The following is a 57,671-nucleotide window of genomic DNA, read 5'->3' on the forward strand; positions in this document are numbered from 1 at the left end:
CGAATCGCCGCCGATAGTCCATATCGGTGGCGAGGTCCGCGGGCAGCACCTTCAGCGCCACATCACGGCCCATACGGGTGTCCTGTGCCAGCCACACCTGCCCCATACCGCCCTGCCCTAGCAGCATGATGAGCCGATAGTGACCGAGCGTCCCGTCCCCCAACAACCGTCGTCCTTTCAAAACACCCATATCGGGCAGGCGCTCAGCATACGACCCTCGGGTGACGTATCTCCCGCGCTCTTGACCGCCACTCCCCGTGTGCGTAATTCTGCTGCCGGAGAACACAATCTGCATAGAGGAGCACCCGTGGCGAGCAACGACCCCGCCGACACCTTCGACCTCTGGGATCGAGACGGTGACGGCCAGATCTCCGCCGACGACATCCTCGCGGGAATCACCGCCCTGGGCTTGGAAATCGACGAAGCCGCCGTGCAGCGCCTGGTAGCCGCCGCGGACACGGACGGCGACTGGCTCATCTCCCGCGCCGAATTCGACGCCGCCCGCCTGGGCCGCGACCCCGAAATCACCGACGCCGACGCCGCTTTCGACACCTTCGACGTCAACCGGAACCAGCTCATAGAGGTCGACGAACTCGAATCCCTCCTCCGCACCTGCCCGGACCTCTCCGAGGAGTCCGCCGAATCCCTCCTCGCGGCCGCGGACACCGACGGCGACGGCCACCTCTCCCGAGCCGAATTCGCCGCCCTCCTCGCCGAGCTGGCCCAAAGATAGAGACGCCGGTGCGATTGCGCTGGCGTCCGGTTCGGCGTTCCCCCCGGATTCCCAGCTTTACACTTCGAGCAGCTTCCGCTTCAACACCTTCCCGGTTGGGTTGCGCGGAAGCTCTTCCAGGAAAACGACTTCCCGGGGCACCTTGTACCGAGCCAGATTGGTCTTCACGAACTGCCGCACGTCATCTTCCGTGAAGCGCTGCCCCGCATGGACGACCACGAACGCCTTCAGCCGCGCACCGTACTGGTCATCCGGAACCCCGATGACGGCGACCTCGCGGACCGAGGAATGCGTGTACAGCAATTCCTCGACCTCGGCGGGAAACACGTTCTCGCCGCCGGAGACGATCATGTCGTCATCGCGCCCGTCGATGAAAAGCCTTCCGGCACTGTCGAAATGCCCCACATCACCTGACGACATGAGGCCGCGGATGATCTCCTTGTGCCCGCCGCCCGTATATCCCTCGAACTGGATGACATTGCCGACGAAGATCCGCCCGGTCTGCCCGGCGGGCAATCGTTTGCCCGCGTCGTCGAGGATTTCGACCCGCGACCCGAGGACCGGGCTGCCCACGCATCCGGGCTCCACCGCCAGATCATCCGGCGTCGCGATGGTCGCGTACGCGACTTCGGTTGAGCCGTAGAGGTTGTAGACGACCGGCCCGAAAGTCGCCGTCACCTCGCGGCACAGTTGCGCGCCCAATTGCGATCCCGCCACGAAGATAATGCGCAGCGCCGACAGATCGCGCCCGGTGACACCCTTACCGCCGAGGTCGACCATGCGCGCCAGCATCACCGGCACCGCGATCACCGTCGTGGCCCTGTTCCGCGCGATGCTGTCGATGGCGGCCTGCGGATCGAATTTGCGGCGCACCACGAGCGTGGATCCGAAGCCGAGAGTCAGCATGCCGCAGGCGAATCCGAGGGTATGGAACATCGGGGCGCAGCATTCGGTGACCTCGCCCGCCCGGAACGGCACCTTGGACAGCAGTCCGCCCAGCGGTGCGAGCGATTTCGGTTCCGGCCGGGCCGCACCCTTGGGTGTTCCCGTGGTGCCGCTGGTCAACAGGATGATTCGAGGTTCGGCCCCGGGCCCGGGCGGGGCGGCGGGGGATCCCGCCGCGATCAAGGCTTCCAGGCTGTTGTCGCTCGGTTCGTCCGTCCAGGCCAGATAGCCGCCCCGCAGCGGTGTCACCTCATCGAGCATGTGCGCGTATTCCGCGTCGTACACCAGCAGATCAGTGCCCTCGCGCGTAGCCACGTCCCGAATCTGTGGTCCCGCGAAGTCGGTGTTGAGCAGGATGATGCGCGCCCCGCATTTGGCCGCCGCGAAAATGGCGTCCACCAGCCCGCGATGGTTGCGCGCCAGAATCGCCACGCCCTCATGGGGTTTCAGCCCGCGTTCGCGCCAGGCATTGGCGAGCCGATTGGAGCGATCCTCCAATTCGGCGAAGGTGAGCGAGCCCAGTTCGTCGATCAGCGCGGTGCGCTCCGGATAGCGCGCGGCCGAAAGCCGCAGTGCGGCGGCGATGGTCCCGTAGCGCAGCAGCGAGGTGGCCGCGGACAGCAGCACCGTCGGCGATTCGATGCGCGCCAGCCCCGCATCCAGGAACAGCCGCGCGGATTCGAGCTCGAGATAAGCCCGCTCCCCCACCGACCGAAGCACTCCGAGCGTCATACAACACCCCATCCTCACGTCCCACCCCACTGTGGGCATCTGCCCTCAAACTAACCGCGCCCACGGCCCACCGCCAGAGCCCATCGAACCTCGCACCCCGGCGCGCGGCGCCCGCCCGGCGCGCCGCCGCACACGCCGAGGCCCGCACCCTCCCGAAAGTGGATGCGGGCCTCGGACCGAAACTCAGGACAGCGTGGTGACCGTCAGCGCGCCATCGGCGTACTGCGCCCGCAGCCGCTTCTTGTCGAACTTGCCGACCGAGGTCTTGGGCACCTCGTCGATGAACGTCCAGTGCTCGGGCAGCTGCCATTTGGCGAACTTGTCTGCCAAAAAGTCGCGCAGCTCTTCGGGTTTGGCTTCCGAACCCGCCGCCAGCACGACCGCGACCAGCGGCCGCTCATCCCACTTCTCATCCGGAATGCCGATGACCGCGGCCTCGGCGACCGCCGGATGGCCCACGACCGCGTTCTCCAGATCCACCGAGGAGATCCATTCGCCACCGGACTTGATGACATCCTTGGACCGATCCACCAGCGTCAGATAGCCATTGGGGCTGATCTTGCCGACATCCCCGGTGCGCAGCCAACCGTCGTCGAACTTGTCGGGATCGACCACCGTGCCACTCGGCGAATAGTACGAGCCGGTGATCCACGGACCCTTCACTTCCAGCTCACCGAGGGCGACACCGTCATTCGGCACCACCTCGCCGTCATCGCCGACCAGGCGCGCCTGCACGCCTGCGGGGAAACGGCCCTGGGTGTAGCGGTAGGCCCATTCCTCATCGCCTTCGACGGTCGCGGGCGGATGCGCCACGGAACCGAGCGGGGAGGTTTCGGTCATGCCCCAGGCGTGCAGCAGTTTGACGCCGTGCCGCTCCTGGAAGGCGCGCATCATGGACGGCGGCACCGCCGCGCCACCGACGACGCAGGTGCGCAGGTGGGAGATGTCCTGCGGCGCGGCCTGCAACCCGGCCAGCACACCACCCCAGATCGTCGGCACCGCCGCAGCGAAGGTCGGCTTGATCGCGGCCATCATCTCCAACAACGGACCCGGTTGCAGGAAACGGTCCGGCATCAGCAGGTTCGCACCCGACATCATCGCCGCGTACGGCAAACCCCACGCGTTCGCGTGGAACAGCGGCACGATCGCCAGCACCGTGTCGGCCTCGCTGAAACCCATCCCGTTGGGGGCGCACACCTGCATCGCGTGCAGGAAATTCGAACGATGCGAATACACCACACCCTTGGGGTCACCGGTAGTGCCCGAGGTGTAACACATCCCCGCCGCCGACCGCTCGTCCACGACCGGGTAATCATAGGTATCAGGTTGCGCGGCAAGCAGTTCCGCGTACGAATGCACCTGCACACCCTCGGGAGCGGTCAACGCCGACGCGTCACCATTGGCCACGATCACATGCCGCACCGTCTTCAGATTCGGCAGATACTGCGCGAACATCGGCACCAGCGTGCCATCGACGATCACCACCTGATCCTCGGCATGATTGGCCACATACACCAACTGCTCCGGGAACAAGCGAATGTTCAGCGCGTGCAGCACCGCACCCATCGCCGGCACCGCCACGTACACGACCATGTGCTCGTTGTTGTTCCACATGAAGGTCCCGACCCGATCACCCTCACCGATGCCCAGGTCACGCAAGGCATTGGCAAGACGGGCCGCATCCGCGCCGATCTCGGAGAAAGTCTGGGTACGGACCCCGTCACCGGTCCAGGTCGAAATCGTGCTCTCACCCTGGAAGGTGGACGCGTACTTCAGCAGTGTCGCCAGCGACAGCTGCTCGTCCTGCATTGTGCTCAACATTTCCCAACCGCTCCCTACATATCCCTACTGGAGAGTGAACTGAGTCACTGCCCCGGAGGATAGCTGAAATCGGACATCGGGGGTTCGGGGCTGGGCAGATAACAGCTGCGGGTGGCGGACCCCACCTCCGCCACCCGCAGCCAGCGCCGACCTGCCACCGCCTACGCGATGACCTGCCGGCCTCGAAGTCCCGGCCAGGAGCGAGCTTGCAACGACGCCCCCTGCGGCGCCGCAGAATAGCCAATCACTAACCAGGACAAGCAAATTGGAGCAAGATTCTCCGTGAATATAGGTAGTGGAGCGGTGGGCTGTCCAGTCGGCGACAGCGTCGCAGGTCAGACGGTGCTCACCGTCCCAGAAAGATTCCGGTGAGCCCGGAAGATCCCGGCGCGGGCAAACAATACGGTGCGAACACTCGCCGAAATGGCCGAAAATATAGATTCGATGACCGTGGATGTCTGCGTGACCAGCGCCGATGGCTTTACTGTCGAATCATGAATCGTGAGCCGTCCATCCTGATCATCGGCGCCGGGTTCGCCGGGCTCGGCATGGCGCTGGAGCTGCAGCGCCACGGCCTGACCAACTTCACCATTCTGGAGAAGGCCGCCGATCTGGGCGGCGTCTGGCGGGAGAACACCTATCCCGGAGCCGCCTGCGATGTGCCCTCACCGCTCTACTCGTGGTCGTTCGAGCCGAAATCCGATTGGCCGCGCCGGTTCTCGCATCAGGCCGATATTCACGAGTACATGCGCACGGTCGCCGAGAAGCACGGCCTGCCCGCGAAAATCGAGTTCGGGGTGGAGGTCGTCGAGGCGGAATTCGATGAGCAGTCCGGTATTTGGCGGGTGCGCACCGCCGACGGCGTCACCCATATCGCGGATATTCTGATCCCGGCGGTGGGGCAGCTCTCCCGCCCGGCCATGCCGAATCTGCCGGGCATCGACAGTTTCACCGGGGCGGCGTTCCACTCCGCGCAATGGGATCACTCGGTCGATCTGACCGGCAAACGTGTGGCATGCATCGGCACGGGAGCCAGTGCCATTCAATACATTCCGGCGATTCAGCCGAAGGTGGCGCAGCTGACGCTGTTCCAGCGCTCGGCCGCCTGGGTGCTGCCCAAATTCGACACCGAGTACACCGCGCTGCATCACGCCCTGTTCAAACACGTGCCCGGCACGCGCGCGGCGGAGCGGTTCTCCATCTGGGCGCTGTTCGAGGTACTCGCGTTGGCGCTCACCGATATTCCCGCGATGAAGACGCCGGTGATCGCGCTCGCGGATCGGCATCGGGAGAAGCAGGTGCCCGATCCGGCCTTGCGCGCCAAGCTGACTCCCGATTACGCGGCGGGCTGTAAGCGCGGCTTGTTCTCGAACGAGTACATGCCCGCACTGGGACAGCCCAACGTGCATGTGGAGACCACCGCCATCGAGGCCGTCACCCCCACCGGCATCCGTACCGCGGACGGGGTGGAGCATCCGGTGGACGTGATCGTGTACGGCACCGGGTTCAAGGGCACGGAATTCCTTGCGCCCATGCATATTTACGGCTTGAACGGGCGCAAGCTGGCCGATGAGTGGTCGGCGGAGGGTGCGCGCGCGTACCTGGGCATGTCGGTGCCGGGCTTCCCGAATCTGTTCATGATGTACGGGCCGAATACCAATGTCGGCTCGGGTTCGATCATCTACATGCTGGAGTCGCAGGCCCGGTACATCCGGCAGGTGGCGGAGTATCTGGCGGCCAAGCCGGGCCGGTTCCTGGCCGCCAAGCCCGAGGTCGAACAGTCCTGGGACGACTGGTTGCAGCGGCGTTTGAAGGACACGCCCTGGAACTTCTGCTCCAGCTGGTATCGCAACGCATCGGGGCGGATCACCAATAACTGGCCCGGGGCCACCGTGCTCTTCCGCTGGAAGACAAGCACTTTCAAGCCGTCCGATTATGACGAGGAGCGCGCCCCGGGACGCTGAGGTTCACGCCCTTGAGGCCGCGCCATTGTCCGCGGCTACTCGATCCGCGCTGACGTCTACCCACCCCTGGCCCGCTGCCTCGGCACACGCCTCCGCGATCCGGACATGCGCCGCGTGAATCCGGTCCTGCGCGCCGCCTTCAGCGGTCCCGGCCTGCCGGCCTGGGGCCCGTGGGCCGACTACGTCGTCGCCGTCGGCACCAGGATGTGGCACCAAAACCATCCACACTGATATGAATGCGCCCTCACGGCCCCCGACCAGGTAGACTCCCCGACGTTCGGGTCGGCCACGGCCACCGGTTCAGCCTTCGTAGCTCAGGGGATAGAGCAACCCTCTCCTAAAGGGTAGGTCGCAGGTTCGATTCCTGCCGAGGGCACTTAGAGTCCGTGCGATGCATGTCGATCTGATGCTGGACGCACTCGACGGGCTTTCCGTGGGGGATGCGGTGGGGGCCGAATTTCCGATCCTGCGACGGTCCGTCGCGGAGCTGCGCGGCGGGGAGTTGCCGCCGGGGCGGTGGGAGTGGACCGATGACACCGAGATGGCGTGCACGGTGGTCGGGGAACTGCTCGAATTCGGGGAGATCGATCAGGATCGGATTGCCGCCAGATTCGCGGAGCGCTGTGATCAGCGACGGGACTACGGGTTCATGACCGTGGACACCCTCGGGCGGATCGGACGCGGCATGCCCTGGCGGCAGGTGACCGTGGCGGCGTTCGGCGGTGACGGTTCGTGCGGGAACGGCGCGGCCATGCGGGTCGCGCCATTGGGCGCGTTCTATGCCGAGGATGTGGAAAGGGTTGTGGCCGAGGCTATTCGGTCGGCGCAGGTCACCCATGCGCATCGAGAGGGCGTGGCCGGTGCGGTGGCGGTGGCACTCGCGGCCGCGACGGCGGCACGAGGACGACTCAGCGGAAAGCGGCCCGCCCCTGGGGAATTCATCGATTCGGTGCTCGATCGACTCGGCAATGGCGAGACCGCACAGGGGATTCGGCGGGCGCGCGGGCTGTTAGGCGGCTCGGCCGGACAGGCCGCCGAGGAGTTGGGCACCGGGATTCGGGTGACGGCGCAGGACACCGTGCCGTTCGCGATGTGGGTGGCGGCAACGCATCTCGACGACTATCGGGCGGCCGTCGCGACCTGCGTCGGGGCGGGCGGGGATACCGATACGACGAGCGCGATCGTCGGCGGGATCGTGGCGGCGCATACCGGGGGACGCGAGGGCGGGTTGCCCGCGGCGTGGCTGGCGGCACGGGAACCGCTGCCCGGTTGGCTGCCGCAGGCGAGGTCAACGGCACCCGGGAAATCCGCGACCGGACGGTTGCGGCGATGGCTGTCCGGTAAGTCTTAGCCGGTCAGCCAGCGCTTTTTCATTGACCGCTACATATTGTCGCGGTCACCCTTGCCCATGCGACCTCCACCGGGGTACCGTCATGCCGTGACATGATTGCGACACCATGTCACGGTCAATCGATCAGGAGTGGCGGGGATGGAAACCACAGCGCATATCGCGACGGCCCGGAACGACGAGCACTACATCGAGACACTGGCGACCCTGTCGTACGGATCCGTGCACAAGCGGTTCGACCCCTATGTGGATATCTCTTGGGACGATCCGGACTTCGCGGTGCGGGCGGATGACGAGCGGTGGATTCTGCCGCCGTCGGATCCGTTCGGGGCGCATCCCTGGTATCGCGCACTCCCCAAGGAACGGCAGATCCACATCGGCATGTGGCGACAGGCCAACGTGGCGAAGGTCGGCCTGCAATTCGAGAACATCCTGATTCGCGGGCTCATGCAGTACGTGTTCCAGCTGCCCAATGGTTCGCCCGAATTCCGTTACTGCACACACGAATCCATCGAAGAGTGCAACCACACCATGATGTTCCAGGAGGTGGTGAACCGGATCGGCATGGATGTCGGCGGCATGCGCACCTGGGTGAAATACGTCGGGCCGCTGGTGCCGTTCCTGGCCGGGATCTTCCCGGAGTGGTTCTTCGTCATGGTGCTGGCGGGCGAGGAGCCGATCGATCACGCACAGAAGACGCTGCTGCGGGCGGGTGCGGAGGCGCATCCCATGATCGAGCGGGTGATGTCGATCCACGTGGCCGAGGAGGCCCGGCACATCAGCTTCGCGCACAACTATCTGGAGAACGCGGTGCCGCGTATGGGCCGGTTCAAGAAGTTCGTGCTGTCCCTGGTTTTCGCGCCGACCATGCGGATCATCTGCGATCTCATCGCGGTGCCGACCCGCAAGTTCCGGCGGGACTGCGATGTTCCGCGCGAAGTGGTGAACGAGGTCTTCTGGAACAGCCCGGAATCCCGAAAGGTCCTGCGCGACTTCTTCGCCGACGTCCGCATGCTGGCCCACGAACTGGACCTGATGAACCCGATCGCGCGCCTGCTGTGGAAGATCAGCCGCATCGACGGCCCGGCCTCGCGCTACCGCAGCGAACCCGCACGCTGACGCCCTGCCACCACCCTCGGCCGCTAGCCGAGCGTTCGATACCCCGGGTGCACACCCGGGGTCAGTCCGCGTTCCGCGGCAAGTTTCCGGAGCAGCACGCTGAGCTGCTCGTATTCGGCGTCGGTCAGGCCCTCGAAGAGCTCGGTCTCGTGCGCGACGGCCATCTTCGCCATGCCCGCCAGCATTTTCCCGCCCTCCGGGGTGAGGTGCAGTTCGTGATTGCGCCGGTCGGCGGCGCTACGGCGGCGTTCGATCCAGCCCCGCTTGTCGAGCGGATCGATCAGGGCGACCACCCGGCTGGGCACCACGCCCAATTCCTCGGCCAGTGAGCGCTGGCTGCGGCCCGGCTGGGCCGCGATCATCCGCAGAATCCCGACTTCCGGTGGCGTGAGCCCGATTTCGGAGATGCGCTCGGCGAAACGCTGGGCCGCGTGCGCGCCCAGCTGTGCGAGCTGGAAGCCCGCCGCCCGCATCGGGCGGTCCGGCCGCGTCTTTCCCGAACCCTCTTGCTCCGCATCGACCACGGCGTTATCGTACACATCAGATAATCGTTCACAGTAGAGAACGATTCACTTCTAAGAATGGATAGCCATGGCCGTAGCAGCCGAATCCCCAGTCGCCTATCCCGCGCGCAGCCTGGAACCACCGCTCGGCGCGCTCGCGGCCGCCTTCGCCGCGGTGTTCGTGGCGGGGCTCGCCATCAGCACCATCCGGGCCGGTGGCAGCCCGTTCCCCTCCCCCTTCGCGGATGCGGGCGATGCGCTCGACTACTTCCGCGACCACCGCGCGGCCGTGCGCACCGGCGCGGTGCTGCAGTACGCGAGCGCGATCCCGCTCACCCTGTTCGTGGCCGCGATCACGCCGCGGTTGCGTCGGCAGGCCGAGGGCTTCGGTCCCGCGCTCGCCACCGTGGGCGGTGCGCTGGCGGCGGTGTTCCTGTTCAGCTCGGGCACCATCAGCTGGGTGCTGACGGTGCCGGAGGTGACCGCGGATCCGGCCACCGTGCGGGCGCTGCACACCCTGGCGTTCCTGGTCGGCGGTCCGGCGAACGTGCTGTCGACGGGACTGCTCATCGCGGGCATCGCGATCAGCGCGCTGCCACGGAAAGCGCTCTCGCCCTTGCTGATTCGCATCGGACTGGCGATCGCCTGCGTCGGCCTGCTGACCACGGTGTCACTGACCTTCACCGCCGCCGCCTTCCTGCTGCCCATCGCACGGTTCACCGGGATGATCTGGCTGATCATCGCCGGATTCCGGCTCGCGCGCGCGTAAACCCTTACACCCCAGCGATTTACAGGAGATGTGATGACCAACGAACTCACCGCCAAGCTGGTGCGATTCCAGAAGCCCGAACTGTCGCTGCCGTATCTCAACGGTCTGGACGAGGCGCGTATCGCGGGACTCTTCGGTATCGACACCGACGAATACCGGGACCAGCTGGAGGAGCTCGAGACTCGGGCCCGGGCCGCGGCCGCCGATCTGCTCACCGAACCGGACATCGCCGAACAGGTGGATCGACTGCCGTTCGCACCCGGACAGCGGGTGCTCGCGCTCGGTGAGAGCAGCACCGCCGATCGACTGTCCTGGTTCGAGATCCTGAAGCAGCTGGTGTGGCTGCGCCGGCCCGGTGACGGGATCGCCTTCACCAATCTCGCCGTCTCCGGGGCCACCACCACGCAGGTGCTGAAGAGTTCGGGCGCACTGGGATTCGTGCGGCCCGACTGGGTGCTGTGCCAGCTGGGCGCGAACGATACGCAGCGGGTGGGCGCGGATGCGGTGCGCGTGGTCAGCGCCGGGGAGACGGTGCGGAATTTCGATCTGCTGCGGGAGCGCGGCGCGGCGGCCCGGTGGGTATGGCTCACGCCCACCGATGTGGATGAGGCGCTGCTGGCCGAGTTCGCGCCGTTCCGGGCGGCCGGTATCAGCTGGCGAGCCAAGGATCAGCTGGATACCGCGGCGGCGCTGGACGCCCGGCCGGAGGTGGTGATCGATACGCTCGCGGTCACGCATCCGACGCCCGGGCAGCGCCTGTTCGAATCGGACGGCGTGCACCTCACCCCCGCCGGACAGGTGGCCGTGGCGCGCGTCGTGGTCGCGGAGTTGGCGCGCCTGGAATGAGAAAATGTCGCAATGGCGAGTAATCGATCGATCGCTTTTCCCGCCGTTGCCGCCGCCGTGCTGATCGCCGCCACGGCGTGCTCATCCGCGCCGCAGCCTTCGCAGCCACCTCCCTCCGGTGAATTCCGCAAGGAGACACTGCATTTCGCGACCGCGGTGGGACCGGACGATAAGACGGCGTGCGATGTGATCGGCGATCTCTACACCCCGGTGGATGCGAGCGCGGCGCATCCGGTGCCCGCCCTGCTCACCACGAACGGGCTGGGCGGGTCCAAGGAGCAGGTCGCCATGTACGGCAATTACTATGCCGCGCATGGATACGCGGTGCTGGCGTATTCCGGTCTGGGGCAAGGTGGTTCGGGATGCCAGGTATATCTGGACAGCCCCGACTTCGACGGGAAGGCCGCCGCTCGACTGGTGGATTTCCTCGGCGGGGTGGACGGTATCGCATTCCGGGATGCCGCGCACACCCTGCCGGTCGCGTCGCCGGATTACGTGGTGCACGACAAGACCGATCACGACGGGCACAGCGGCCCGCACGATCCCAGGGTGGGCATGGTCGGCGGTTCCTACGGTGGCGCGGTGCAATTCGCAGCGGCCGCAAGGGATCCGCGCATCGACACCATCTCGCCGATGATCACCTGGAACGACCTGTCCTACTCGCTGGTCCCCAATGGCACCGGGCAGATCTCGGGGGTGTCGACAGCGGTGCCGGGCGCGCCGAAGACGCAGTGGATGAACCGGCTCTCCGGCGGCGCGAACTGCCGGGCCGGGATGACCGAACTGTGCGGGCTGCGGGATGTGGTGTCCGGCACCGGATATCCCACCCCGGAACAGGTGGATATGCTGCGCACGGATTCGCCGGCGAGCTATTTGGGCAAAAACCGGATTCCGGTGCTGCTGATCCAGGGCGAACAGGACACGCTCTTCAACCTCAACGAGGCGCGCGCCGGCTATGACGGCTTGCGCGCCCAGGGCACCGAGACCAGGATGGTCTGGATGTCGGCCGGACATTCGGTGCTGACACCCGAGCCGGGGTCGAAGGTGGGTGTGGTCGATCCGGCGCTGAATTACTGGGATGCCCGCCAGAGCGCATGGTTCGAGCGCTATCTGCGGGACGGCGACGGCGATACCGGGCCGCGATTCGCGTACTACCGCAATTGGATTCCTTTCACCGGTGATCCGGCGGCGGCGTATGGTACCGCCGACAACGCCGATGTGGGCACCCCGCGCACCATGTACCTTTCCGGCGATTCACGACTCATCGGTGATCGGGCGCGAATGCTGCCGGGGGATCAGGCTCTGACAACCGGTCCGGGTGGCACCGCGCTGTCCTGGACCACCGCACCGGTCGATACCGCCCTGGATATCGCGGGCATTCCGAAGCTCACCGTCCGACTGGGTGCCGAACAGCCGTTGAACGGGAGCGTAGCGGATGCGGCGGTGGTCTTCGCATCGCTGTATGACGTTGCGGCGGATGGGAGTTCGGCCCTGATCGACGGCCTCATCTCCCCCGCGCGGATCACCGGCCTGCGGGATCCGATCATCATCAGTCTGTCCGGGCTGGTGCACCGGATAGCTCCGGGTCACAGTCTGCGACTACAGCTCTCGGGTAGTGCGGAAGGGTTCGACGCGCCCTCCGCCGTCCATCGCCTCACGATCGCGGCTGGACCGGATCAGGCGCTGGTACTGCCCGTCGTCGGCTCGTAGTCGCGTTCAGTACACGGTGTAGAACTCCCGGGCGATCTGGAAACCGTGTCCGGTGGTGGCGTTGACGCACTGCACATACTGCAGGCTCACGGTGCAGACGAAGTTCCCCTGCCGGACCTGCTGACCGTAATCGACGATGGGCGAATGGAAATCGATCGGCGCGTCGGTGTGGCAGGTGATGCGCGCGCGCTCATTCTGTACGGCGAGCACATCGCCGTACGCGCCGTGGCAGGTGTCCGGACGCTGCGGTGACAGGTACGAATGATCCCTGATCTGGCATACCGCACCCTCGGGCCCGACGAGACAGCCGATATTGCCGGACGGTGCGATGAATTGGCTCAGGCTCGCGGCATTCGCGGTTCCGGCGTCGACGCCAAAGGTGGCGGCGGCGATGGCGGCGGCACCGACGATCGCCGAAAGGTAGGTGGCTTTCATGGCATCGATAGTGTGCGCGGCCGATTTCGAAAACCTTATGCCCCGCTAATGGCGAGCGCTCAACCGTCGAGCTGGACGGTATTCAGCATGAGCTGCAACGCGGCGGCACACGGGTCGGGTTGCGCCGAATGGTCGCGATTGTGCACCCACCAGGTGACAGTGCCGGAGTCCGCGGCGGACAGACCGCAGGCCCCCGGATCGCGAGGGTCGTGCCAGTAGAAGCCGCCGAAGCTCTTCACCACGGCATTGTCGGTGGTGTAGCCGAGATCGGTGGCGGTCTGGCGATCGAACATGAGGGAGTTCTTCTTCAGCCAGCCGTAGGTGAGGTCGATCGAGGTGCCGGTGGCGGAGATTCCGGTCCACGAGCAGATGGTGGGTGAAAGTTGTTGCCGCAGACCCGTTGCCGCGACGGTGCGCTCGATGGTGGCGGTGGGCAGCGGTCCGCAGCCCGCCAGCGTGTTGTCCTCCACCGGCGCGCCGACGGGTGCGGGCGGTGAGCTCGTGGAGCAGCCGGTCAGCACGCCGGCCGTCAGGAGCAGTACCGCGATCGCGATTCGATTGCCGCGCATGGGATTACCGTTTCGACAAGGTCGCGGAGGCCAGCCGGTCGGCCGCGGCGCAGGCGTTCGCTCCGGTGACGGCGACGGAATCGACTGTCCAGGAGATGAAGTCGGTATCGCCGGTCTGCACCGCAGCTTCACAGGCGTGTGCGGCCTGCCAGCTGAAACCGGCTCGGCCGACGATGTCGATCCCCGTTCGACCGGCGGAAACCCCTGCCTCGGAGCGGTATTCGCCGATCGGGCTGTTGCGGAACCAGCGAAAGGCGATACTCGACCCGTCCGGTGTCTCCCACCGGCACAGCAGCGGATCACCGCTGATCAGCGTGACCGCGCCGAATCCGGACAGCGCGCCGACCTGGTTCGCGTCCGCCGAACCGCACAGGCCGACATCGAGCGCGGGCGTTATCTCGTGCGGCGTACCGCTGGGCGCGGCGGCGGGTGTGCCGCTGTCGCTCGCTCCGCAGGCGGACAGCACCAGCGCGGCGAGCAGCGCCAGACCCGATCCCGCCATTCGCGCTCGCACGATTGCGATAGTAGCGACGCGGGGCGCGATGCGCGGGTGCTAGCCCACCACGCGCGGCCACGGATAGAACGCCAGGTGCGGCAGCAACACCACGAGCAGGGCGAGCAGGACCGCCGCGACGGGCGATCGCCGAACCCGGCCGTCTGCTGTACGCGGGGACGTCGCCGACCGATCGGCCGGGCCGGGGCGTGGCATGTGCGATCAGCCCAGCGCACCCGTTATCGCCTCGGCGGCGGCGACCAATTCGCCTGTGACGGCGAGGTGGACGGCGGCCTCGATGTCGGGGGCGAGGTAGCGGTCAGCGCCGGGACCGGGCACCCGCCCGCGCAGTACGGCGATGACGGCGGCGGTGGCCGGTGCCGGTACGAGGGGTGCGCGCATATCGATTCCCCGGGCGGCGGTGAGGATTTCGATGGCCAGCACCCTGGTCAGGCCGTCGATGGCGCGGCGCAGTTTACGGGCCGCGGACCACCCCATCGAGACGTGATCCTCCTGCATGGCAGAGGAGGGGATGGAGTCGACGCTGGCGGGGGCGGCGAGCCGCTTGAGCTCGGAAACGATTGCGGCCTGGGTGTATTGGGCGATCATATGCCCGCTGTCCACGCCCGGATCGTCGGCGAGGAAGGCGTTCAGACCGTGATTGCGGGCCACATCCAGGAAGCGGTCGGTGCGGCGCTCGCTGATGCTCGCCACATCCGCGACCACGATGGCCAGGAAATCCAGCGCGTAGGCGATGGGCGCGCCGTGGAAATTGCCATTGGATTCGACCCGGCCGTCCAGGGTGACGACGGGATTGTCCACGGCACTGGCGAGTTCGCGCAGCGCGACGGTGCGGGCGTGCGCGGCGGTGTCCCGGGCCGCGCCCGCGACCTGGGGTGCGCAGCGCAGCGAATAGGCGTCCTGGACGCGGGCGCAGTCCGGGCCGCGATGGCTGGCCACGATTTCCGAATCGGCCAGCAGCCGGGTCATATTCGCGGCGGCGGTGGCCTGACCCGGATGCGGGCGCAGGGCTTGCAGATCGGCGGCGAAGACCCGGTCGGTGCCGAGTTGGCCCTCCACGCTCATGGCGGCGGCGATATCGGCCAGGCGCAGCAGGGCGTCCAGATCGTCCAGGGCCAGCACCAGCATGCCGAGCATGCCGTCGGTGCCGTTGATCAGCGCCAGGCCCTCCTTTTCGGCGAGCACCACCGGTTCGATACCGGCCTGCGCCAAAGCCATTGCGGCGGGCAGCAGTTCGCCGTCTGCGGTGCGCACCTGACCTTCGCCCATGGCTGCCAGCGCGCAGTGCGACAGCGGTGCGAGATCGCCGGAACAGCCGAGGCTGCCGTATTCGTACACGACCGGGGTCAGCCCGGCGGACAGCATGGCGGCATAGGTGCGCGCGACCTCGGGGCGAACACCGGTACGGCCGGTGGCCAGGGTGGACAGGCGCAGCAGCATGAGCGCGCGCACCACCTCGGTCTCGACCTCCGGTCCCGAACCGGCGGCGTGCGATCGGATCAGGCTGCGCTGCAATTGGGTTCGCAGTTCCTGCGGGATATGGCGGCTGGCGAGCGCGCCGAATCCGGTGGAGACGCCGTACACCGGTTTCGGATCATCCGCGAGTTCCTGTATGCGGGTGCGGCTTTCGGCTATCGCCGTGAGCGCCTCGGCCGATAGTTCGACCGGCGCGCCGTGGCGGGCGACCCGCACCACCTCCTCGAGGCTCACGGGTCCGATTCCCACGGTGACGGTTTCATGCGAGACCGCCCGGCCGGGGGTGTGTTCGATGGAGGCGCTCAAGACCTCTCCTTTCCTCAGACGTGTGCGTTGGTGACGCTTTCCGAGAGTGCGTCCAAGGCGGCGGCGGTGGCCGAGCCGGGGACGGCGGTGTAGACGACGAGCAATTGATCGGGATCGCCGGGGAGCAGCAGGGATTCATAACCCATATCCAGCAGTCCGGCCTCGGGATGCCGAATCCGCTTGCCGCCGTGCGTCTTCTCCTTGACCGGATGCGCGCCCCAGATGCGGCGGAAGTCGGCGCTGCGCTCGCTCAGCTCGTCGACCAGGGCGTGCAGGGCCGGATCGTCCGGATGCAGACCGGCATCGCGGCGCAGGAAGGCGGCGGTCTCGACCGCGACGGTCTCCCAGTCCGGATAGAACTCGGGGGCGACCGGGTTCAGGAACAGGTATCTGGCCTGATTGCGTTCCTCGGCGGGCACCGCGGAGAACCCGGAAACCTTGTCGCCCAGGGCATTCCAGGCGATCACATCCACGCGGCGGCCGAGCACGAAGGCGGGCGCGGTCAGTGCGTCCAGCACGAGACGGGTGCCCGCGCGCACCGTGGCCTGGTACACCCCGCCCGATGCGACCGGCCGGGTGCCGGTGGGCCGGGCCAGCGCGTACAGGTGCAGGCGTTCGGGATCGGTGAGCCGCAGCGCCCGGGCGACCGCGTCCAGCACCGCATCGGAGGCATTGCGGCCGCGCCCCTGTTCCAGCCGGATGTAGTAGTCCACGCTGACCCCGGCCAGCTGCGCCACTTCCTCGCGGCGCAGGCCCGGCACCCGGCGGCGGCCGTACTCGCGCAGCCCGGCGTCGGCGGGCGCGATGCGGGCGCGCCGGGATTGCAGAAATTCGCCGAGATCGGTGTCCATGCTCACCACCCTAGGGAGTTCCATCCTGGTACTGCCGGACCCAGGAAAACCGGACCCCTCGCTGCCCCCTTTTCACCAGCTCAGGATGAGTTCATGAGCTACGAGAACCTGAACAACCGCACCGCCGTCATCACCGGGGCCGCCAGCGGCATGGGTGCGGCGACCGCATTGCTGCTGGCCCGCAATGGCGCGCGGGTCGCACTGCTGGCCCGGCGCGCCGATCGGCTGGAGACCCTGGTCGCCAAGATCGAGGCCGAGGGCGGCACGGCACTCGCGGTGCCGGTGGATGTCACCGATCCGGCGAGCGTGAGCGCGGCGGCCGAGCGGGTGCACGCGACCTTCGGCCCGGCGGACCTGGTGGTGAACGCGGCGGGCGTCATGCTGCCCAATCCGATCGCCGACGGCCGCGAGGACGAATGGGTGCGCATGATCGACACCAATATCACCGGCGCGCTGCGCGTCATCCGGGCCTTCGTGCCGGATCTGCTGGCCGCCGCCGATGCCGGGCGCACCGCCGATCTGGTGGACATCTCCTCCATCGGCGCGCACGTGAACTTCCCGAACTACGCGGTGTACGGGGCGACCAAGGCCGCGCTCACGCAGCTGTCGGCGAGCCTGCGCACCGAACTGGGCCCGCGCCGGGTGCGCGTGACCAATATCGAGCCGGGGCTCACCGCGACCGAACTCGGTTCGCATATCGACAATGCGGAACTGAGTTCGGGACTGGACGGGATGTTCGCGTACCTGGACGCGTTGAGCGCGGACGATATCGCCGATCTCATCGCGTACACCACCAGCCGCGCGCGGCACGTCAACCTGCGTCAGGTCATCGTGCTGCCGACCCAGCAGGCCTGAGCCGCACCGCCCGCACGGATTTCATGCCTAGTATCGATCCCATGCGGGTGGGACGAGGGCTTTCCGGATTTCTGGCATTCGCAGTACTGCTGGCGGTGGTGGTGGCCACCGCCTGGCAGGGACAACCGCACGGATATCGCGATGCATCCGCCCCGCCCGAGGTGTTCGCGGCGGGCCGGGCGATCGGCACCGTGCGCGAGATCGCGAGCACACCGCATCCGGTGGGCACCCCCGAACACGACCGGGTGCGTGACTATCTCGCGGGCGAATTGCGAAAACTGGGGCTGGAAACCGAGATTCGATCGGGTGTCGGCCGCTGGCCTGGCGATTTCAAACCCGATCGCACCGGGCTCGGGCGAGTCGACAATATCGTCGGCACGCTGAAGGGCACGAATCCGACGGGCACCGTTTATCTGGTGGCGCACTACGATTCGGTGCAGTCCGGACCGGGCGCGAATGACGACGGCGTCGGGGTCGCGGCCATCGTGGAGACGATGCGCGCGCTGCGAGACAGTGAGAACGGCCTGCGCAACAACGTGGTCGCCCTGCTCACCGATGGCGAGGAGCCCGGCCTGCTGGGTGCGGAAGCCTTTGTCGCGGAGGGTAATTACGACCACAACGGGGTGGTGGTCAACAATGACGTACGCGGTGCGGGCGGACCCGTGCTGCTGTGGCGGATCACCCGGCCCGACGGCGGGCTGATCGATGCCGCCGCGCGAACGCCGTATCCGAATACCGATTCGATGACCACCGCGCTCGCCGGTGCGGGCGTCTCCAGCACCACCGATTTCGTGGCCTTCGACAAGGCCGGACTCCCGGTGCTGGACTGGGCGTATGCCGGGCGCAGCGCCTACTACCACAACATCAAGGACGATCCGGAGCACGTCGATCTCGCCACCGTGCAGCAGGTGGGCGAGAATACCCTCGCGCTGGCAAGGGATTTCGGCGCGCGCGATCTGAGCGACACCTCCGACCGTTCGAATCCGGCTTATTTCCCACTGCCTTTCGGTGTGCTGGTGGTGTGGCCGGCCTGGGTGATCAGCACGCTCGCGGTGCTGTCGCTGCTGGCGATCGGGTGGGTGATCCGGCAGGTGCGCCGCAATGGCGAGGCCACTGTGAAGGGCGTGATCGGCGCTGCCGCTGTGACATTGGCGGCGCTGCCGGTGGCCATCGGCGCGACGTACGGCCTGTGGTGGCTGGTGCAGTTCATCCGTCCCGAGTACCGGGCCTGGCCGGTCGATCCGTATCGGCCGGAGTTCTTCCAGGCCGCCGTGGCGGTATTGACCGTGGCGGTACTGACCGGCGGTTATGTGCTGGCGCGCCGCTGGTTCGGCGCGACGGGCGCGGCGATCGGACTGCTCACCGGTGTGGTGGCCGCCGGGGCCGGGGTGACGGTGTACTCCCCCGCGGCGGCGGAGATCATCGTGATCCCGGCGTGCGCGGCGGCATTCGGGGTGGTGCTCACCTTCGTGGTGCCGGAGCGCTGGCGGTTGCTGACGCTCACGGTGTCGCTGCTTCCGGCGGCGCTGTTCCTGGGCGGGAGCGCCTGGTCCGGTATCCAGGCCGGACTGATGACCGCGCCGTTCACGGGGGTGCCGCTGATCGTGGTGCTGGGCGGACTGCTGCTGCTCACCCTCATCCGGAGTTGGCCCGCACGACGCGGCTGGACCGTTCCGGCGCTGGCGGTGGTGCTCGCCGTGGTGCTGGCCGCCGTGGGGCAGGCGGTGGATCGTTTCGATGTGGAGCATCCGCGGGTGACCCAGGTGTCGTACGCGCTGGACGCGGATCACGGTGACGCGCAATGGTTGTCGGTGCTCGCGCCGGACGATTGGACGCGGCAGTTCGTGAACGACGGCGCGCCGGGCGCACCGTACTCGGATCTGTTCCCCGGGATAGTGGCCGCCGGAAAGGCGGTGCCGGAGGCGCTCAGCGCGCCGGTCGCCGAAATCCTGTCGGACACCACCGATTCGGGGCAGCGGACGGTGCGATTGCGAGTGCGTTCCACGCGCGGGGCCACGGCCATCGATCTGCGCTGGGAGCAGGCGCCGAGCTCGCTGACCGTCGCCGGTCGGGAGTTGACCCCGGTGCCGCACAGGAGTTTTCATTTCGTCGCACCGCCCGCCGAGGGTATCGAGGTGCGGCTGGTGGCACCGGCGGGGCCGCTGAACCTCACGCTCATCGACTACACCTGGCTGCCCGATTCGAAGCTGGCGCAGGGCCCCGGTCGCGGCCATCCCGATGACGCCTTCTTCCGGCAGGACAGTGCGGCGGCGGTGTTCACCCGGGTGCCGGGACTGTGACCGGTCAGCCGCGCCGCTGATGACGGCGTAGATAGCGGCCGGTCAGGCTGTCCGGAGCGGTGGTCAATTGCCGGGGCGTGCCGGTGGCGATGATCCGGCCGCCTTCCGGACCGCCGCCCGGTCCCATATCGATGACGTGATCGGCGTCGCCGATCAGATCCAGATCGTGATCGATGGCGATAATGGTTGCGCCACCGTGCAATAGGCGATCCAGCACACCGACCAGGGTGCGCACATCCTGCGGATGCAGGCCGGTGGTCGGCTCGTCGAAGACATAGAGCAGCTGCCGCTGACCGGTGCGCAGGCCACTGGCCAGGCGCATGCGCTGGGCCTCGCCGCCCGACAGGCTGGGCGTGGGTTCGCCGAGGCTGAGGTAGCCCAGGCCCACCTCGCGCAGTGCCTGTAGCGGCGGACCGATGCGCGGTACGCCCGCGAAACGGTCGGCGGCGTCGGCGACGGTCAGATTCAGCACGTCGGCGATGGTCGAGCCGTCCACGCGCACCTCGAGGGTCTCGGGGTTGTAGCGCGCCCCGTGACAGGCCGGGCAGGTGAGCACCATATCCGGCAGGTACTGCACATCCAGCGAGATCTCGCCCAGGCCCGTGCAGGTCGGGCACTGTCCGCCCTTGACGTTGTAGGAGAATCTGCCCGCGCCCCAATGCTTTTCGCGAGCCTGCGGGGTCGCGGCGAAGAGCGCGCGGATACCGTCGAACGCGCCGGAGTAGGTGGCGGGGGTGGAACGGCTGTTATTGCCGATCGGCGTGGAATCCACCGTGATCACGCGGGTGATGCCGCCGGTATTCAGTTCCCGGACATGGGCGGGCAGTCGCTCCCCCGCCAGCCGACGGGTGAGCGCCGGGACCAGGCTGTCCAGCACCAGAGATGTCTTGCCGGAACCGGATACGCCGGTGACCAGGGTAAGTCGCTGCAGCGGAAAGCGGGCGGTGACATCGTGCAGGGTGTAGAAATCGCCGACGGTGATCTCCAACTGCTGGTCCCCGGCGCGCACCCCGCGCGGCTTGCGGGCATGCGGGTCGGCGCGCCCCGAAAGATACGGCCCGGTAATCGAATTCGGGTCATCGGACAGCTCTGCGGCGGTGCCGCGGGCGATGACCGTACCGCCCGCGCGGCCCGCGCCCGGTCCCATTTCCAGGAGCTGGTCCACCTGGCGCAGCAATTCCACCTCGTGGTCCACCATGACCACCGAATTGCCATTGTCGACCAGGGCGCGGATGACGCCGCTCAGCCCGTCCATATTCGCCGGGTGCAAGCCGATGGACGGTTCGTCCAGCACGTAAAGCATTCCGGTGGAACGGGTTTGCAGCGTGGCGGTGAGCTGGATGCGCTGCCGCTCCCCCGTCGAGAGCGATTCACCCGCCCGATCCAGGGTCAGATAGCCGAGTCCGAGGGTGAGCAGCGGAGCTATGGCGCGTACGAATTCGGTGCTGAGGCGGGTGGCGATTTCGCGCATATCGGCCGGCAGGCGCTCCGGCACTCCCGGTGCCCACGTGGACAATTCGGCGAGGGTGAGCGCGCTGGTCTCGGCGATGGTGCGATCTTCGAGCAGCGTGCCGAGCGCTTCGGGGCGCAGCCGGGTGCCGTGACAGGCCGGGCAGGTGTGCAGGGTGAAGAATTTGCCGAGTCGTTCGCGGGTGGTCTGGCTATTGGCATTGGCGAGCGAATGCCGCACCGCCGCACGGGCATTCTCGTAGGTGCCGTTGAGTTCGGCGGCCCGGCCGGATTTGGTGGTGACCACCACGTGTCGTTTCTCGGCGGGGCCGTCCAGCACGATATCGCGTTCGGCCGCGGTGAGGTCGCGATAGGGCACATCGATGCGCACACCCAATTGCGCGGCGATCTGCGGCTGGAAATCGCGCAGCGGCAGCTTCCAGGGCGCGACCGCGCCCTCTTCGATGGTCAGGTCCGGATTCGGGATCAGCGCGTCGTCGTCGATCTCCTCGACCGTGCCGAGGCCGCCGCAGCGCGGGCAGGCCCCGAAACTGTCGAACGAGAAGGATTCCGCGCCGGGCAATTCCACCCTGCCACCGCATTCGGGCAGGTCGACATAGCCGCGCATCGCCACGTCCAGGGTCGGCGGCAGCCGGAATCCGGTGGGGCACAAGTGCGATCCGAGCCGCGAGTACATCAGCCGCAGCACGTTGTACACCTCGGTCATGGTGCCGACCGTGCTGCGCCGCCCCGGAATCGGCGGGCGCTGGCGGAGCGCCAGGGTCGCGGGCAGGAAATCGATGCGATCCACATCCGGGCGCTCGGTCTGGCTGATCCGCCGCCGGGTATAGGTGGACAGGCCGTCCAGCAGACGCTGATAGCCCTCGCCGTAGAGCACATTCATGGCGAGCGAGGACTTCCCGGAACCGGACAGACCGGTGATCGCCACCCAGGACCACAGCGGGATCTCGACGTCGATGTCCTTCAGATTGTGCACGCGCGCGCCGAAAACCTTGATGGCCCGGGGCAAATCGTCGAGGCTCACCCGCGATCCCAGCGCCGCACCAGCTCCCGGCCGATCACCGCGAGCGGTGCGGCGGCCGCCATGCCGATATGGGTGGCGTCCACCTCGATATCTGTCACCGTCCCGGTGATGTGCTCCATCCAGGTCTCGGCGGGGCGGCGGTCCGCATCGGTCTCCCGAATGGCGGTGAAATGCAGCAGATCCCCGCGATAGCGCCCGGACGGGCCACCCGGGACCGCACGGGTGAGCGCGACGGTGGCGCGCTCCACCAGATCGGGCGGGAACACCGCGGCGGCGCGGGCGATATCGCCGTTGGCGCGCAGCTCCGCCCATGCGGATTCGGTGTCACCCGAAGCCTGTTCGGTGCCGTCGTACGCGGCGGTGTCCATCAGGGCGAGCGTGCGCACCTCCGCGCCCAGCAATTGCAACCGCACGGCGACCTCGTGGGCGATGCGGCCGCCGAGCGACCAGCCCAGCAGGCGGTAGGGGCCGTGCGGCTGGGCCCGGCGAATCTCGGTGACATAGCGGTCGGCGTAGTCGGCGAGGGTGGCGAAAGGGTGTTCGTCGCGGACCACCCAGGGATCCTGCAGGCCGTACAGCGAGACGGCCGGGTCGAGATGGGTGAGCAGGCCCGCGTACGGCCACGCCATACCGCCGCCGGGGTGAATGCAGAAGAGCGTGTCCGGACCGGAGCGGCGCAGCGGCAGAACTACGGCGTATGACTCGTTCTCCGCTGTGTCGCTTGCTTTTTCGGCCCTATCCGGTATCGCCGAGGCGCTCTCGGCCTCCAGTCGGCGGGCCAGCGCGGCCACCTGCGGGGCCTCGAACAGATCGCGCAGGGTGATGATCCCGTCCAGGCGCGAGATGACCTGGGCCGCGGTGAGGGAATTACCGCCGAGGGTGAAGAAATCGTCGTCCAGACCGACCTCCGCCACGCCGAGGACTTCGGCGAAGGCGGTGGCAACCCGCTGCTCCCCGGGCGTGACAGGGGGCCGGAAGGTGTTGGCGGGCAATGCCGGTGCGGGCAGCACGGCCCGGTCGACCTTCCCGTTCGACAGCAGGGGCATGCGCTCGAGCGGGATCACGACCGGCACCAGCTGTGCCGGAAGCCGTTGCGCGGCAACCGCTGCGACGGCGGTGGCATCGATCGTCCGGCCCGGCTCCGCAATGACGTAGGCCACGAGCCGCGCACCCGCCGAGGTATTCGCCGGGGCGGCGACCGCGACCACCTGAGCCACTCCGGGTGCGGCGGCCACGGCTGCCTCGATCTCGCCGAGTTCGATCCGCATGCCGCGCAGCTTGACCTGGAAATCATTGCGGCCCTTGTAGATCAGTCGTCCATCCGGTGACCAGGTGGCCAGATCGCCGGTGCGGTACAGGCGTTCACCGACGGGGCCGAAGGGATCGGCGACGAAACAGGCGGCGGTGGTGGCGGTTCGGTGCAGATAGCCTCGGGCCAGTCCGGAACCGCCGAGATACAGCTCACCGGTCGCGCCCACCGGAACCGGACGCAGGCAGCGGTCCAGGATATAGCAGCGGGCACCGATGACCGGCCCGCCTATCGTCACCGGTCGCGCACCATCGAGGGCGTCCTCGAGGGTGGCGATCACCGTGCCCTCGGTGGGGCCGTAGACGTTCACCAGGCGGTGCGTCTTCCCCCAGGCAGCCGCGACGGCGGGCGGACAGGCTTCGCCACCGGTGACCACCACGCGCAGGTCCGGCAGTCCGGCCGAATCGGTGCAGGCCAGCACCGCCGGGGTGATGAAGGCATGGGTCACGCGCTCGAATCGCATGAATTCGGCGAGCGCGGGGCCCGCGTACGCCTCGGGCGGCGCGACGACCAGCGCGGCCGCCGCCCCCGCCGCGAGCACCAACTCCCACACCGATGCGTCGAAGCTCGGTGCGGCGACGCACAATACGCGGCTGCCGGGCTCGGCCCCGATGCACTTCGCCTGTGTAGCAGCCAGATTCGCCAGGCCCGCATGACTGATCACGACGCCCTTCGGCGCACCCGTGGAGCCCGAGGTGTGAATGATGTAGGCCGCGTTGTCGATATGCGCCCGATCAGCGTGCGACCGTGTTTCGTTGTTCGAAGCCCCATCGATCTCGGTCCGCGATTCGGCGGTGACGACGGTTCCATCGGCGGCCAGCGAGATCAACGGCATCCCCGTGTGCGCGAACGCGACGGATTCGGCCGCGGCGGTGAGAATCGCGCTGGGCCGGACCGGATGCAGCAGGTCGGTGATGCGCGCGGCGGGAAAGGCCGGGTCCACGGGCAGGAATGCCGCGCCGGATTTCGCCACCGCCCAACAGGACACCACCCAGGCCAGGGAGCGGGACATCCCGAGGGCCACCACGTCCTCGGGGCCGATGCCCCGGGCCGTGAGCAGGGTGGCGAGCCGGGCCGCGCGGTCATCGAGTTCGCGGTAGGTGAGGGCCAGATCGCCATGGCGAACGGCCTCGGCGTCGGGGGCACGACGCACGGCGGCGGCCAGGATATCGGGCAGCAGCAGATCGCTCTCCGCCACACCGGTCCTGTTCCAGTCCTGGATGATTCGGCGATACTCCGACGGGCCGAGCATCGGCAGTCGGGCAATGGCCGTCAGCGGCTCGGCGGTCACGCTGTCGAGCAGCAGCAGGTAGCGCTGGGCCAGGGCCGCGACGGTGTCGTGGTCGAAAAGGTCCGTGGCATACCGGATATGCATCGTCAGCCCGGAATCCGAAGGCGCGATGGTGAATTCCAGATCGAAGCGAGCGGCCTGCGAGTCGGGATCGACGACTTCGGCGGTGAGCCCGGGCAGTTCCAGGCGCACGGGTTCCAGGTTCTGAAGTGTGAGCAGCACCTGGAACAGCGGATGCCGAGACCGCGAACGCGGCGGCTCGAGCGCTTCCACCACCTGTTCGAACGGTGCCTCGGCATGCGCGAAAGCAGCCAGATCGATACTGCGCACCCGCTCCAGGAATTCGGAGAATGACTGCGCGGCCGTGACTTCCGTGCGCAGCACCAGGGTATTGACGAACATGCCGACCAGATCGTCCAACTCCGCCGCCCCGCGCCCGGCCACCGGGGTGCCGATGGCGATGTCATCGCCGTCCGACCACGCCGCGAGCAGTATCGCCAGGCCCGCGTGCAACACCATGAACAGCGAGGCGTCATGCTCGGCCGCCACCGTGCGCAACCGCCGCACCGTCTGCTCGGGAATCTCACACGCTACGGCCGCGCCCGCGAAGGACGCGACCACCGGGCGTGGTCGATCGAACGGCAAGCCGATCTCCGCGGGCAATGCCGCGAGCGTGCCCAGCCAGTAATCGATCTGGCGCGTCATCTCGGACCCGGATTCCTCCACCGAGCCCAGGGCATCACGCTGCCACAGCGTGTAATCCGCGTACTGCAAGGGAAGTTCGGCCCATCGCGGGCGAATGCCTTCGCACGCGGCCGTGTAGGCCGCCGCCAGATCCCGGGCCAACGGCGCGAGCGAATAGCCGTCCGCATTGGCGTGATGAATCACGAACGCCAGCACCCACTCGCGCGCGGTGTCCGGCGACTCACCGAGCGCGAACAGCGCGCTGCGCACCGGCACCGCCACCGTCAGATCGAAAGGCCGCGAGCAGAATTCCCGTACCGTCTCCCGCACGACCGAACCTTCCACCACACGCGTTTCCGGCGCCGGCAAGCCGCTGGGCTCCCTGGTCCGATCTTCCGGGGATCCGAGCGCTTCACCGGGTCCGGCGGGCAGGATGCGTTGGGAGCCTTGGCCGTCCGTGTCAGGGAAGTAGGTGCGCAGGGTTTCGTGGCGGGCGATGACTTCGCGTACCGCCGCCACCATGGCGGGCGCGTTCAAGCGGCCGCGCAGGCGCAGGACCAGCGGGATGTGATAGGCGTCGGATCGCGGGTCGAGGCGGTGCAGCAGCCAAAGGCGTTGCTGCGCATAGGAGAGAGGAATGCGGTCCGGCCGGGGTTGTGCGATGAGCGGAGTAGGGGTGGTACGCGGGGCGGTGGCCAGGTGGTCGGCCAGGGTTGCCACCGTGGGGGCGTCGAAGATCGAGCGCACCGGTACTCGCACGCCCAGTGCCGTGCCCAGGCGCGCGGCCACCCTGGTGGCGTTGAGGGAATTGCCGCCGAGACGGAAGAAGTCGTCGTCCAGGCCGACCCGGTCGAGGTGCAGGACCTCGGCGAATACGCGTGCCACCGCGCGCTCGGCGATGGTGGCCGGGGCGCGGAACTCGGCGGTTTCGGGTGCCGGGGCGGGCAGGGCGGCGCGGTCGAGTTTGCCGTTCACGGTGAGCGGCAATCGTTCGCACAGCACGATGGCGGAGGGGACCAGGTGCCCGGGCAGCGTCGCCGTCAAAGCCGCGCGTACGCCGGTGACCTCCAGGTTCGGCGCGTCGGCGGTGATGTAGGCGACGATGCGGGGATCGCCGGGCGTCTCCGTGTACAGGACGACGACGGCCTGGCCGACGCCCGGCAGGTCGGTGAGCGCGGCCTCGATCTCGCCGGGTTCGACGCGCATACCGCGCACCTTGAGCTGGGAATCGGTGCGGCCCAGGAACTCCAGCGAGCCATCGGCCCGGCGGCGCACCGCGTCCCCGGTGCGATACATCCGGCCCGGCGCGAACGGATCGGGCAGGAAGCGGAGCGCGGTCAGCCCCTTCCGGCCGTGATAGCCGCGCGCGACACCCGGCCCGGCGATGTACATCTCCCCCGTCACACCGTCGGGAACCGGGTGCAGACAGGCGTCGAGGACATAGCAGCGCATCCCGGTCGCCGGTCCGCCCAGCGTGACCGGCTGCCCCCGCTCATACGGCGCACTGTAATTGGAGATGACGGTGACCTCACTGGGACCGTACGCGATCAGCAGGCGGCGATCGACGGACCACCGGGCCGCCAGCGCGGACGGCACCGCCTCCCCACCGGTCACCAGCACCCGCAACTCCGACCCGGTCTCGCAACGCACCTCGCTCGCGGACTCGCACGAATCCGCTGCGGCCGTTCGCAATTCCGCCGGATCCAGTTCCGCGAGGACCGCGGGGGTGAGGAAGGCGTGGGTGATGCGTTCTCGGCGGATGAGATCGGTGAGTTCGGGGCCGCCGTAGCGGTCCGGGTCGGCTATGACCAGGGTGGCGGCCGCGCCGAGGGCGAGCAGCAGTTCCCAGATCGAGGCGTCGAAGCTCTGGGACGCCGCCGCGAGGATGCGCGAATCACGCTGGGGAGCACAGTGTTCGGCCTGTGCGGCGACCGTATTGGCGAGACCGGCGTGCGTGATGACCACGCCCTTGGGTGCTCCGGTCGAGCCGGAGGTGAAGATGAGGTAGGCCGCGTCGTGGAGTCGCACATTGCGCAGGCGTTCATTGCCGGTGACGACGGCTGCCGAAGTGGCGGCCAGTTCCGCCGATACCTCCGGAGCATCCAGTGCCAGCCAAATGAGCTGTGCGGCACGAGGTTCGACGCCCCGGCGGGACACGCCCCCGGTAGCCGGGCGTTCATCGGCGGCCGCGGCGACCTCGCGCGTACCGATTAGCCAGGCACCCACGTCCGCGGTCGTGATAACTAGTGCCGCATGGGAATCCGTGAGCAGCTGATCGATGCGGCCGGAAGGGTGGCGGGGGTCTATCGGAAGGTAGGTCGCACCGGATTTGGCCACCGCCCACAGCGCGATCACCCAATCCGGTGAGCGGCGGATGGCCACCGCCACCACATCTCCGGTCCCTATGCCGCGGCGAATCAGGGCTCGGGTCAGCCGGTTCGACCGTTCGTTGAGTTCGCGGTAGGTGAGGGTGCGGTTGCCGTACACGACGGCGGTGGAATCGGGGGCCAGGGCGACCGCGCGGCACATCAGGCCGGGCAGATTGATGCAGGTGGCACCGCCGGTGCGGTTCCAGCTGTACAGAATGTCGTGGCGTTCCTCGGGGGTGAGCACGTCCATGGCCCGCACCGGGCGATCCGGGGTGGCGGCGGCCTGGGCGAGGAGGCGGCCGAAACGGTGCAGCACGCTTTCGGCGGTGCCCGGGTCGAACAGGGCGGTGTCATAGCGCAGGGTGAGGCCGAGGGTGGAATTCCGTTCCACCACTTCGAATTCCAGATCGAATCGGACCGCGCCGGTGTACGGCGGCAGGGCTTCGACGCGAACGCCGGGCAGGGCCAGTTCGGTCGAGCCGAAGCTCTGATAGGACAGCACGACCTGGAACAGCGGATGCCGGGCGGTGGAACGCGGCAGATCGAGCGCTTCGACTATCCGCTCGAAGGGAGTGTGCGCGTTATCGAGCGCCTCGACATCGATATCGCGGACCCGATGCAGCAGCCCGTCGAAGGATTCCCGGACGTCGACGGGGACCCGCAGCGCGACGGGGTTGACGAACATGCCCACCAGATCGTCCAGACCGGGCCGATCCCGCCCGGCGGTCGGAGTGCCGATGACGATATCCGTTGTGCCGGACAGCTTCGCCAGCAGTACGGCCAGCGCCGCATGCACCACCATGAACAGCGAGGCGCGATGGCGGCGGCCGAGTTCCCGCAGGCCGATCGTGATCTCCGGCGGCACGGTCGATTCGACGCTGCCACCGGCATGCTCGGACTGCCGGGGACGCGGGCGATCGAAGGGCAGCGGCAATTCCAGCGGCGCGCCGTCCAGCACCGAAATCCACTGCTTCAGTTGCCGATTCAGTTCCGAGCCCGGATCATCGGCGTCACCCAGCGCGGCGTGCTGGCGAATCGCGTAGTCCGAGTACTGCATCGGCAGCGCGGGCCATTTCGGTGCGGCGCCGAGCGCGCGGGCGGTATAGGCGGTGGCGAGATCGCGGGCGAGCGGGCCGAGCGAGAATCCGTCGGCATTCACGTGGTGCACGACCAGGATCAGCACCCAGGAGGCGGGGCGGCCCGCCTCGTCGATGCCGTAGAGCCGTGCCCTGATCGGCGGTCCCGCGGCGAGATCGAAAGGCTCGCACTCGAATTCGCGCAGCGCTCGGTCCAGGCGCTGCCGCGTCACCCGGCGGATATCGAGCGCGCCGATATCGTCCTGTGCCACGGCCTGATACGGCATCCCGTCCCGTTCGGGAAACCAGGTGCGCAGCGCCTCGTGCCGCCGCACCACATCCGCCACCGCCGCGGTCAGCGCGGTCACGTCGAGGGCTCCACTCAGCCGCACGGCCAGCGGAATATGGTAGGCCGCGCCCGCCCCGAGCCGGTCCAGCAGCCAAATGCCCTGCTGCGCGAAGGACAGCGGCACCAGGTCCGGCCGGGGGCGCGTGTCCTCGCCGACCGGATCGAACGGCGCGCACACCCCGCGCGCCGCCAGTGCCCCGGCCAGCCCGGTCACGGTCGGTTCCTCGAACAACGCCCGCAGATCCAACTCGATACCGGCACTGCGCAATGCCGCCACCGCACGGGTGGCGCTCAGTGAATTGCCGCCGAGGGTGAAGAAATCGCCATCCGCGCCGACGCGATCCAGGCCGAGCACCGCCGCGAACGCGCGCGCGACCGTCTCCTCGAGCGGGGTCTCCGGGGCGCGATACCGTTCCCGAGCGCGCACGGGGGCGGGCAGGGCGGCTCGATCCACCTTCCCGGTGATGGTCAGTGGAAGGCGTTCCACGATCGCCACCGTCGGCAGATACTGCTCCGGCAGCACCCGGGCCAGTTCGGTGCGCAGTTCGGCCGGATCGACCCGGTGTCCCGCGTCGGGGACCACGTACGCGACGATCTCGGGGTCCCCCGGCTCGGGTGACGCATCGGCGTGCAGGACGACCACGGCATCCGCGACCCCGGGGGCGGCCGACAGCGCGGCCTCGATCTCACCGAGTTCGACGCGGACGCCGCGAATCTTGATCTGGAAGTCATTGCGGCCGTGATAATCCAGTTCACCGTCACCGCGCCAGCAACCGAGATCACCGGTGCGGTAGAGGCGTTCGCCGGTGCTCGCGAACGGACTGGATACGAAACGGGTCGCGGTGAATCCGGGGCGGCGATGGTAGCCGCGCGCCAAACCCGGCCCGGCGATATAGATTTCGCCGATCACGCCCGGCGGCACCGGACGCAGGCGGCCGTCCAGGACATGGCAGCGCGCACCGATCACCGGACCGCCGATGGAGACGGTGGCGTCGGCGCGCAACGGACGGCTGACGCTCGACCAGATGGTGGTCTCGGTCGGGCCGTAGACATTGACGAAACACCGTCCGGCGGACCAGCGGGCGGCCAGTTCCGGCGGGCAGGTCTCACCGGCGGTGGCGAGCAGCCGCAATTGCGGGAGCCGCCCCGGATCGGTGAGCGTCGCCAGTACGCGCGGGGTGAGCATGGCGTGCGTAATGCGCTCCCGCTCCAGCAGTTCGAGCAGGGCGTCACCCGCGTACGCCCAGGGCGGAGCCAGCACCAGGGTCGCACCGGATCCCAGGGCCAGCAGCAACTCCCACATGGAGGCGTCGAAACTGGGCGAGGCCACCGCCAGCACCCGGGCGTCCGGATCGGCGTCGCAGCGCTGCGCCTGGGTGACCAGGACATTCGCCAGGCCGCCGTGAGTGATGGTGGCGGCCTTGGGGATTCCGGTCGACCCCGAGGTGTACATGACGTACGCCGGATGGTGCAGGCGCAGCGGGCGCACCCGGTCGGCGTCGGTGATCGGCGGCGCGAACTCGTCGGCGGGCTCGTCCGGGTCGATGAGCAACCAGCCGCCACCGGCGGGCGCGGGCAGGTCCGCCCGGCGGCGATCGGTGGTGATGCCCAGGGCCGCACCGGAATCCGCGAGCATATGCTCGATGCGTTCGGCGGGCGCGTTGGGGTCCACGGGCAGATAGGCCGCGCCGCTGTGCGCGACCGCGCAGACCGCGATCACCCATTCCGGCGAGCGCGGCAGCGCCACCGCGACGATGTCCTCCGGGCCGACGCCGAGCGCGATCAGTGTGCGCGCCAGCTGATTCGCGCGCGCACCGAGCTCGCGGTAGCCGAGTGCACCACCTTCACAGCGCAGCGCGCACGCGTCGGGATCGTAGGCCGCCGCGCGGGTCAGCAACTGCGGCAGCGTGATCGCGACCGCCTGACTGGTCTCGTTCCATTCGCGCAGCAGGCGATGCTCATCGGCGGAGCACAGGTCGACCGCGCCGACCGGGGCCGCGGAATCGAGGGCGATATGTTCCAGCATCCGGCACAGTCGCTGCGTGAGCGCGGTCATGGCGGGCTCGTCGAAGAGGTCTGCGGCGTAGCGCAGGCTCACCGCCAGTTCGTCCGGGGACTCCGCGACGGTGAATTCCAGATCGAATTTGACCAGTGGCAACGGGATTTCGACGGACTCCACCCGCAGGCCCGGCAGCTCGAACTCGGCGTGCGCGCGCGGGCGGAAGGACAGCATCACCTGGAACAGCGGATGCCGCGCTCCGGAACGGGGCAGGCCGAGGGCGTCGACCACGTGCTCGAACGGCGCCTCGTCATGCGCGAACGCGCTCAGATCGATATCGCGGACCCGGGACAGCAGGCCGTCACAGGATTCGGCCGGATCCACCGGCACCCGCAGTACGAGCGTATTGACGAACATGCCGATCAGATCGTCGAGGCGGGCGTCACCGCGCCCGGCCACCGGGGTGCCGACCGCGATATCGCTTCCACCCGATACCGCGGCCAGCACCGCCGACAGGCCGGCGTGCACGACCATGAACATGGTCGCGCCGTGCCGGCGAGCCACCTCGCGCAATCCCCGGACGGTGCTACCGGGAACCTCCACACGCACCCGCTCCGCCCGCCGCGAGCCGCGCGCGGGGCGCGGCCGATGCGGTGGCAGACCGGATTCCACCGGCAGCCCGGCCAGCGCGCGCGACCAGTAGCCGAGCTGCCTGGACAGTTCGGACTCCGGATCGTTCGCGGCGCCGAGCACCTCGCGCTGCCAGAGGGTGTAATCCGCGTACTGCACCGGTAGTGCGGTCCACTGCGGAGCCGCACTGCGTGCCCGGGCCGGATACGCGGCCGCCAGATCCCTCGCGAATGGAGCGAGCGAAAGTCCGTCGGCGATCACATGATGCACCAGAACGGCGAGAATATGCTGCTCCGCCACGCCCTTCGGGTCATGAATCCGCAGCAGCCGCACCAGAATCGGCGGGGCGGCCGCGAGATCGAAACTGGCGCGCCCGAACTCGGCCAGGGTGTCCTCGACGTCCTGGGCCGCAACGGTTTCCGCCACCAGGCCCGAAACCACCGTGTCGACCGGCGCGATCCGCTGCCGTACCACCCCGTCGACCTCGGGAAATGAGGTGCGCAACGCCTCGTGCCGCTCCACCACATCGGTGAGCGCGGCGGTCAGCGCGCTGACATCCAGCTCACCGCTCAACCGCAACCCCAGCAGCATGTTGTACGCCGCCGACTCCGGATCCATCCGCTGCGCCAGCCAAAGCCGCTGCTGCGCATACGACATGGGCACCGGCCCACCCCGCTCCCGGGGCCCCGGCCGCTCCCGCTCCACCAGCAGATCCCGCGCACCCACCCGCGCCGCGAATCCCGCCACCGTTCCGGCTTCGAACAGATCCCGCACCCCGGCCGCCACCCCCAGCGCCGCCCCGACCCGACCCGCGACCAATGCCGCCCCGAGCGAATCCCCGCCCAGCGTGAAGAAGTCATCGTCCAGCCCGATGCGCCGCCCGCCGAGCACCTGCGCGAACGCCTCCGCCACCACCTTTTCCGCCTCGGTGACGGGCGCGCGATACCGGCCGGCCACCGGGGCGGGTGCGGGCAGGGCGGCCCGATCGACCTTCCCGTTCGCGGTGACGGGCAGCCGATCCAGCAGCACGATCACCGGCACCATATAGCTCGGCAACCGCTGCGCCACAGACACTTCCAGCTCCCGGGTGGTGAGCAGCACCCCCGGCTCCGGCACCGCGTAGGCCACGATCCGCTGGGCGGAGTCGCGACCGCCGTGCACCCTGACCACGGCCTGAGCGACGCCGGGACAGGCGGCCACGGCGGCTTCGATCTCGCCGAGCTCTATCCGGAGGCCGCGGATCTTGATCTGGGAATCCAGGCGGCCGTGGAATTCGAGGTCGCCGGAGTCGGTCCGGATGGCGAGATCGCCGGTGCGGTACAGGCGTTCCCCCGGCGCGCCGAAGGGATCGGCCAGGAAGGAGGCGGCGGTCCCGGCCCGGTGGGCGAGGAAGCCCCGGGCCAGACCCGGGCCGCCGAGATAGAGCTCGCCGACCACACCGGGCGGGACGGGGCGCAGCCACGGGTCCAGGACATAGCAGCGCATACCGGGAACCGGGGTACCGAGGGTCACCGGGCGGTCCGGGGTCAACGCGGCGAGGTTGGTGACGATGCTGGCCTCGGTGGGGCCGTAGACGTTGACCAGGGTGCGGCCGGGTGACCACGCGGCGACCACGGCCGGTGGGCAGTCCTCGCCGCCGGTCGAAAGGTAGTGCAGGGTGGGCAGTCCGGTGGGATCGGTGGCCGCGAGCACGGCGGGCGTGAGGAAGGCATGGGTCACCCGTTCCCGGCGGATGAGATCCGCCAGGCGCGGGCCCGCGTAGGAGTCGCCGTCGGCGATCACCAGGGTCGCCCCGGTCGTCGCGGCGAGCAGTACCTCCCACAGCGAGGCGTCGAAGGTCGGGATGGTCGCGCACAGCACGCGATCACCGGGGGCGGCCGGAAGGTGATCGGCCTGTGCCGCAAGCAATCCCGTCAGACCGGCGTGGGTGACGACCACGCCCTTGGGCGCACCGGTCGAGCCCGAGGTGTAGATGACATACGCCGGATGTCCCGGGCGCAGCGCGCGCACCCGATCGGTCGCACCGGGGGCGCTGCTGTCGTCCGAGTCCGATGGTGCCGGGACGGTGAGTGATTCGCGGCCGTGGCGCACCCGGTCCGGGAATGGCGTTGCGGGAGTGTCGATCAGAAGGCGGACTCCGGCTTCGCGGAGTATCGCGGCGATTCGGTCGACGGGGTGGGCCGGATCGACCGGCAGGTAGGCGGCTCCGGCTTTGGCCAGCGCCCAGATGGCCACCACCCAGGCCGCGCTGCGGCGGGCGGGGACGGCGACCACATCCTCCGGGCCGATGCCGCGACGAATCAGGCTGTGCGCCAGTCGATTCGATAGCTCGTCCAGTTGGCTGTAAGCGAGCGAGGTCGCACCGTCGACCACCGCGGCGGCGTCGCCGCCGCGGCGGGCTCCGGCCGCCAGCAGGTCGGGCAGCAGGCGGGGGTCGGGCTCGTCTATGCGGTTGGGGGCGTGCAGGATTCGGTCGCGTTCGGTATCGGTCAGCAGTCCGATGGTGCCGACGGGCTGATCCGGGTCGGCGGCCAGAAGGTTGCCGAGGAATAGCAGGAAGCGGTTCAGGAGGTCGTTCAGCTCGGCTTGGTCGTAGCGATCCGGGTTGGCGAGCAGGTCGACCGACAGCCCCTGTTCGGCTCCGGCGCGGTACAGGTTGAAGTGCAGATCGGCCACCGAACCCGAGGACAGAATGCGGTATTCACCCGTGGCGCGGCCGAATCGGCTGGTGCGGTCGAAGAACATCAGGTTCACGGTCGGGCCGAGCAATTGATCGGGGGTGACGCCGAGATCGCGGCGCAGCTCCTCGAAGCGGTAGCGCTGATGCCGGAGCCCGCCGGTGATCTCCCGCGCCGCCGCCGCGATCAGCTCGCGCGCGGTGATCGCGCCCGCGCAGCGCAGCCGGATCGGCAGTACATTGGCCAGCATGCCGCCGGATCGCTTCAGCGCGGCGGTGGTTCGGGCCGACGCCGCCAACTGCACCATCGGCTCGGTCCCGCCGGTGGTGCCCGCCCGGAACGCGCACACCGCGGCCACCAGCACCTGCGCGGGGCTCACCGCGCAGTCGGCGGCCAGCTGTTCCAGCGCCACCCATTCGAACGGTGACAGCGCGCCCGCCGAGCGCAGCGCGACGGGTGCGGGACCGGCAGCGCGCACCCGGGTCGCCACCCCGGCCGGCGGCGCAACGGTCCAGTCCGAGAAGCGTTCCCGCCAATAGTCGCGGTCCGCGGTGAACCGCGCCGACGCCCGGTATTCGGCGTCCGCAGCCTGGATCAGGTCCGGCGCGAGACCGCCGAACGGCACCGGCTCGGTCCCGCGCAGCAGTGCGTCGTACCACTGCCCGATGCGCGCGATCAGGCTCAATCCGCCGTAGCCGTCGATGGCCACGTGATGCATCTGCGCGTACCAGATGTGCAACTCCGGTTCGACCCGCAGCAGCGCCGCGGCCCACAGCGGCGCGTCGATGAGTTCGATGGGTTCGCGATGCCGCCGGTTCATCCAATCCAGCGCCGCCCGATACGGTTCGGCCGCGCGGGTGAGGTCGACGCGTTCGAGGCCGCCGCCGATATCGGCGGCCAGCCACTGATACGGCCGTCCGTCGGCGCGGCCGATGCGCAACCGGCCGACGCCGAACTCCTCGAAGGCGCGGCGCGAGGCCGCGTCGAAGCGTTCGGCGTCGAGTTCACCCCGCAATTCCAGGTAGTGCGCCTGGCCGGGAAGGGCGCGCGGAGCGGTGCGGTCCCCGGCTCCGATATCGTCCGCGAGCCACAATTCCATTTGGGCGCGGGACAATTCGAACGGCACGGCGACGCGGACATCCGGAGACTGGGCTGGCACTGTCCCTCCCGAAGTCGAGAGCGGCGGAATGAGCCGGAGCGCAATTGGATACGGTCTTTCGCTCCGCCTGCGGACAGTACCGCACAGTTGCTGGAAGTCTGCTGCTATTTCCAGCGTGCCGTAGGTGGACGAATGATCAGGCCACCGCGGCCTGCGCGCCGGTGGTTGAGCGGCCGCTTGCTTCCTCACCCTTGACCGGAATGAAGGCGGCGATCGCGGCCGCGGCCAGCGCCACTCCGCAGCCGATGAAAAGCCCTGTGCGGAAACCATTTTCGGTCGGAATCGGATGACCGCCGAGCGTGGTGCTCATTTGCGCCAGCACCGCGCCGATGACCGCGGCCGAGAACGAGGTGCCGATCGAGCGCATCAGGGTATTGAAGCTGTTCGCCGCCGCGGTCTCGGACAGCGGCACCGCGCTCATGATCAGCGCGGGCATCGCGCCGTAGGCCAGTGCCACACCGCAGTTGCATACGCAGACCGCCACCAGCAGCCCCCAGGTGGAACCCATGAGCACCGTCGAGGAGGCGTAACCGGCGGCCAGCACCAGCGCACCGGCGACCAGCGTCACCTTCGGACCGCGCACCGCCGACAGCTTCGCGCCCAGCGGCGACACCAGCATCATCATCAGCCCGCCGGGGGCCATCCACAGGCCCATCGCCAGCATCGACTGTCCCAGGCCGTATCCGGTGGCCTGGGGCAATTGCAGCAGCTGCGGAATGATCAGCGAGGCCGAGTACATGCCGAAGCCGAGCACCATCGACGAGGCATTGGTCAGCAGCACCCTGGGCCGCGCGGTGACGCGCAGATCCACCAGCGGATCCCGGGTGCGCAACTCCCACCAACCCCACAGCGCCAGCGCGAGAACCGCCGCGACGAGCAATCCGATGATCCCGCCACTGTCCCAGCCCCAGCTCGCGCCCTTGGAAATACCGAGCAGCAGACAGATCAGGCCCACGCCGAGCCCGACCGCGCCGACGACGTCGAAGCGTCCCTTGGCGAGCACCGGGACATCGGGCACCACCACGTAGATGAGAATCGCGATGAGCAGGCTCAATCCGGCCGCCACCCAGAACAGCACCCGCCAATTCGCGTGCTGCGCAACCGCTGCCGCGACCGGCAGGCCCACCGCGCCGCCGATTCCCATGGAGGCGCTCACCATCGCGATGGACGGGCCCAGCCGTTCGGCGGGCAGCAGATCCCGCAGCGCCGAAATGCCAAGCGGCAGAATGCCCATGCCCATACCCTGCAATCCGCGCCCGATGATCATCGGCGCGACCGATCCGGCGACCGCGCACAGCACCGAGCCCGCGATGAGCGGGACCGTGGAGATCAGCAGCATGCGACGCTTGCCGTAGAGGTCGCCGAGCCGCCCCGCGACCGGTGTGGTGACGGCCGCGGCGAGCAGGGTCGCGGTCACCACCCAGGAGGCATTGGATCCGCTGGTGTGCAGCAGCGCGGGCAGTTCGCCGAGCAGCGGTACCACCAGGGTCTGCATGACGGCGGCGATGATGCCCGCCATGGCGAGCACGCCGACGATACCGCCGGGCCGTCCGCCGATCGGATCGCCGGGCCCGGGGACGGCTGCCGATCCGGCTCTGGCGTCACTTGCTGACACGGCCACGCGCTTCTCCTCATCGATCGAGTGCAACGCATGTGTACGGTACACACGATATGCATGGTGCATATCCATGCTGTGACCCAGATCACCTGTGATAGACAGGCTCACGCAGGCAGCAACGGAAGGACGGCATGGAAAAGCCCACGGACCGGGTCGAATTCGAAACCATGCTGCTCGGCCGGTACACCATCAACGCGCGCTACCGGCGCGACGGCACCCGCCTGGACCGCAGCGCCTACGTGCTGCTGAGTCGCCTCAGCGCCCAGGGACCGATGACGATCGGCCAGCTCACCGAGGCATTCGGCCTGGACACCTCCACCCTGAACCGGCAGACCGCGGCCCTGCTGCGCGCGGGCGTGGTGGAACGCATCGCCGATCCGGACGGCGGCATCGCCCGTAAATTCCGGATCACCGCGGCGGGCGAACGCGGCCTGGAGCAGGAGCGCGCGGCCAATACCGAAGGGCTGCAACGGGTCATGGAGAACTGGTCGGCCGAGGACGTGGCGATCTTCGCGGGCTATCTGGAGCGGCTCAATACCGATATCGAGCGCATCGACGGAAGACCCTGGCCGCGACCGTGATTCGACGCCGATCGGAGCGGACACCGACCCGGGGACGACAGCACGGTGTCAGCGCGTCCCAGGCGACCCAACCTCGCTGCGCCGCCTCACGTGGTGCGGATCATGACGCGGCCGAGGTTGCGGCGGGTGGCGATGAGATCGATCGCGGCATCGATGCCCTCGAACGGCAGCACGGTGTGCCGGGGGCGAATCAGCCCGGTCGCCAGCAGCTTCCACAGTTCGGCGCGATAGGCGTCGATCAGATCCGGCCGGGTGCGGCTGAGCAGGCCGACCGAGAATCCGGTGACGGTCTTCAGATCGGCGAGCAGACTGTTCGCGTCGACCGCACCGCGCCCGGCGCTGTAGGCCACCAGACGACCGTGTGGCGCAAGCACTTCCACGCCGCGCTGGACGAGTTCACCGCCGACGCCGTCGAGCAGCACGTCCACCCGTTCGGTCCACGGCTCGTCGTAGGTGACCACGACGTCGGCCCCGCAGTCGCGCACGAACTCGGCCTTCGCGGCCGAGCCCACCGCCGCGACGATCCGGCTCGCGCCCAGCGCCTTCGCCAATTGCACCGCGAGATGGCCGCTTCCGCTGGCCGCACCGGTGATCATGATCGACTCCCCCGGCTGGAAACGCCCGGCGCGCAGCGCACCCAGCGCCACCAGGCCGCCGCGTGCGATCGCGAGCGCATCCGCGACGAGTACGCCCGCCGGGATCTCGGTCACCAATGCCGGTGCCGCCAAGACATATTCGGCGTACGCGCCCTCGAACACCACGCCCGCAACCCGGCGACCGAGCCATTCCGGCGCGATATCGGGCCCGACGGCGACGACGGTGCCCGCGATCTCACCGCCGGGATCGGCGCCGGCGTCCGAGGCGATCATGCGAACGAGTCCCACGCCGACGCCCGCGAGTTCCGAACGGACCAGCAACTGTCCGGGACCGGCAATCGGCTCGGCCTCGACAATCTGCTCGGCAACGCCGGAAAACCGCAGCTTGCGCATATGAAAAACCCTTCGCCCTAATCTTGTGACGAGCACAAGATTAGGGCGAGGTGAATTACTATGTCAATCCTAAAATTTTGTCAGCTGGAGACCTTGTCATCCAACTCCGCGACCCGATGCGATTTGGTGCCCCACCCGACGTGGGCCTCGGCGCGCATGCGCTCGACCATGTGCGGGTAGTGCAGCTCGAACGCCGGACGCTCGGAACGAATGCGCGGCAGCTCGTAGAAGTTGTGCCGCGGCGGCGGGCAGGAGGTCGCCCACTCCAGGGAGTTGCCGTAGCCCCACGGATCGTCCACGGTCACCACTTCGCCGTAGCGGTAGCTCTTGAAGACATTCCATACGAACGGCAGCATCGAAGCGCCGAGAATGAACGCGCCGATCGTGGAAATCGTGTTGAGCGTGGTGAATCCGTCGGTATCCAGGTAATCCGCGTAGCGGCGCGGCATACCTTCGTTACCCAGCCAGTGCTGCACCAGGAACGTGGTGTGGAAGCCGACGAACGTCGCCCAGAAGTGCCACTTGCCCAGACGCTCGTCCATCATGCGGCCGGTCATCTTCGGGAACCAGAAGTAGATGCCCGCGAAGGTCGCGAACACGATGGTGCCGAACAGCACGTAATGGAAATGCGCCACAACGAAGTACGAGTCCGACACGTGGAAGTCCAGCGGCGGGCTGGCCAGGATGACACCCGACAGACCACCGAAGAGGAACGTCACCAGGAACCCAATGGACCACAGCATGGGCGTCTCGAACGTCAATTGCCCGCGCCACATGGTGCCGATCCAATTGAAGAACTTCACACCCGTCGGCACCGCGATCAGGAACGTCATGAACGAGAAGTACGGCAGCAGCACGGCTCCCGTGGCGTACATGTGGTGCGCCCACACCGCGATCGACAGCGCCGCGATGGCCAGCGTCGCGTAAACCAGTGTGGTGTAACCGAAGATCGGCTTACGCGAGAAGACCGGGTAGATCTCGGTGACGATGCCGAAGAACGGCAGCGCGATGATGTACACCTCGGGATGGCCGAAGTACCAGAACAGATGCTGGTACAGGATGGCCCCGCCATTGGCCGGATCGTAGATGTGCCCGCCCAGGTGGCGGTCGTACGCCAGGCCGAACAGCGCCGCGGTCAGCAGCGGGAAGGCAAGCAGCACAAGCACACTGGTGACGGCGATATTCCAGGTGAAGATCGGCATCCGGAACATGGTCATACCCGGGCAGCGCAGGCAGACCACGGTGGTGAGCATATTGACGCCACCGAGGATGGTGCCCAGACCGGACACGGCCAGACCCAGAATCCACAGGTCCGCGCCGACGCCCGGCGAATGCACGATGTCCGACAGCGGGGTGTACGCGGTCCAGCCGAAGTCCGCCGCACCACCCGGGGTCACGAAGCCCGCCGTCGCCATGGACGCGCCGAACAGGTACAGCCAGTAGCTGAACGCGTTCAGACGCGGGAACGCCACATCGGGCGCGCCGATCTGCAACGGCAGGATGATGTTCGCGAAGCCGAACACGATCGCCGTGGCGTAGAACAGCAGCATGATCGTGCCGTGCATGGTGAACAGCTGATTGAACTGCTCCGTGGACAGGAACTGCATGCCCGGGCGAGCCAGTTCGGCGCGCATCAACAGCGCCAGCAAACCGCCGATGAGGAAGAACGAGATGGCGGTGGTCAGGTACATGACGCCGAGCACCTTGGGGTCGGTCGTCGTCACCGCCTTGTAGATGAACGAACCCTTGGGGCCCAGCCGCGCCGGGTAGGGCCGAGTGGCCTCTAATCCCGATTCCGGCTTGGGGGCTACGGCAGTCACCACATCCTCCTCGAGGTCGGTCCGCAGCTGGTCCTATCGGCTCCGGAACCCACGATGAACGGCGCTCAGCGTACTCATAGCAATTCGATTCTGGCAGAGAACACTCCGGCCGGACAGTCAGGACACCGGTTTGAGTTCGGGCGGCTTCCAACTGCCGTCGGTCGCCTCCGGTCGCGGCGCGTACAACCGCAGGGTCAGCGAAAAGGTGCCCGACGCCGGGATGGGCAGCCAATTGCCGTGCGGCACGGCCGGTCCCGGATCGGCATTCTGCACGGTGATCTCGAAGGAACCGTCGGGACCCGGCACCGGCGGCAACTGATGACCGAGGGTGTAGATGCCCGCCGGATTGGCCACCAGGAAATCATCCGAATCGTAGGCGGTCAGCGACCAGAAGGCGTCCACCGGCGGCAGCTGGCCCGGATCGAAACGCAACCGGAACGAGCGCGGCTGGCCATTGTTGTCGGCGGATAGATCCGAGGTGGTCGGATACAGCGCGTCGCGGCGCAGATTCGCGCCCAGCCCGGAGAGCGCGGTACCGGCCCGCAGTGCGTAATCTGTGCCGTAGGTGCCCAGATTGTCGTGGAAGAGCCAGCCGTTTCGGGTGTACGCGCCCGGGTCCACATAGCCCGCGATGGCCTTGCGCGCGGCCGCGGCGGCGGCGTCCAGATCCTCCAGGCGCAGGGCGTCCACATTGCCGCCGGGCGCGATCCCGATGGCGGCGAAGCGTTTCAGCGCGGGGGCGTCGGCCTCGGCGGGCGTATCGATGGACATGAGATCGCATAGTCGATCGAAGAACCGGCGGCCGTCCAGCGCCGCCACTTCCTTGACCGGATAGCTGCGACCGCCCTGCCCCTGCGGTATCGGCACGCCCGGGGTGAGCGCGGTGCGATCGGCCAGCCAGGAAGGCAGCGGGGCCAGCCGCAATTGATCCTGAATGGCGTGTACCGCGGGCAGATCGGCGACACCGTTGACCTGCACGCGGCCCAGCAGCCACGCGGTGACCGTGGGCATGCGCAGATGCGCGACGCCGTCCGGCACCTGCCCGGTCCAGTGCGGGCCGCTGATCAGATATGTGAACGGCGGATCGGCCCGGCCGCTGTCGGGCCGCACACTGCCGGGATCGTGCACGGTGTTCGACCAGGCGTCCAGCAATTGCATCAGCCAGAAGCGGCCGCGCTCGACCGCGGGCACCTGCAACACCATCGGCGAGTCGGACAAATCCAGCCAGGCGGTCGAGTAGAGGGTGTCCAGGTTGGTGCGGACCAGCAGCCGATCGGCCGACGTCGGCAGCCCCTGCGCGTGCCGGAAGCGATTCACCGGACCGCCGATATCCGCCGTCGCGTGCATGAGCACCAGCGGATATCCGAAAATATATGCGTCGGTGGCGATTGCGACGGCATCGGTGCTCGATACTGTCGACGTGGTGGATGTACCCGAAGATTCCTCGGAGCGGCTGCACGCGGCGATGGACAGCCCGGCGGCGGTGGCCAAACCGAGCATGGCGCGACGACTGATGGCGCGATCCATGATCAACAAAACGTATCAAACCGTCCAGGTGGAAGGGGTTTTGGCGCGAAGTTCATCGCCAATTCATCCCCCGACTTCACAGAAACCTCATGGGACGCGCTTCACTATCGGAACCATGAGTCGCTCGGTCCGTACCCGCATCATCACCGCAGCCGTGATCGGCACCCTCGGCACGTTGCTGGCCGCGGGCGCCGCCACCGCCACCAGCGAACCCAAGGCCGTCATCCAGGGCCGCACCGCCGTCACCGCGCACGTCAGCGGGGAGAAGGCGGGCAATCGCTGTCAGATCGCGGGCAAGAATCTCGCCGGGCCGTGGGGCGTGGTGGATAAATCGGGCACGGTCGATCTCACGCTGGGCCCGATCCGGCCCAATGGCAAGCACATTCGCGTCATCTGCGAGGACCCCAAGCGCGGTGACAGCTCCATGCACACCGTGCGCTCGGACCGGGTCAGCTACGGCAACGCGCTGTCCCCGCTGCGCCAGATTCTGAACAGCCGATTCTTCGGACAGTGATCCGCTAGGTAACGCGGGCGGCGGCGACCGCGGCGCGCACCGCGGGGGCGGTCTCGGCGGCGAAATACTGTGTCTCCCGCTCCCCTTCGGGATTCACCGGGAGCAGGAATTCGCTGATGCCGTGCGCCAGCGCCACCTCGGTGAGCTGGGCGACCGGCATGGACGGATCCATCACGTAGGCGCGGCGGATGAGGGCGGGGACGCGGCCCGCCTCGCGAGCGCCGGTATCGATGGCGGTCATCAGGCGCGGCAGCGCGTCCGGGGGCGAATAGGCGAAACTGCCCAGCCAGCCGTCGGCCAGCTCACCGGTCAGGCGTAAGGCGCGGGGACCGTAGACGCCCAGCCAGATACCGATCCGATGCGCCTGTGCCGGACCGACTTTCGCGCCGTGCAGGGAGTAGAACTCGCCGTCCAGGAACCGGCGGCCGTCCGCACCCCAGAGGGCGCGGATCACCCCGACCGCCTCGCGCAACGCGGTCAGCGCCTGTCCGGGGGTGCGGCGTTTCCCGCCCATGGCGACGATGGCATCCCAGAACGCGCCCGCGCCCAGGCCCAGCTCCATCCGGCCACCGCTGAGCAGATCCAGGCTCGCGGCGCTGCGGGCCAGCACCGCGGGCGGGCGCAGCGGCAGATTCGCCACCGCGGGCATGAGGGTGAGCCTGCGGGTGATGGCGGCGGCGTAGGAGAGCAGCGTCCAGGTGTCCAGGAAGGCCGGCTGATACGGATGGTCCTGCACCGCCAGCATTTCCAGGCCGGAATCGTCGGCGCGGCGAATGAGCCGCAGCAGCGCCTGCCCGCGCGCCGCCTCGGGCGGAACGAATATCCCGAACCTCAGCTCATGCCCGTAGTCAGCCATAGCGAATTCAAAGCTACCCCCGCTGACCTGCCCCTGCGGCACGACCCCCGTCTCTGCGGCGAGTCCGAGCACGCCCCGCCGCACCGCATCCGGGCCGCCGAAGGTCACGGGCCGCCACCCGATCGTGATCCTTCGGCGACCTGAATCCATAATCGTTGGCGGGCAACGGAATACAATCGATATGTGCAGCACCACAGCACCGTGGACGCCGCCCGGAGACATCTGAGCGCGGTGGACCCCGCAGCCCTGCGTCATGCGCGAGACCGCTTGGCCGAGACCGGAATAGCCCGGCTCGGCTTCCTGCTGCCGCATCGCGTCAAACGCGCCCTGGCCGCCGAGGCGCTCGCCATCGTCGACCATCATCTGGACTGGGAAGTCCCGGCCGCCGAATCGGAGGCGACGCGGACCGCGGAGCCACCCGCACGGCACACCGTCGATATCGGCTCCCGTGAAGTGGTCGCGCGCGGGCAGTGCATTCCACAGCTCTACGACTGTGAACCCTTGCGGCACAAGCTCGCCGAGGTGGCCTCCCAGCACGTGCTGTCCTGTCCGGCCCCGCGGCGGTTCGCGGTGCGGCGACGGCATCACGATGACGTGGTCGGCCAATGGCATTGGGATGACTACGCTTTCGCGCTCGTCCTGGTGGTGGAATGCCCGCCGCTGGAGGACGGCGGTTTCGTGCAGACCGTCGCGCACACCCGGCGGGACTGGGACCACTCCGATATCCATCGCACGCTGACCCGCAATCCGATTCACTCCTGGGAGCTGACCGCCGGCGATCTGTATCTGATGCGCACCGATACCACCCTGCATCGCGTGCATCCGTTCGCACACGGGCGGCGCACCATTGTCGGCATGCATTTCGCCTCGGTCGAGGAAGCCGAGCGGGAGCAGTGGAATGACGCCGAGCAAACAGATCGCAACCAAACCGATAGTTTGCGTTCCGAAGTTCGGGCTATGACGAAACAAGCACAGTGATAACGTGATTCCCCGTCAAGGCAGCGGGGGGCAGCGTCGCCGACCGTAATTCTCCCCGGCAGTCTGTGCGAGCCTCCCCGGCTCGATGCTGCCCCCACCGGTTAGGCGAAACCGATGGACCTCCTGAACCCTCTCGACGCGATCTTCCTCGCCGTCGAATCCCGCGAACACCCCATGCACGTGGGCGGTTTGCAGCTGTTCGAACCACCCGCCGACGCGGGTCCCGAATTCCTGCACGACGTCTACGACTCGATGGCCGGCTCCACCGAGGTGCGCACCCGCTTCCGGCGGCATCCCAGCCGCAGATTCGGCGGCTTCTCCAGCCTGACCTGGTCGCATGCCGACAAGGTCGATCTCGGCTACCACCTGCGGCGCTCCGCCCTGCCCACCCCCGGCGGCATGGACGCGCTCATCGACCTCACCGAACGACTGCACGGCACCCTGCTGGACCGGCACCGGCCGCTCTGGGAGGCCCGGGTCATCGAGGGACTCGACGACGGGCGGTTCGCCGTCTACGTGAAAATGCATCACGCCCTCATCGACGGCGTCTCGGCCATGCGGCTGCTCCAGCACACCCTCACCGACGATCCGTTCGACGCGCGCGTACGGGTGCCATGGGGCACCGCGCCGGTCGTGCAGGACGCACCCGAACCACCGAGCCCGTGGTCACAGCTGCGAAAAGCGTTGCCGCGCATGATCAGAAGCACGGCCTATATCGCCTCGCCGCTGCGCGGGGCCCTCGACGGGCGGCTCACCATGCCGATGACCGCGCCCAAGACCATGTTCAATGTGACCATCGGCGGGGCGCGGCGCATCGCGGTGCGCTCCTGGCCGCTGGAGCGCATCAACGCCATTCGGCTCGCCACCGGCGCGACGGTCAACGACGTGGTGCTCGCCATGAGCGCCGCGGCGCTGCGGGCCTATCTGATCGAACACGACGGACTGCCCGCCGAACCGCTGATCGCCATGGTGCCGGTGAATATCCGCAGCGCCGCCGAGGCCGATGCCGAAGGCAATATGGTCGCGGCCTGCCTGGCGAATCTGGCCACGCACCTGGATGATCCGCTGGCGCGACTGGCCGCCATCAGCACCTCCATGCGCGAGGCCAAACAGGTTTTCACCCAGCTGCCGCGCATGGAGGCGATGGCGCTGTCGGCACTGCTGATGACACCGCTCGGGGTTTCGCTGATGCCGGGATTCGAGGCGCTGCCGCGGATGCCGTTCAATCTCGTCATCTCCAATGTGCCCGGGCCGCGTAAACCGGTCTATATGCAGGGCGCGCGATTGGACAGCAACTATCCGCTGTCGATTCCCTTCGAATCGCAGGCCATGAACATCACGCTCACCACCAATGGCGACAATCTCGATTTCGGCTTCGTCGGCTGCCGCCGCACCGTGCCCGATCTGGACCGGATGCCCGCCCATATGGAGGCCGGACTGGCCGAGTTGGAACGGGCCATCGGCTGATCTCTACGCTGATTCCGTGGATACGCGTTGGCCGGAACTGCGGAAACAGTGCCTGATCACCGAGGACGAGCAGATCCTCGCGCTCAATAAGCCCGCCGGGATATCGGTGACCGGCGAGCGCCACGACACCGATATCGTGGAGCTCGCCGCGGCCGCCGGGGAGACGCTGTACCCGGTGCATCGCATCGACAAGGTCACCTCGGGCATGGTGCTGCTCGCCAAAGAGCTGCCCGCCCACGGGGAATTGACGCGGCAATTCAACAAGCGGACCGCCGCCAAGGCCTATCTCGCGGTGGTCGAATCGGGTGGGCTGCCCGAACGCGGGATCATCGAGCTGCCCCTGAGCGTGGGGCGCAAGAACCGGATCCGCATTGCCGCACCGCGCGAGAGCATTCGACGGGACGGCGATCGCTGGCTCGTCGACGAACGAGATGTGCTGGCGGGCAAGAACTATCCGTCGATCACCGAATTCGCGCGGGTGGCCGCCGACGAATCGCGCACCGTGCTGGCGCTGCGGCCGATCACCGGCCGCCGCCATCAGATCCGGGTGCACCTGGCCTGGATCGGCCACACGATCATCGGCGATCCGCTGTTCGACAAATCCGGGGCGTTCGATCGCACCTATCTGCATTCCTGGCGGCTGGGATTGGACGCGTCCTGGCGCACTCCCCCGCGGCTGGATCTGGAGGCCGAGCCGGGTGCGGACTTCTGGGCCATCGGCGGTATCACGAACGACCCGGAAGCGTTGTTGAATGACGCGCGAAAAGCCATGAGCCCGGCCACCACCAACGGTGATTGATGTGAGATCGCTATATTCGGTGGCGAGTCTCACCGAGACCGCATAGTGGCAGCTCATCTAGCCTGAGTTGGTGGCGCGGCGTTGCGCCGCTGCGGGCGCGGTGATGCGGCCCTTCACAGAAAGTGATGCCGATGGTTCTGCTGGCACAGCTGAGTGACACCCACTTCAATATGGGCGCCCGGAACAATGAACGCGCCGAACGGGTGATGGCCTTTCTGGCCGAACTGCCGCAGCGACCCGACGTCATCATCGTCACCGGCGATATCGCGGATGAGGGCGATATCGAGGAATACCGGCAGGCCCGCGCCGCCCTGACCGCCGATGTGCCGGTGATTCTGCTGCCCGGTAATCACGATGACCGCGCCAATATGCGCACCGTGTTGTTCGGCGAGCCCGCGAGCTACGCACCGATCAATCAGGCGCACAGCGTCAACGGGCTCACCCTGGCCCTGCTCGACTCCAGCATTCCCGGGAAACCCGAAGGGCTGCTGGAGGACGCCACCCTCACCTTTCTTACCGATCTGCTGGCCGCGACGCCCGCCGACGAACACGTGCTGATCGCCATGCATCATCCGCCGACGGCGGTACAGAGCACGGTCTGCGATCCCATTCGGCTCACCGATCCGGAACGGCTCGCCGAGATCGTGGCCGGGGACGACCGCATCCTGGGCATTCTCACCGGGCACGTACACGCGGGATTGGTGACCACGTTCGCGGGCAAACCGCTGATCGTCGCGCCGAGCGTGTCCTCCACCATCGGGCTCGAATGGGAAAGGGCCGCACCGGGTCACGTGCCGATCGATTTCGCGCCGGATCCGTCGCTGCTGTTCCACTCCATTCGCGACGGCAAGCTGCTGACCATGTTCCGGCCCGTCGCCATGGGCGGCTGGCTCAGCGAACCGCAGGACTGAGCGCACCCCGGCGATACGCGGAAGGCGTTGTGCCCGTCCATCTCTTGAAGGCGTGGATGAAGGTGGACGCCTCCGCGTAACCCAGCCGGATCGCCACATCGCTCACCGAAAGCGGCGTGGCGGTGAGCATTTCCTCGGCCAGCGCCCGGCGCACCTCGTCCAGCAGCTGCCGGTAGCTGGTGCCCGCGGTATCCAGATGCCGCCGCAGCGTCCGGGTGCTCATATTCAGATCCCTTGCCACCGAATCGATTCCGGGTGGTGCGGCGAATCCGTCCGCACCGCCGCGCGGCACCAGCAATTCCCGCACATCCGCCGCGATGCCGGTGCGCGCCCGCCGCCGCGACACCAACTCCCGGCACTGCGCCAGGCACATGGCCAGGGTGTGCTCATTGGCCTGCGGCAGCGGCTGCTCCAGCACCGCCGGATCCATCGTGAACAGGTTGTGCGGGCGGTCGAAACTCGGTAGCAGACCGTAGATTTCGAGATACGACGCGGTATCTTCCGGCGCGGGGAAATCGAATTCCGCGCGCACCAGATCCACCCGGTGCCCCAGCAGATCGCACAGCATCTGGTGCATGGCGGTCACATCGCGCTCCACCAGGAATCGGCGCACATCCGCGGGCACCCGCTCATCGTGAATTCGCGCCACGAACTCCCCGGGCTGCCAGCGCGCCACCGGAATGCAGAAGGTGAAACTGAGCTCCAGATACCGCAGCGCGAAGGCGATGGCCTCGCCGAGGGTGGGACTGCTGACGCAGGCGAACCCGAAAATCCCGAAGGTGGTGATCCGATACCGGCGGCCCAGTTCCAGTCCCAGACTCGGCCGATGCCCGAGCTCGCGCACCAGATTCCGGATCACCGCCAGTTCGGTGTGCGCGTCGATCTGCGCGTCCGGATCGGCCAGCACCTTCTCGGTGAGCCCGCTGCCCTGCAGCATGCGCCCCGCCGCCACCCCGTGCTCGGCCGCGAACCCGACCATCAGCGCCACGCTCGCCACCCCGCGCGGAAAGTCCCAGTCCTTGATCCCCGCCTCCGGCACCGTACTCATAACCGAATTATGGCCGAAACTCTCGATCCGGTCTGCTACGCGGCGCGAAGCGGGCTTCTACAGTGAGAACAGTCTTCGACGTTAGGAGGGCCGATGCCTTCGGTGATCGTCATCGGTGCCGGGTTCGGCGGGATCGGGATGGCTGTGGAATTGCAGCGGAATGGGTTTCGGGAGGTGACCATTCTGGAGCGAGCCGCCGACCTCGGGGGCGTCTGGCGGGAGAACACCTATCCCGGGGCCGCCTGCGATGTGCCTTCACCGCTGTACTCCTTCTCGCGGGAGCCGAAACCCAAATGGCGGCAGCGATATTCGGGACGTGACGATATCCTCGCGTACGCGCGCGGGGTCGCGGAGCGGCACGGACTGCTGGAATCGATCGTCTTCGGGGCCGATGTCACCGCGGCCGAATTCGACGAGACCTCCGGACAGTGGACGGTCACGACGGCCGACGGGGTCGCGCGCACCGCGGATGTGCTGGTCTCGGCGGTCGGGCAGCTGTCCCGGCCCGCCATGCCGGATATCCCCGGTATCGACAGCTTCGAGGGCGCTTCCTTCCATTCCGCGCTGTGGGATCACGAGGTGAAGCTGGCGGGAAAACGCGTGGCCTGCATAGGAACCGGGGCCAGCGCCATCCAGTACATTCCCGAGATCCAGCCGGATGTGGCCGAACTGACGCTCTTCCAGCGCACCGCCGCCTGGGTGCTGCCCAAATTCGACACCGATTACAAGCCGGTGCATCAGCGCGTGCTGTTGCACGTGCCGGGATTGCCTGCGGCGGAACGCTTTTCCTGGTGGGCCATCGCCGAATTCGTGGCATTGGGGCTGGTGGAATTCCCGGGCATCGTGCGCGGGGTCTCCCGAATGGCACAGAATCACCTGGAAGAGCAGGTCACCGATCCCGAACTGCTGGCCAAGCTGACCCCCGACTACCCCATCGGCTGTAAGCGCGGCCTGTTCTCCAACGACTACTATCCGGCGCTCACCCAGCCCAATGTGCACGTGGAGACCACGGCCATCAGCGATATCGTCCCCGACGGCGTCCGCACCGCCGACGGAGTGGTGCACGAAGCCGACGTCATCATCTACGGCACCGGCTTCAAGGGCACGGAATTCCTGTGGCCCATGCGGATTCGCGGGCGCGGTGGCCGCGATCTCTCCGATGTCTGGGCCGACGGCGCGCACGCCTTCCTCGGCATCACGGTCCCGGAATTCCCCAATCTGTTCCTGGTCTACGGCCCCAACACCAACCTCGGCGTCGGCTCCATCATCTACATGCTCGAATCCCAGGCCCGGTACATCCGCCAGGCGGTCCAGCTGCTGGCCGAAAACCCGGGCCACACCCTCGAAGTCAAAGCCGACAACGAATACGCGTACAACAGCGCCCTGCAACACCGCCTGGCCCGCACCCCCTGGAACTTCTGCACCAGTTGGTACCGCACCGCGTCGGGCCGCATCACCAATAACTGGCCCGGCACGACGCGCAGCTACCGCCGCCGCACCGCCACACTGCACCGCTACGACTACACACTCACCCCGCTGCCGAGGTAGTCGCACACGTGCGGATGTGCGCATGTATGGCGAAAGTGTGTGGATGTGGCGCAGGTCGGGGCGGGTAGTCGGCGGAGCACGGCAGACTGGAGGGCGTGACCGATTCGTCCCAGACTCGATTAGCCGTGCCGGACCGGCCCCGCGGGTCCGCACTTCCGCACGGGCCGCTGCGGCCCATCGAGCTCGCCACCGGGGCGGTGCTGGGCGGCGCGACGGTGGGACTGGTGACCGTGGGGTCGCTGGTGCCGTTCGCGGCGGCATTGCAATTGGTGGCGGCGGTGCCGATCGGATTGCTGGCGCACCGGCAGCGGTTGCGGGCCATTGTGGCGGCGACCGTCGCCGGAACGCTGGTGACCTTCGTGGCGGCGGGGCTGGTGCACGCCACCAACCTGGTCGGGGTCGCGGTGGTGGGAGGGATCATCGGGGTCGTCAAACGGCGGGGCGGTGGACTGCCCGCGGTGCTCGGACTCTCGCTGCTGGCCGGGCTGGTGTTCGCCGGGTTCTCCGTCGGCATGCTGCAGTTGTTCTCGCGAACCCGCAATCTGCTGTTCGACAGCATCCGCAATACCGCGAAGGGCATTGAGGATCTCGCGGCGCGACAGGCGGTGCTGGAACCGCTCGGCCGCAATATCGCCGGTTACACCGATTCGGTGCTGCACTGGTGGTGGGCCTGGATCGGCGGCGGCATCGTCGCGGCCATGCTCGTCAGCGGGATCGTATCGTGGTTCGTACTCGGCACCGTGCTGGATCGACTGGCCTGGCTGCCCGGACGCGACGATCTGCTGGACGCGCCCGCCGACGATCGGCCGGTCGCACCGCTGCCGGTTACGTTGCGGCAGGTCGCGTTTCGCTATCCGGACGCGACCACCGATGCGCTGCGCGGCATCGATATGACGATTCAGGTCGGGGAATTCGTGGCGGTAGTCGGGCATAACGGCTCCGGAAAGTCCACGCTCACCAGGATTCTCGCGGGCCGCCCGCCCACCGGCGGCGACGTCACCCGGCCGGGCTCGGCCGGACTCGGCGTGAACGGCGGCACCGCAGTGGTTTTGCAGCGCCCCGAAAGCCAGACCCTGGGCGTCCTGGTCGCCGACGATGTGGTGTGGGGACTGCCCACCGAAATCGCCGCCGCGGTCGACGTCGACGCCCTGCTCGGCGAGGTCGGACTGGCCGGCATGGGCAGACGGGAAACCGCGACACTCTCGGGCGGACAACAGCAACGGCTCGCGGTCGCGGCCGCCCTGGCCCGCAAACCCACCCTGCTGCTGGCCGATGAGGCCACCTCCATGATCGATCCGGAAGGGCGGCGCGACCTGGTCGCACTGCTCGCGGATCTGCCCCGGCGGCATCGAATGGCGGTCGTGCTGGTCACCCATCACGAAGCCGATGCCGCGGCCGCCGACCGCGTGGTGCACCTGCAGGGCGGCCGCGCGGTCGCCCAGCTGCCCGCCTGGCCGCGCCCGGTCCGCGATCAACGGCGCAGGCCGATGGGCGACACCGTGCTCGAACTGAAGGACGTCCGGCACACCTACAATCGCGGAACCCCCTGGGAGGCACCGGCTCTGCACGGTATCGACCTGTCGGTGCGGCGCGGTGAGGCCCTGCTGGTCGTCGGCGGCAACGGCTCCGGCAAGTCCACGCTGGCCTGGATCATGGCCGGACTGACCATCCCCAGCGGCGGCAGCTGTGAACTGCGCGAGTACACCGGGGCCAAGCCCTCGCACAAGCGAATCGGCGCGGTGCAGTTGGCTTTTCAGCATTCCCGGCTGCAATTGCAGCGCCAGACCGTCGGCGCGGAGATAGAGGACTGGGGTGGCCGCGGCACCGCCGCCGTCGCCCGCGCGCTCGACGCGGTCGGACTGGACCGGGCACTGGCCTCGCGTTCCATCGAATCGCTCAGCGGCGGACAGGCCAAGCGCGTGGTGCTGGCCGCCATCGTGGCCAGCCGGCCGCAGGTGGTGGTGCTGGACGAGCCGCTGGCCGGACTCGATCCGGCGGGCCGGGCCGGCGTGGTGGAATTGCTTGCGCGGCTGCGTGATTCGGGGCTCACCCTGGTGATCATCTCGCACGACGTCTCCGAGACCGCCCCGGTCTGCGACCGGATCGTGCATTTGAGCGATGGCAGACTCGTCGAAAACACCCCGCCGCCAAGCTATTCCGCCGCCCGGGCGGCCCATGGTTCGATCGGAGGACTGCGATGAGCAGCGTCATCCTGCGCGAAGTTCCGGTCGACAGCCCGGTGCATCGGCTCTGGGCGGGCACGAAGATCATCTGGGTGTTCGCCTTCAGCGCGCTGCTCATCTTCACCCCGTCCTGGGCGCTGCTCGGACTCGGTACGGCGATGCTGATCGGGGCCGGACTCATTGCCCGGCTACCGCTGGGCACACTCCCCCGCTTCCCCTGGTGGTTCTGGGTCGGCATTCTGATCGGCGCGGGAATCAACGCCCCGGTCGGCATGGGCGCGCTGCTGCGATACACCCAGATCGTGCTGTTCGGCTTCCTGCTGCTGGGCGCGTCGTTCCTGGTCGCGTGGACCACGCCGATGGGCGAGGTCGCGCCCGCGCTCGCCAGACTCGGTGCGCCGCTGCGGCGTATCGGCTGGACCAGGCACGGCGTGCGGCATCGCTTGCCGGTGGACGAATGGGCGGTGGTGATCGCACTGACCCTGCGTGGACTCCCGCTGCTGCTGGAGGAGATGCGGGTGCTGCGCGCGGCACGCAAACTGCGGCCCCGGGATTCGCTGCTGCACCAGGCCGCGCAGAACCCGTGGATCGATATCCTCACCGCCGGAATGGCCGTCGCCAGCCGCCGGGCGGGCGAACTCGGCGAGGCCATCACCACTCGCGGCGGCACCGGCGAATTGACAGCACGCCCCGGCGCTCCGGGTCGATCCGATGCCATCGCTCTGTCCGTTTTGGCAGTTTTTTGCGCTATGGGTATTGTGACCGAACTGCTGTTTTGAGCGACTCTCGAGTCAAAAATGATTCGACGTGTCGGTGGGGCGAGCTACCGTGATCGGTAGCAGTGGGCAGCGCAAACGCACGGGGGCTCAACACGTTTCCGATTGGAAGGGAATCGATCGTGTTGGGCGTGTGTTGCCCCGAAAACCTGATGAAGATTGGACAAGCAATGAAGCTGCGCAAAATCACGGCGGTTGCCGCACCCATCGCCGTGGCGGTCGCCATCGCGAGCTCCGGGGTGGCACATGCCGACCAGACGACTCCCGAGATCGGCTACTCCTCGAACCTGGTCGGGAACGACGTGATCACCACCCTGACCAACGGTGCGTTCGAATTGACCGGCAAGTCGGTCGATATCAAGGACAACGCGGGTAACACCGTGGTCAGCCTGCCGCTCACCTTCCGCCAGGACGGCGTCGAGTACACCATGCCCGCCGCGGTCTCCGACGGTGCGCGCACCCTGGACATCACCGCGGTCAAGGACGTCTCCTCGGCCCGCCCGGTCGTAGTGCAGCCGGTGGCCTCCACCACCGAGAACGCGCTGGCCATGCAGACCTTCGCCAGCCAGTTCGGCATCGCCACCGCCATCGGCGCCTTCATCGGCACCGCGCTCGGCGCGCTGGTCGGCCTGACCGGCATCGTCGCAGGTCCCGGCGTCGTGGCCAGTGTGATCGCGGGCGCAACCATCGGCGGCATCATCGGCACCCTGGTGGTCGGTGGCCCGGCGCTGGTCGTCGCGGGCATGGACCTGATCGGCACGCTGACCGCGGCCCCGGGCACCTCGAAGTTCAACGACGCCAAGTAGTTCGACGCGGATCCCGTTGGGGCGCGCACCATTTCGGTGCGCGCCTCAGCCGTCTCCGGGGGACCTCAGCCGCCTCCGGGGGCCTCGCCCTCGCCGAGACCCGTTCAGCAGCCGGTGGGCGCGGGAAGGCCCGCGAACCGGTCACCGAGGTAGTTCATGGCGCCGAGGGATTCCACCGCGGCCGCCGGATTGTGGCCGGGAATGCCGGAGTGCACGGCCGTAATGTTCGCTCCCAGAGCGCAATAGCGGTCCACCAGGGCGCTGAAGCCCTCCACGGGAATCACGTCGTCGGCGGTGCTGTGGTACAGGTACAGCGGCACATCCGGTGCGACCGCACCCAGCTCCTGCCGCTCGGTGGCGGCCTGAAACTGCGGGTGCCACAGTAGATTCGGCGTATCGGAGTATTCGTCGAGGTGCCGATTCAGGTACCGCAGCACCAGATCCGCACCGCACGCCGCGGACTCCCGCGCCAGCATGTCCCGGCCGTTGTCATTGAGGTCCTCGGCAATGCCCGATCCCGGGTCGATGCGGGCGAAGGCCGCGATCATCAAGACCGCCAGTCCGGCCTGGACACCGCCGTCCACCCGGCGGGAGATGGCGGCGATATTCGCGGGCACACCGCCCGCCGCCACACCCGAAAACCACAGTTCCGGTGCGTAATCCGCGCGCTGCTGCATGGCCCACAGGGTCGCGAAGGCACCGCCCGAATAGCCCCACGCACCGATCGGGCTGTCCGCGGTGACCCCGGCGGGCGGGAATGATCTGGCCGCGCGCACGCCGTCCAGCACGCCCCGGCCGGAATTCACCCCGTCGAAGAAGCGAGATTCGGGGCCCTCGTAATCGGAGACCACCACGGCCCAGCCGCGCAAGAGCATGGCCGTCAGAAACGGAATATCAAGCGCGGTATTGATAATCGAGATATCGCGGCCGCCGCGCAGGGCGAACGAGGGCGCGCAGCGGGTGCCGAGACTGTCCTCCGCCACCTGGTAGGACAGCAGCGGCCGGCCACCGGGGCCGAACCAGGGCAGCAGCGGTGTCATCACGGTGGCCACATCGGCCACCGCCGCCCCCGTCGAATCCGTACTCCGATACTGCAATTGCCAGCCCGCCACCGGCAGGTTCAGTCCCAGCACCGAGATCGGCCGCGAATTCAGCACCGTCCCATCGGCATTGGACTCCAGTCCGGCGGGCGCGGCGTAGAAGGGATCGTCGTCCGGTGCGGGCACGCCTTCCGCACCCGCGGCGGCGGTCGCCGACCATGCCGCAAGAAGCACTGCGAGACAAATTATTACGATGCGCCCCGGTCCGGTGCGCCATGAATGTTCGCACTCGACCGGCACCACTCCCCCGCACTCGGTCGCGCCATCTCGCCGCATGCCCGCCTCCAGCGTCGAATCACCGACGCTCCAGGCCCGAGGGCTTCGCCCATCGCGCTGACCTGCAACTCCGGCGCATCGGATTCCTCAAGTTACTGCCGCGCATACCTCCGGGTCAACGGCGAGCGCGCGTCGTTGCCAGGACGTTGCGCTGGAAGGCGGTGCGGCGCAAATGAATAGAACTGGCCGGTCGCTATTTGCGCGCACCCGTACCCCGAATTCCACAGGCGCACGCGCACAGCATCTCCCCCGCTATCCACAGTCATCCACACTCGACGCTCATGAATAGCGATGACAGGGTGGACCTCCGGAAGAAGATGCCAGTATCGGATGACTGGATCTGTTTTCGCGGGCCAGTGGGCTGGACCATTGGAGCATGTTGCTGCGCAGGCTGGTCGCCCTCTATGTCGGGTTGTGGTTGTACGGGTGGTCCATGGCGGTCATGCTGCGCGCGGCGCTCGGGCTCGATCCGTGGGATGTGTTCCACCAGGGCGTGGCCGGGAATGTGCCGGTCAGCTTCGGAACCGTGGTCGCCATCACCGGCGCGGTGGTATTGCTGGCCTGGATACCGCTGCGGCAGAAGCCGGGGCTGGGGACGGTCAGCAATGTGGTGGTGATCAGCATCGCGGTGGATGTGGGGCTGAATGTGATGCCCGATATCGACGGGCTGCCGCTGCGCATCGCGGCCATGGTGGCGGCGGTGCTGCTCAACGCGGTCGCGAGTGTGCTGTACATCGGCGCGGGCATGGGTCCCGGACCGCGCGATGGCCTGATGACTGGACTGGTTCGCCGGACCGGGCGGCCGGTATGGATGGTGCGCACCTCACTCGAGGTCACCGTTTTGTCGATCGGCTGGGTGCTCGGCGGCAGTGTCGGGATCGGAACCCTGGTGTACGCCTTCGGAATCGGGCCGCTCATCCACCTGCTCATCCCCTACGTCGATCGCTTCCTGCCGGGCTTCCACGATGTGCACGCGACCGCCGAACCACATCCGGAAAGCGAGATCACCCCGGCAGTCGCCTGAACGCGCCTACCGAGACGAGCCCGGAGTGCGCGTGCTGATCCAGGATTGGTCGCGCCGCCCCGGCAGGTAGACCGAATCACGGCGCTTGGCAAGCACACCCGCCGCACCCCGCTCCTCGCTGGTGCGCAGCGCCTCGGCACCGGAGCCCGTCAGCAGCGGCGGGACGATCAGGGACGGCATGCGCTCGGCGAGCGCCTCCAGTACACGGCGGCGATCCTCGTACCGCTTGCGCAGCAGCGAAGTGCCGTCGAGATACAGCACGTCGAAGGCCACCAGCACCGCACTGCCCGGATCGGCGCGCAACAGCGCGGGATCGGCGCGGCCGCGATCGTCGAGTACGACGGCCGCGCCGTCCACAACCGCACGGTGGCCGGATAATTCGCCGCCCAGGGCCGCCAATCCGGGAAAGCGGCGGACCCCGCGGCCATTGGCATCGTGCAGCGCCACCACGTCATTCTCGATCTCCGCGATCAGGCGGACACCGTCCCACAGTGTTTCGAAGGCCCAGTGCTCGGCATCGACAGACGCGACATCGCCGGGGGTGGCCAGCATGGGAGTCAGCCCGTGTGGCAGCGGAACCGGCTTCCTGGTTCGCGAATCGGTGTGCGCGCCATGATCTTCCGGCTCACCGGTCTGATCCTTCATCAGGTGCATGAGCCATTGTTTGCCGTCGGTCCGGATCAGCGCGTACCGCCCGTTCAGCCGCTCGCCGTGCAGTCGGACGATCACCTCGTCTTCCCGCCACTTCTCGGTCTCATACGTGCCGTGATCCCAGATCTCCATATCCCCGGCCCCGTACTCCCCCTTGGGAATCGAGCCGTGGAAGTCCAGATACTCCAGCGGATGATCCTCGGTGTGCACGGCCAGCCGATTCTCATGGGTGTCGACCGGCGGCCCCTTGGGCACCGCCCAGGACACCAGCACGCCATCGCGCTCGAGTCGCACATCCCAGTGCAGTCGACGGGCTTGATGTCGTTGCACCACATAGCGATTCCCGTCCGAGGGCGCGGGCGCGG

At 68.0% G+C, this 57,671-nt stretch carries 39 protein-coding genes and 1 tRNA gene (2 of these 40 only partly in view); 21 read left to right on the top strand and 19 right to left on the bottom strand.

The annotated features are described in order from the left end of the window. On the bottom strand, positions 1–190 hold the 5' portion of the coding sequence (locus AB0L82_RS25510) for a protein kinase (protein ID WP_364641205.1). 1,169 nt of this gene lie to the left of the window's left edge; only the first 190 of its 1,359 coding nucleotides appear in the window; the start codon lies at positions 188–190; its stop codon lies off the left edge, out of view. A gap of 117 nt (positions 191–307) precedes the next feature. On the opposite strand from AB0L82_RS25510, the gene AB0L82_RS25515 reads away from it, so the two are divergent. After that, positions 308–733 (top strand): EF-hand domain-containing protein, encoded by a 426-nt coding sequence (locus AB0L82_RS25515; RefSeq protein ID WP_364641208.1) that lies wholly within the window; start codon positions 308–310, stop codon positions 731–733. A 57-nt stretch (positions 734–790) separates the two neighbouring features. On the opposite strand, the gene AB0L82_RS25520 is transcribed toward AB0L82_RS25515, so the two are convergent. Together AB0L82_RS25520 and AB0L82_RS25525 are read right to left on the bottom strand one after the other, a co-directional pair. Further along, positions 791–2,410: an acyl-CoA synthetase gene (locus AB0L82_RS25520; protein WP_364641211.1), complete on the bottom strand. Its 1,620-nt coding sequence runs from the start codon at positions 2,408–2,410 to the stop codon at positions 791–793. Between the two features lie 183 nt (positions 2,411–2,593). Continuing rightward, on the bottom strand, positions 2,594–4,231 hold the full coding sequence (locus AB0L82_RS25525; protein ID WP_364641214.1) for a long-chain fatty acid--CoA ligase: 1,638 nt from the start codon (positions 4,229–4,231) through the stop codon (positions 2,594–2,596). A 494-nt stretch (positions 4,232–4,725) separates the two neighbouring features. Here AB0L82_RS25525 and AB0L82_RS25530 point away from each other — a divergent pair, with 494 nt between their 5' ends. The 4 genes from AB0L82_RS25530 (at position 4,726) to AB0L82_RS25545 (ending at position 8,662) form a co-directional block, all read left to right on the top strand. Further along, positions 4,726–6,195: an NAD(P)/FAD-dependent oxidoreductase gene (locus tag AB0L82_RS25530; protein ID WP_364641217.1), complete on the top strand. Its 1,470-nt coding sequence runs from the start codon at positions 4,726–4,728 to the stop codon at positions 6,193–6,195. 303 nt (positions 6,196–6,498) lie between these two features. Then, positions 6,499–6,571: transfer RNA gene (locus AB0L82_RS25535), tRNA-Arg, on the top strand. A gap of 15 nt (positions 6,572–6,586) precedes the next feature. Next, positions 6,587–7,546, top strand: a complete 960-nt coding sequence (locus tag AB0L82_RS25540; protein WP_364641220.1) for an ADP-ribosylglycohydrolase family protein — start codon at positions 6,587–6,589, stop codon at positions 7,544–7,546. 138 nt (positions 7,547–7,684) lie between these two features. Further along, entirely contained in the window at positions 7,685–8,662 is a 978-nt protein-coding gene (locus AB0L82_RS25545) for a diiron oxygenase (RefSeq protein ID WP_364641223.1), read from the top strand. Positions 8,663–8,685: 23 nt separating this feature from the next. On the opposite strand, the gene AB0L82_RS25550 is transcribed toward AB0L82_RS25545, so the two are convergent. Then, positions 8,686–9,186 (bottom strand): MarR family winged helix-turn-helix transcriptional regulator, encoded by a 501-nt coding sequence (locus tag AB0L82_RS25550; protein WP_364641226.1) that lies wholly within the window; start codon positions 9,184–9,186, stop codon positions 8,686–8,688. A gap of 67 nt (positions 9,187–9,253) precedes the next feature. Between AB0L82_RS25550 and AB0L82_RS25555 the strand changes: the two genes are divergently transcribed. Genes AB0L82_RS25555 through AB0L82_RS25565 form a run of 3 tightly spaced genes read left to right on the top strand, consistent with a single transcriptional unit; the run spans position 9,254 to position 12,490 of the window. Then, the gene (locus AB0L82_RS25555) at positions 9,254–9,934 is read left to right on the top strand and encodes a hypothetical protein (RefSeq protein WP_364641229.1); all 681 of its coding nucleotides are present in this window, start codon (positions 9,254–9,256) and stop codon (positions 9,932–9,934) included. Between the two features lie 33 nt (positions 9,935–9,967). Beyond that, the gene (locus AB0L82_RS25560; RefSeq protein WP_364641232.1) at positions 9,968–10,780 is read left to right on the top strand and encodes an SGNH/GDSL hydrolase family protein; all 813 of its coding nucleotides are present in this window, start codon (positions 9,968–9,970) and stop codon (positions 10,778–10,780) included. A gap of 12 nt (positions 10,781–10,792) precedes the next feature. Beyond that, entirely contained in the window at positions 10,793–12,490 is a 1,698-nt protein-coding gene (locus AB0L82_RS25565; protein WP_364641235.1) for a CocE/NonD family hydrolase, read from the top strand. 6 nt (positions 12,491–12,496) lie between these two features. Here the strand turns inward: AB0L82_RS25565 and AB0L82_RS25570 are convergent, their stop codons facing one another. From AB0L82_RS25570 to AB0L82_RS25590, 5 genes are all read right to left on the bottom strand, one after another. After that, a complete protein-coding gene (locus AB0L82_RS25570) occupies positions 12,497–12,925 on the bottom strand; it encodes a DUF6636 domain-containing protein (protein WP_364641238.1) in 429 nt (142 codons plus the stop codon). 59 nt (positions 12,926–12,984) lie between these two features. Further along, a complete protein-coding gene (locus tag AB0L82_RS25575; protein WP_364641241.1) occupies positions 12,985–13,494 on the bottom strand; it encodes a DUF3558 family protein in 510 nt (169 codons plus the stop codon). A 4-nt stretch (positions 13,495–13,498) separates the two neighbouring features. Beyond that, a complete protein-coding gene (locus AB0L82_RS25580; protein ID WP_364641244.1) occupies positions 13,499–14,008 on the bottom strand; it encodes a DUF3558 family protein in 510 nt (169 codons plus the stop codon). A gap of 201 nt (positions 14,009–14,209) precedes the next feature. After that, complete coding sequence (gene hutH / locus AB0L82_RS25585) at positions 14,210–15,790, bottom strand: histidine ammonia-lyase (protein ID WP_364641247.1); 1,581 nt, start codon at positions 15,788–15,790, stop codon at positions 14,210–14,212. 14 nt (positions 15,791–15,804) lie between these two features. Further along, positions 15,805–16,641: a helix-turn-helix transcriptional regulator gene (locus AB0L82_RS25590; RefSeq protein ID WP_364641250.1), complete on the bottom strand. Its 837-nt coding sequence runs from the start codon at positions 16,639–16,641 to the stop codon at positions 15,805–15,807. Positions 16,642–16,734: 93 nt separating this feature from the next. Here AB0L82_RS25590 and AB0L82_RS25595 point away from each other — a divergent pair, with 93 nt between their 5' ends. Both AB0L82_RS25595 and AB0L82_RS25600 read left to right on the top strand, forming a co-directional pair. Beyond that, a complete protein-coding gene (locus AB0L82_RS25595; RefSeq protein WP_364641253.1) occupies positions 16,735–17,496 on the top strand; it encodes an SDR family oxidoreductase in 762 nt (253 codons plus the stop codon). Between the two features lie 41 nt (positions 17,497–17,537). Further along, positions 17,538–19,796, top strand: a complete 2,259-nt coding sequence (locus AB0L82_RS25600) for a M28 family peptidase (RefSeq protein ID WP_364641256.1) — start codon at positions 17,538–17,540, stop codon at positions 19,794–19,796. A 4-nt stretch (positions 19,797–19,800) separates the two neighbouring features. On the opposite strand, the gene AB0L82_RS25605 is transcribed toward AB0L82_RS25600, so the two are convergent. The 3 genes from AB0L82_RS25605 to AB0L82_RS25615 all read right to left on the bottom strand — a co-directional run bounded on the left by AB0L82_RS25605 (position 19,801) and on the right by AB0L82_RS25615 (position 37,353). Then, positions 19,801–22,290 (bottom strand): excinuclease ABC subunit UvrA, encoded by a 2,490-nt coding sequence (locus AB0L82_RS25605; protein WP_364641259.1) that lies wholly within the window; start codon positions 22,288–22,290, stop codon positions 19,801–19,803. Beyond that, positions 22,287–35,834: an amino acid adenylation domain-containing protein gene (locus tag AB0L82_RS25610; protein ID WP_364641262.1), complete on the bottom strand. Its 13,548-nt coding sequence runs from the start codon at positions 35,832–35,834 to the stop codon at positions 22,287–22,289. The genes AB0L82_RS25605 and AB0L82_RS25610 overlap by 4 nt, the downstream gene beginning before the upstream one ends. A gap of 136 nt (positions 35,835–35,970) precedes the next feature. Beyond that, positions 35,971–37,353, bottom strand: a complete 1,383-nt coding sequence (locus AB0L82_RS25615) for an MFS transporter (protein ID WP_364641778.1) — start codon at positions 37,351–37,353, stop codon at positions 35,971–35,973. A gap of 230 nt (positions 37,354–37,583) precedes the next feature. On the opposite strand from AB0L82_RS25615, the gene AB0L82_RS25620 reads away from it, so the two are divergent. Continuing rightward, entirely contained in the window at positions 37,584–38,033 is a 450-nt protein-coding gene (locus AB0L82_RS25620) for a MarR family transcriptional regulator (RefSeq protein WP_364641265.1), read from the top strand. An 86-nt stretch (positions 38,034–38,119) separates the two neighbouring features. On the opposite strand, the gene AB0L82_RS25625 is transcribed toward AB0L82_RS25620, so the two are convergent. The 3 genes from AB0L82_RS25625 to AB0L82_RS25635 form a co-directional block, all read right to left on the bottom strand. After that, positions 38,120–39,022, bottom strand: a complete 903-nt coding sequence (locus AB0L82_RS25625) for a zinc-binding dehydrogenase (protein ID WP_364641268.1) — start codon at positions 39,020–39,022, stop codon at positions 38,120–38,122. Between the two features lie 80 nt (positions 39,023–39,102). Continuing rightward, positions 39,103–40,842, bottom strand: coding sequence for a cytochrome c oxidase subunit I (gene ctaD, locus AB0L82_RS25630; protein WP_364641272.1), 1,740 nt, complete (start codon positions 40,840–40,842; stop codon positions 39,103–39,105). A 117-nt stretch (positions 40,843–40,959) separates the two neighbouring features. Next, positions 40,960–42,369, bottom strand: a complete 1,410-nt coding sequence (locus AB0L82_RS25635) for a DUF1254 domain-containing protein (protein ID WP_364641275.1) — start codon at positions 42,367–42,369, stop codon at positions 40,960–40,962. A gap of 115 nt (positions 42,370–42,484) precedes the next feature. Here AB0L82_RS25635 and AB0L82_RS25640 point away from each other — a divergent pair, with 115 nt between their 5' ends. Continuing rightward, positions 42,485–42,883 carry a hypothetical protein gene (locus tag AB0L82_RS25640; protein WP_364641278.1) on the top strand — a complete coding sequence of 133 codons (399 nt, stop codon included), beginning with the start codon at positions 42,485–42,487 and terminating at the stop codon, positions 42,881–42,883. 4 nt (positions 42,884–42,887) lie between these two features. On the opposite strand, the gene AB0L82_RS25645 is transcribed toward AB0L82_RS25640, so the two are convergent. Next, the gene (locus AB0L82_RS25645; protein ID WP_364641281.1) at positions 42,888–43,739 is read right to left on the bottom strand and encodes an LLM class flavin-dependent oxidoreductase; all 852 of its coding nucleotides are present in this window, start codon (positions 43,737–43,739) and stop codon (positions 42,888–42,890) included. 183 nt (positions 43,740–43,922) lie between these two features. On the opposite strand from AB0L82_RS25645, the gene AB0L82_RS25650 reads away from it, so the two are divergent. The 4 genes from AB0L82_RS25650 to AB0L82_RS25665 all read left to right on the top strand — a co-directional run bounded on the left by AB0L82_RS25650 (position 43,923) and on the right by AB0L82_RS25665 (position 47,894). After that, positions 43,923–44,717, top strand: coding sequence for a hypothetical protein (locus AB0L82_RS25650; protein ID WP_364641284.1), 795 nt, complete (start codon positions 43,923–43,925; stop codon positions 44,715–44,717). Positions 44,718–44,831: 114 nt separating this feature from the next. Next, positions 44,832–46,184, top strand: coding sequence for a wax ester/triacylglycerol synthase family O-acyltransferase (locus tag AB0L82_RS25655; RefSeq protein WP_364641287.1), 1,353 nt, complete (start codon positions 44,832–44,834; stop codon positions 46,182–46,184). A 16-nt stretch (positions 46,185–46,200) separates the two neighbouring features. Next, positions 46,201–46,983, top strand: coding sequence for an RNA pseudouridine synthase (locus AB0L82_RS25660; RefSeq protein ID WP_364641290.1), 783 nt, complete (start codon positions 46,201–46,203; stop codon positions 46,981–46,983). 131 nt (positions 46,984–47,114) lie between these two features. After that, the gene (locus AB0L82_RS25665; RefSeq protein WP_364641293.1) at positions 47,115–47,894 is read left to right on the top strand and encodes a metallophosphoesterase; all 780 of its coding nucleotides are present in this window, start codon (positions 47,115–47,117) and stop codon (positions 47,892–47,894) included. Here AB0L82_RS25665 and AB0L82_RS25670 read toward each other — a convergent pair. Further along, complete coding sequence (locus tag AB0L82_RS25670) at positions 47,875–48,942, bottom strand: AraC family transcriptional regulator (protein ID WP_364641296.1); 1,068 nt, start codon at positions 48,940–48,942, stop codon at positions 47,875–47,877. The genes AB0L82_RS25665 and AB0L82_RS25670 overlap by 20 nt on opposite strands. A 93-nt stretch (positions 48,943–49,035) precedes the next feature. Between AB0L82_RS25670 and AB0L82_RS25675 the strand changes: the two genes are divergently transcribed. From AB0L82_RS25675 to AB0L82_RS25690, 4 genes are all read left to right on the top strand, one after another. Beyond that, the gene (locus tag AB0L82_RS25675) at positions 49,036–50,490 is read left to right on the top strand and encodes an NAD(P)/FAD-dependent oxidoreductase (RefSeq protein ID WP_364641299.1); all 1,455 of its coding nucleotides are present in this window, start codon (positions 49,036–49,038) and stop codon (positions 50,488–50,490) included. 125 nt (positions 50,491–50,615) lie between these two features. Then, the gene (locus AB0L82_RS25680) at positions 50,616–52,691 is read left to right on the top strand and encodes an ATP-binding cassette domain-containing protein (protein ID WP_364641781.1); all 2,076 of its coding nucleotides are present in this window, start codon (positions 50,616–50,618) and stop codon (positions 52,689–52,691) included. Continuing rightward, a complete protein-coding gene (locus tag AB0L82_RS25685) occupies positions 52,688–53,452 on the top strand; it encodes an energy-coupling factor transporter transmembrane protein EcfT (RefSeq protein ID WP_364641302.1) in 765 nt (254 codons plus the stop codon). The genes AB0L82_RS25680 and AB0L82_RS25685 overlap by 4 nt, the downstream gene beginning before the upstream one ends. A 167-nt stretch (positions 53,453–53,619) precedes the next feature. Further along, complete coding sequence (locus tag AB0L82_RS25690; RefSeq protein WP_364641305.1) at positions 53,620–54,255, top strand: ammonium transporter; 636 nt, start codon at positions 53,620–53,622, stop codon at positions 54,253–54,255. Positions 54,256–54,359: 104 nt separating this feature from the next. Here AB0L82_RS25690 and AB0L82_RS25695 read toward each other — a convergent pair whose 3' ends face one another. Next, a complete protein-coding gene (locus AB0L82_RS25695; protein WP_364641308.1) occupies positions 54,360–55,529 on the bottom strand; it encodes a lipase family protein in 1,170 nt (389 codons plus the stop codon). A 478-nt stretch (positions 55,530–56,007) separates the two neighbouring features. Between AB0L82_RS25695 and AB0L82_RS25700 the strand changes: the two genes are divergently transcribed. Next, positions 56,008–56,655, top strand: a complete 648-nt coding sequence (locus tag AB0L82_RS25700) for a hypothetical protein (RefSeq protein WP_364641311.1) — start codon at positions 56,008–56,010, stop codon at positions 56,653–56,655. Positions 56,656–56,661: 6 nt separating this feature from the next. Here the strand turns inward: AB0L82_RS25700 and ligD are convergent, their stop codons facing one another. Next, positions 56,662–57,671, bottom strand: partial view of a non-homologous end-joining DNA ligase gene (gene ligD / locus AB0L82_RS25705; RefSeq protein ID WP_364641313.1) — the 3' portion only. It continues 943 nt past the right edge of the window; only the last 1,010 of its 1,953 coding nucleotides appear in the window; the start codon falls outside the window, past its right edge; it ends in the stop codon at positions 56,662–56,664.

The organism is Nocardia sp. NPDC052001 (genome assembly GCF_040680615.1).
GTDB lineage: Bacteria > Actinomycetota > Actinomycetes > Mycobacteriales > Mycobacteriaceae > Nocardia.

Coding starts and splice junctions, on each gene's coding strand:
- AB0L82_RS25520 (WP_364641211.1), bottom strand. CDS start 2,410: ATGACGCTCGGAGTGCTTCGGTCGGTGGGGGAGCGGGCTTATCTCGAG.
- AB0L82_RS25525 (WP_364641214.1), bottom strand. CDS start 4,231: ATGTTGAGCACAATGCAGGACGAGCAGCTGTCGCTGGCGACACTGCTG.
- AB0L82_RS25530 (WP_364641217.1), top strand. CDS start 4,726: ATGAATCGTGAGCCGTCCATCCTGATCATCGGCGCCGGGTTCGCCGGG.
- AB0L82_RS25540 (WP_364641220.1), top strand. CDS start 6,587: ATGCATGTCGATCTGATGCTGGACGCACTCGACGGGCTTTCCGTGGGG.
- AB0L82_RS25545 (WP_364641223.1), top strand. CDS start 7,685: ATGGAAACCACAGCGCATATCGCGACGGCCCGGAACGACGAGCACTAC.
- AB0L82_RS25555 (WP_364641229.1), top strand. CDS start 9,254: ATGGCCGTAGCAGCCGAATCCCCAGTCGCCTATCCCGCGCGCAGCCTG.
- AB0L82_RS25560 (WP_364641232.1), top strand. CDS start 9,968: ATGACCAACGAACTCACCGCCAAGCTGGTGCGATTCCAGAAGCCCGAA.
- AB0L82_RS25565 (WP_364641235.1), top strand. CDS start 10,793: ATGGCGAGTAATCGATCGATCGCTTTTCCCGCCGTTGCCGCCGCCGTG.
- AB0L82_RS25570 (WP_364641238.1), bottom strand. CDS start 12,925: ATGAAAGCCACCTACCTTTCGGCGATCGTCGGTGCCGCCGCCATCGCC.
- AB0L82_RS25575 (WP_364641241.1), bottom strand. CDS start 13,494: ATGCGCGGCAATCGAATCGCGATCGCGGTACTGCTCCTGACGGCCGGC.
- AB0L82_RS25590 (WP_364641250.1), bottom strand. CDS start 16,641: ATGGACACCGATCTCGGCGAATTTCTGCAATCCCGGCGCGCCCGCATC.
- AB0L82_RS25595 (WP_364641253.1), top strand. CDS start 16,735: ATGAGCTACGAGAACCTGAACAACCGCACCGCCGTCATCACCGGGGCC.
- AB0L82_RS25600 (WP_364641256.1), top strand. CDS start 17,538: ATGCGGGTGGGACGAGGGCTTTCCGGATTTCTGGCATTCGCAGTACTG.
- AB0L82_RS25615 (WP_364641778.1), bottom strand. CDS start 37,353: ATGGCGGGCATCATCGCCGCCGTCATGCAGACCCTGGTGGTACCGCTG.
- AB0L82_RS25620 (WP_364641265.1), top strand. CDS start 37,584: ATGGAAAAGCCCACGGACCGGGTCGAATTCGAAACCATGCTGCTCGGC.
- AB0L82_RS25625 (WP_364641268.1), bottom strand. CDS start 39,022: ATGCGCAAGCTGCGGTTTTCCGGCGTTGCCGAGCAGATTGTCGAGGCC.
- AB0L82_RS25635 (WP_364641275.1), bottom strand. CDS start 42,369: ATGGATCGCGCCATCAGTCGTCGCGCCATGCTCGGTTTGGCCACCGCC.
- AB0L82_RS25640 (WP_364641278.1), top strand. CDS start 42,485: ATGAGTCGCTCGGTCCGTACCCGCATCATCACCGCAGCCGTGATCGGC.
- AB0L82_RS25645 (WP_364641281.1), bottom strand. CDS start 43,739: ATGGCTGACTACGGGCATGAGCTGAGGTTCGGGATATTCGTTCCGCCC.
- AB0L82_RS25655 (WP_364641287.1), top strand. CDS start 44,832: ATGGACCTCCTGAACCCTCTCGACGCGATCTTCCTCGCCGTCGAATCC.
- AB0L82_RS25665 (WP_364641293.1), top strand. CDS start 47,115: ATGGTTCTGCTGGCACAGCTGAGTGACACCCACTTCAATATGGGCGCC.
- AB0L82_RS25670 (WP_364641296.1), bottom strand. CDS start 48,942: ATGAGTACGGTGCCGGAGGCGGGGATCAAGGACTGGGACTTTCCGCGC.
- AB0L82_RS25675 (WP_364641299.1), top strand. CDS start 49,036: ATGCCTTCGGTGATCGTCATCGGTGCCGGGTTCGGCGGGATCGGGATG.
- AB0L82_RS25685 (WP_364641302.1), top strand. CDS start 52,688: ATGAGCAGCGTCATCCTGCGCGAAGTTCCGGTCGACAGCCCGGTGCAT.
- AB0L82_RS25690 (WP_364641305.1), top strand. CDS start 53,620: ATGAAGCTGCGCAAAATCACGGCGGTTGCCGCACCCATCGCCGTGGCG.
- AB0L82_RS25700 (WP_364641311.1), top strand. CDS start 56,008: ATGTTGCTGCGCAGGCTGGTCGCCCTCTATGTCGGGTTGTGGTTGTAC.